This window comes from Candidatus Nitrososphaera sp. 86-2 (assembly GCF_056726185.1).
Genome location: NZ_JBWZON010000001.1, coordinates 713,254 through 768,511 on the forward strand (window position 1 = coordinate 713,254; position 55,258 = coordinate 768,511).

Sequence of the window (55,258 nt, forward strand, 5' to 3'; positions counted from 1 at the left end):
ACTGCCACTGGTTGGCGCGTGCGTCCTGGTAGGTTTCAAAAACTCTGTTGCCCACCTGGTACATCTTTGTCCGGTGGTCGTATGTTATTGGATTGTGATTGACCTTGTACTTGATGCTACTCATACGACTTGCGTTTTCTTTTTTCTTCGTGACATAAAAACTAGGACGGTGGCATCGTACAGAAAATCCTTCTATCTCTCACATAATTGCGCCTGCGTTGGGAGCTACACCCTTCATCGACCTGCGCACCATGACGATAAACGCGGCCAGCGCGGACACCACCATCCATCCAGAAGCCATCAGCAGGTACGAAAGCGGCTGCTGCAGGTGCAGGCCGTACGTGAGTGCGGCGTCGCCCGCCGCCCGCACCGCAAGGGCCGCAACGAGCAGGAGCAGTGGCGCGTGACTGAAACGTACAAAGTGTACCTGCCTGCCTGTTATAGCCGGCAGCATCAGCGGCAGGTAGAGCGCAATGGTAGTACCGATAAAGCCTATTGCAGTGAGGTGGACCGCAAGGTCGTACGCAAGATATGAAAGGCTTGGCTGCGCGCTGAAAAACGCCGCAAACACGATTCCTGCATACAGGAACAGAAACGATAACTTGGAGTATACCATGGTGTAGAGGTAGCGCGCCTTTTTCTCACCAGCTATCAGCCGCAGGATCTCGCTGTTGTCAAACCCGCCAAAGACGTAAAGCGAGTGGGCCAAAGCCGCCGAGCAGGCGAGCAGTGCCGCGTTAAAAGCCATGGACAGCGGGGCTGAATCATAAAGCGCGGAAGAAATGCCAAGCGCCACAGCTGCCACAGCAAGCACAAACGACAGCCTCGCTGTCTTTTTCCGGGGCCTGATAAAACCGAGAAAAGAAGGCAAAGTCTTGTACTCGACTCCAAAGATCATCAAGAGTGGAAAGAGCAAAAGCACTTGGACTTCCGATAGCGTACCTGCCGGCTCGACCCCTGACAGCCTCACCGCGCCAAGTACAAAGAGCGTCGCTACCGAAAGGCCGATGAAATAGTCTGCAAGGCCAAGCAGCCTGGGCCGGATGCGCAACATCCAGAATACCATGCCGGCAAAGACTGCAATTCCTGCAAGCCTCGTCGCGCTCGAAAGCCTTTGCATGTCGATTCCCCACGCCATGGATGCAACCGACATAAAGATCGACGCAAGCGCGAGGGCAAGCGAAACGTACGCAAGCTTTGTGGAAGGCAGGGTAGAGTTTCTAAAGCGAGGAACTATCATGTAGCCTATGCCCATGATGAGAACTGTAAGAAAGCCGTCTATCTGCAGTACCCTGTGAAGCGGAAACGCCCTGTACGCGCCTTGCGCCTGCATCCCAAAAAGCGACATCATCCAGACAGAGCCTACCAGCGAGCCGGCAAGAGCAAGCCCCAGAGCCGAGACTATGAACGGTCTGCTGACCGTGCTGTTGTTGTTATTATTGTTGTTCGCCCCAAGTTCAAGGCCGGCCAAGGCGCAGAAAAAGTCAGCGAGAGGGGTATATGTTGCTTGCAGACATTTCTACTATAACGATTAATGGAGAAATATATGTTGAATTTCCATATCACGAAACTTTTTATAATAAGTGCTGTGGATATAAGCCACAGCCAACCCCTACTGTACGTCACGTGCATTCGGGCCCGAAAGTCGATGGATGAGTAGGGCCTGGTTCTTCTCACATATATGCCACAAAACGCAAATGCTGCCAGCGCGAATTTTTCTGTGTGGCAGACTATGCGACGTGTAACCGGTCGTGCAACTGCCCGATAATGATGAAATAGAAGAGGAGCAGGCTCGTGCATTTATGCTCAGGAGATGAAGGTCATGTACTTGCAGCCGACAGGCAAAAGCGATCTATGTAGATGAGCCCTGAATCATTTATCTCATACTCAGCTAGCTTCCGACGCAGATCTATGTCGAGCTATCTTTTATCGCAAGCACTCCATGCCTGATACATGAGAGCGAACCAGTCGCCCCGCCGATGCAAGTGCGACGAATGTGTGGACGCGTACAGCCTCCTGCAGGAGTTGGACCTCTTTGCCCCGACAGGCAAGGCCACCGAGATGAAAAAGGGCGCAATAACCGTGGCACGCTAGCACCGACAAGCAATGCTTTGCCGGCTGTAAAGATTTCTTGACACGCCTTGCTAAATGACAACTCTGGCGCAAGTTGCCATGACCGCAACACTGGAACACATGCCAAGTGGCATGACGTCTGACGAATCGGCTTTTCGCGACTACCTCAACGCGAGCCTGCAGAGCAGAGGCCTTGACGCCCGCTTTAACTATGTAAAGCACAAAAAGAACGGCGGCTTTGACTTTGACCTTCAAGAAAACATACAGGACGAGCGCTACCTCGATGTGTTTGACGGGCTCACCATGAGCGGCTGGCTTCGGTTCCTCAGCGAGAGAAGCGTCGCGTTCACAGAGTGAGTCGGCCTTTTCCGACCATAGGCGCGGCGGCAGAAAGTTACTGACAAGTCGCATATGCGAATGACACTTGCATCGTCACGCCTACAAACTTTACAGAATCATTTTTCATCCAAGATATATATCATCATCAGACCTCTGTAACCATGCAGACAAAATTCCTGCGACGGGAATATTGGCTGCCGCCGCTTGCCGTGCTCTTGTTCTTTTCAGCTGCCGGCAGTTCTTTGGCGTTTGCCCAAGAGACTTTGCGGGCGGAAACGTGCAATGCCGCTATTTGCTACATCAAGGTTTCTCCCGGCGGGTTTTCGCCGGAAAAACTTCTAGTCCGCGACGGGAGCACCGTTGTATGGAAAAACGTCGATAGCGACGCGCACATGATAGCCGGGGGCTCTACCAAAAACCCCGCGCTCTTTAATTCCTCACTCCTTTCTAGCGGAAAAGATTATGCGTTTGCGTTTGACGCAGGTAAGACCGGGGAGTTTACGTACGTTGACCAGGGCAGAAACAATGCTTCAGGCAAGATAATAGTCGCGCCACGCGTCTCGGAAAGTCCCGTGAAGCAGGTCAACATTGACCTTGCCGACCAGAGTTCCGGGATAAAGGTCGCGCTGACGCAAGGCGAGGCGACTGCCGCCGCTGCCATACCACAGTTTTACAAGATGACTGTCTGGATGGACGTGCCTGCTCCCGGCGTGTTAAAGATGACCCTTGACAGGCGGCTCATAGACTCGCAGGCCGCGGACAAGGACGCGCCATTCAAAGTTCTCGTGGACGGCAAGGCCGCAGCCTATCGGGAGATGCCCGCGGCGCCTGAACAAAGGACGCTTGTCATGCCTGTCGCAGAAGGGGCAAAAACCGTGACCGTCGTGGGCCGGCAGATGTCTGTGGACATGCTTGGCTACGGGGAGGCCCAGGCCGCACTTGACCGCACCGAAAAGGCCATCGCGGGATTCCGGGACAACGGGATAGTGGTGAAAGACGCGGAGGGGCTGCTCCTGAGCGCGCACGACGCCTTTTCTGCCGGCAAGTACCGGTTTGCCGAATCGCTTGCAGACAAGGCTACAGACCTAGCCTCAAGCGCAAACAGGACGGCGCAGGCCGCCGTCCAGGCAATAAAGGGTGCAGGGGCGTCGATAAACGCGACAAAGACCTTGGGCATCCCCGTCCCCGAGGCAGAAGAGATGTTACAGCGCACAAAAGAAATGTACGCCTACGGCGGCTATGACGACGCTCTTTCAATGGCCGTACAGGCAAAGATGGCGGCCACCGACTCGACCAGCCCGTTCTACACTGCAGCCGGAATCGCTGTCGTTTCTGTCGGATGGGCAGTCGCGTACATGCGCCTGCGGCGCAAGGGCATTGCAGGAGTACAAGTCAAGATCCCGCCTGCCATCGGAGTGGTAAAGGATGGCTCTGCATCCGCCGCGATGATGCAAGAGCTCGCTTCTGTGGACCTTGATGTCGTGTTTGCAGAAAGGCCACACATCCGTAGCGGAGACAGAGACGTGCTGCGGTACGTGGTGGCGCAGCAGAACGGCGAGGCGCTCCTTGCCGACATACGGAACAGGTTCTTGCTTCCAAAGAGCACCGCGTGGCGACTTGTCAAGCGGCTGGAGCGGGAAGAGCTGGTGGAAATAATAAAGTTCGGCAACCAGAATCTTATCCGATGCCGGTTAAGCAGGTAACTTTGGAAAAAAAGAAAACACCGCCGCCCCGCTAGGGGCGGGGCTGCTGCTCCTTATGGAATTGTTGGCGCAGTCTCGTTGCCGGATGATGTTGTCTCGTTGCCTGGGGGCACCGGAGTCGTCGATGTTTCATTTCCTGAAAGGACACCTGATGTCTCGTTGCCCGGAGGCAATGGAGTAGACGATGTTGCTGTTTCATTTTCAGGAGGAACTGTCGCTGTCGCGTTACTCTGAGTCATGGATGTTTCGTTTCCCGTCTGGTTTCCTGTCTGTCCGGTGGATGATGCAGACTCTGCTACAGTGAACGTTGCCGTCGTGCTTGCGCCTGTGCCATCAGTTACCTTCACTTGGTGGTCGCCGCTTGCCGCATCAGCTGGTATCGTTGCTGTTGCAGAGAACGTGCCTATGCTGTCTGTAGTCGCACTGCCTGCGTCAAGGCTGGAGCTGTCAAAGCTAAAAGTCAGCGCTTGGTTTGGCGTAAAGCCACTTCCACTGATGTTGACCTGACTGCCTGCGGCGCCACTGCTTGGAAACACTCCTGCCAAGGGTGCTAGTTTGGGCGGCAATGATGTCTCGTTTGCCGGCGGGATTATAGTCGACGTCTCGTTGCTTGATGGGGCCGGCGATGTTGTTATTGTTTCGTTATTGCCTAACTGTCCCTGCATTCCTACTCCTCCCGAGGGCGCTGCCGGCGTGGCTTCGCTCCCGACTGCAAACACTCCTTCTACAGTTATCTTGACAGTGCCGTCTGCCTGCCTTTCTTGGTTGACGTTCATCTGTTTGGCGGTCAGCCCGTTGCCTTCGATGGTAACTTTGGCGTTAGAGTCTGCCGTCGGTGATATGTTCACGGACGATGAAAAACTGCTGCTTCCGCCCATTGTTGATGGTGTTGATGTCTGGTTTCCTGCTGCACCCTGCTCTGGCGGGGTGATCTGCGCTGCTGCACTGCTTGCTATCAATGCTGGCACCGCGACCGCGCTTAAAATTGCGAGGCCGACTATGGTGGCCAGTGCTGCGTATTTTTTTTCGCCGAACATGTATGTTCAAGCAGATTTTACGCACGCAGTCAAGTTAAGGGACTCTGCGGATAGATGTTTCCAGCACCTCTGGCGCACGGTATCCGGACTGGATACCGTGTTTCGCAGAGGAAATCGCCGTCACGAGCCGATTGTCGACTGGAGAGTGTGGAAAAGCGGCTTCATGCGTTCCGGGGATCCGCGTATCTCCATCTTGGAGTTTGTTATTATGGAGATGGTCGCCTTGCGAAAGACCGTGCCCTTTTCGCTGTACTTGAACCCGTGTATGGCTTGCAGCCTTTCGCTTACCACGTCGTCGGACTTGAAAACGGCACCCCTTCTCGCATAGAGTATGAACCTCTTGTCGGTGATGATTATCCGGTATTTCTTCTCGCCGTACTCTACCTCGTCATCGCTGGCGAGCCGGACGTTTTCAGTCGGCAACAAATAATCGTTCAAAACCATGCGGCGTACCGGGCGTCTTGCATCCATATTAGGCAATGTCATTGAAGTTTGTCAAAATTGATAACAAGCGTCGATTTCAGCCGTCGAGGCGCCGCCTTATCTGGCTCATGATTATCTCGGCGCTTGGGCCAAACAGGTCAAAAAGCGCAGATTCTAAATCCTCAAGCCGCGGATTGTGTTCAAGATCGATTCCGTACCTCTCCTTCATATGGAACCTGAGCGCATCGTATGTGTTTTCGCCAAGTATGCTCATGGACTCCTTCAGGATGGCTGTCATTGCTTCGGGGTCTGGGGTCGTCATACGCTATCAAAGCTCTAGCCTTGCCTTCTGCAGAAAGGGCAAGATTTTGTCATCAATCACCGCGTCGTGGTCCGCTTTTGCGTCAAGCGAAATCATTAGAATCGCGTTTGGTCTGCCCACGGTCGGCGGCCGGAGAGGGACGGTTATCCGCTTTACCTTCTTGTACAGGGACAGGTTATAGGCGCACTCGCCAAGCTTGTCCTCAAGCGTGGTGCGCGTGCCGTTTCTGAGAACGGCTTGGAGCATGGACTTGGCAGTTTCTTCCGGGGAAAGCAGCGGCACAAGACCTTTCCTGTACACAAAATGCATGGACGCGCCCGTAGAGTCGGCCACTCCTGCAAACCTTATGGAATCATCGAGGGAAAGCACATCTGCACAAAATTGCTTTGCTTCTGCCAATGGCAGAAGGTATTTGCACTTGTTGATAAGATTATCCCTAAAAGTTGCAATTCTGACGGTCATGTTATGTAAAAATAGTCCTTGCCAAAAATGAGACAGCAACCGACATCTGGCGCAGGTACAGAAATTATATATCCTGACGATATAGAATTGTCAAATAACATCTGTACTCTAGCTTGAATTTTCAAGATAAACTCGTTCTCTATTATTTTTGCTCAAGACTTTAAAACCCCGGCCCCGAGACACTACTGATGTCAAGTCTAACAAACAAAACCGCATTCCTTCTTGGTCTGCTGGCTGTAGGATTCGCAGTTGCATCATCGGCAATAGCATTGCCTGCTGCATTTGCGTCCGGCTACGACGACGATGACGACCACAAATACTACAAGTACGACCACGACGACAACAGCTGCGACGATGAAGACGACAGCGATGACGACGACAACGGTGACCACTACTGGTCAAGCAGCTATGACAGCAACTGGTCAGACTACAAGAACACATCCTACAACGACGACGATGATGAAGATGACGACTGCGATGACGACAGCGATGACGACGACAACGGCCACGACGACTACTACTGGAGCAAGGACTACTAAAACAACCGCAACTATCGCAGATAGTCATACAACAATATGAGAAAGCATGGCCATGACGGCCTCTTTCTCCTTTTTTTCTCCTGCGTTTGGTTTCCGTCTTGAGGAGAAGCTGCTGCAGACACGGGCATGAAATTTCATAGATTGCCCCGCTATAGAATTGTCAAGGAATGCGTAGGTTAATACCTTAACCTGCCAAGATGATATTGTTATGAACAGATTTTGCTCAAGCCTTTAAAATCGTGTGGGTGCGACTGGTTTAATGTCAAATGCAACAGGAAACAGTAAGAAGGCGTTCATCTTTGGCCTGTTGGCTTGAGGTTTGCATAGCATCGTCGGCAATAGCACTGCCGGCTGCATCTGCGAGCTCTAGCTACGATGATGATGACGACTCCCATGAAAAAGATTCCGACAAACACCACGAATACACTGACGGGGACGTGCGCCAGTGGCTCGAAGATCACAAAGACGAATGTTCGGACAACCACATCTACCACTGGATAGCCAAGCACTATTACAAGTGGGAAGACACCGAGAAGGGTGACTGGATAGTCGAGCATTTCCAATGGGTGGTGGATCACGTGGACTGTTCCGGCGATGATGGCCACGACTACAAGTACTATGGCGACGACGACAAAAAGTACCACGAAGATTCGGACTACAAGTACTACGCCGGCGACAATGGTGATGACGACAACAGCAACGGCGACGAAAACAACAACCTGACGATTTCTCTTAGCCTCCCAGTAGTTCGACTTGCCTTGAACTGACAATGCAAAAGAGATACCCATTCAGACAACAACAGCAGAGTACGGCAAAGGATATGCGACAGCGCACACCTTTTTCTATCTTTTTTGGTATTTCAGACAATCCCAGTCTCTATAATACAGGCCGCGCCTCTATTTCCGTTCATTTTCTTTTAATTTTCAGAACGACCATGTCATTGCCGATGTTGATTTCAGGTTTTATCAGTGCAACTTCCTCGGCCACACGGCTGAACAGGCTGCTCAGGTAGTACGACCACTTGTATCCCATGCTGTGCTGGATTATGTAGATGTGAAAGCTGTCTTCTACCAAGTGGCGATAGCCAAAATCCGACGTCCTGACCCATCTTTCCATGAGCTCCAAGACCGATCTTTGCGTATGGTTTCTCACCATCAGCAAGAACACGTCCTTCATTTCTTCTGCAGAGATCTTGGCCAGCTCGTCTATCTCTTTCTCTGTCAGGTTGTCAAATATCCTTTTCACTAGGACACGGCGGACGGTTATGAATCCTGCCTTGCTTGCGTGCGCGTGCCATTCGACATGCGAAGCCACTATCTGGTTTGCCAAGGCGTTGATGGTTATATTCTTGTGGTCGGCTTCTTCCTTTAGCTCCTCCAGTATCGCCTTTGGGAACCTGAAAGTGATGCTCGCGCTACCAGAGTCCGCCATAAGTACTAACCGTGGAGGATTGACTTAAAGACTTGGAGCGCGGCGCAAGATTTGAAAGGTTGTTTTATCCGGATTTGGCGACGCCGAGGCCTTGCGGGTCCTGAAACCTAGAAGATGTGACGGTTGTAGGCTACTAGCATCTTGTTAGTACATGTTTGGGTGCAATGTACACACAGCGCTTATAGCTGACTGAAAATCCCATTTACTCTCGATGCTGTCTGATTCTCAACAAGACTCAGAATTCGCCCCTGTAAAGGAAAAAGGCCATGATACGTACGATTGTAACGGCAAAAAGGGGAAAGAAAGGTACAGGATCTGCGTGGTATGCCGCAACGCCATCAGCCGGAGATCCTTGAGCTTTGAACCGCGCCTCATCAACGACAAGGACTTTTACAGAGAATGCTGGGGCAGAAGAATAACAGGTTTAATCTATCTGAAAGACGCTCTTCTTCTGCTACTAGTTCAGGCAGCAGCGAAGGTGGGTTAGTTATATATGCAAAAAATAGCCTCGCAAAAGAATAAAGAAAAAGAAAGGGATCTCTTTTTTGCCCTCCGCGAATCCTGCTACTGGACCGCTTCCGTGCTTGGAATGTCAAAACCATGCCTCAATGCTTGCCCTTTATGCTGCAAAGACAATGTGGCATTAATCCCGCTCTGCTGCGACGAATCGTACCGGTATGCCCTGTCAGAGGCGCAGGGCTTGGAGCTTTATTTTTCAACCCGCCAGAGGAGTGCCACAGCTTGAAAAGGCTGGTGGTGCCGTGCGGCTGCGTGCTGACTTGGAATGAAAGAGCGCAAGAAGTCATCCTCTGCGAAATGCATGGCTTGCAATATGAAAAATGGCGCGGAAGCACCGAGAATTTCATCAAGATTATCGCCACGCCCCGGTTCAGGCTGGTTTCGCATATCGACAGCGCGATGCAGTGCTAGCAAAGCGCGCGCGGCTGCTATACATCATGACACAAGCCCAACAAACATGACAGGCGATCTCGCAGACAAGCTGGAAGACAGTTCAATATCTCGGCAGGAGATAATCTTGGAACTTGAAAGGCAGGGCATCGACACATCCTCACTTTGTGAACTGTCTCTGGATCAGCTAGAAGAGCTGCTAAAGGCCGTCGAGCGCCTCTCCTCCAACGTATCTTGCAAAAAGAGGCAAAGCGCCGGCGGCCATAGCGGTAAAAACTCAGTCATTTCCTCTCTGGACAAAAAGATCCTGCTTGCACTGCTGTCTTGCGAGGGCAGGATCTCCTCCATCGCGCTGTCGAAAGAGACCGGCGCGCCCCTTAGCACGGTGCAGAGGAGGCGCAAAAGACTTGAAACCGACTTGATCAAAGTGTCCTACCTTCTCAAGATGGAAACGCTTGGATGGCACGCCGCGATGGTCTTTATCAGCACGCAAGGCGGGACCTCAAACAAGGTCGGACAAGAGCTCTTGTCCTGGAAGAAATCCGTCATTTGCGTCAGCAGGGCCGCGGGAGAAGAAGCAACAGACATCGTGGCACAAGTAGTCTTTCATGGAAATGAGGATCTTTTGGATATAATCGGGCGCGTCAGGGCAACGAAAGGCGTCAGGAGGCTGTTCTGGATAGAGCTGGTCTCCGCACTCGGCAAGAACAGCCGGTACTTTGAATTCGTCATCGAACGGCTATAGCAGACAAAAACGTTAAAGTAAGTCCACCCTATGCGTTCCTTTTGTACAAAAAGTATTTTTTTAGATCAAGATTAATAGTCATCCGTACATTTACTTTTTACATGCGTGAGGTAGACAAGACGTTCCGCTTTCCCAAAGGCACCAAGACAAGCGTCTCTGAAATAACAGACGGCATCTACAGGATATCCGGGTTTGTAGAAGATTATGGAATCACGTTCAACCAGTTCCTGATAGACGACGAGAGGCCCACCCTGATACACACGGGCCCCGTCGGCATGTATGAAGCGGTTGCAGAGAGGGTGAAGGAGGTCGTCCCGCTTGAAAAGCTGGCGCACGTCGCGTTTCTGCATTTTGAAAGCGACGAATGGGGCGGGATGGAATTTCTGAAATCACCTGACGTGAAATTGTTGTGCAGCGACTTGAGCTCGAAATTGAACCTTACCGGCTGGGATGGAGTGCCAATACATCACATCGCGTTCTGGGACAACGATGTCCTGAAGACGGGGAGAAGGAGCCTGCGGTTCATCATGACGCCGCATGTCCACCACTGGGACAGCATGATGATTTTTGAAGACACTACCAAGTCGCTCTTTCCCTCCGACCTCTTTATCCAGCCGGGCGACAACAAACCCATCATATCTGACGATCTCTCGGAGGGGATGATAGCGCTATACAGGGGAACGGGCATCTTTGCAAGCGAGGCTCCCGTCCGAAATACTGTCAAGCGTCTGTTAAAGATGGAACCTCGGATGACTTTTCCGATGCACGGCTCTTGCATCGACCGCGGTTTGTTTACGCGGTACGCAGACGCGCTGATGCAAAATGAATTTGCGTATTCTGGCACGCTGCTGGGGCAAAAGCTGCAAATCGGCTGATATAGCGCTATCCGCGCCTGCACAGGATGTTCGTGCCTGCTCTTTCGGTTGCTATTCTCTCCAGTTCGGAAAACGACACCTGCCTCCGCATTGGTGGTATCTCTACCGAATAGCCAAGCGACTGCATAAAGTCGTAGACGTCGCGGGGCGCGGCTCCGTACTCGATTATGCTTGGCGGGTGGAACTCCATCAGGACGGTAGTGCCTCTTTCCAGCAGTTTCTCCATGCCCTTCAATGCGCCCAGCTCGGCGCCTTCTATGTCCATCTTGACAAAGTCTGCCTGCTGGACGAGGTCGTCGATTCTGACCGTTTGGACTTCGACCGTGCCTTCGTTGCACCAGTGCGACTGGTAAAGCCTGTGCATCCCCCTGTTCATGCCGCACAGGTGCAGAGTCGCCTTGTCACTTGCCTCCGCCACCGCCGAGTTGTAGAGCATGACGTTTTGTATGTTATTCAGCGCCATGTTCTTTTGCAGGATGTCAAAGTTTCTGGGCTCTGGCTCAAACGCGTGCACCTGACCTGCCTGCTTGGCCATTATGAGGGTGAAATAGCCGATGTTTGCCCCAATATCCAAGCATGTTTGGCCGCGCTTTACGAGCCTTTTGATGAGGCGAGTTTGTTCTGGCTCGTAGATGCCGCGTTGCGTCAGCTGCATAGAATCCCTGTCGTCAACGTACATCCAGCTTCCTTGGATGTCGTACTTGTCGCCGTCTCTAGCCGGGGGCTTGAATTTAGGTCCCTTTATCGACCTCAACACCCTTCCTGCCAGCGGCCTAAATTTTACAATGCCCCTTTCTCGGCTGGATGTTATTTAAGGACCGCTCTGTCTCGTTCTAGTAGCTTTGTCCTGCTTTAACCGGTACATGACAGGGCCATTGGCCGTACCGCCTGAGAAACCTCCTACGCGAGGATATATTGCAGAAAAGCAACTAGGAGGTGGGCATATGTCGGCAGATAATAATAACGCTATTCTCGTAAAGGGGCTGAAAAAGTCCTTCAAAAAGCTCACGGTGCTTGACGGCATTGACCTCTGCGTCAAGCGGGGCACCGTCCTGGCGCTGCTTGGGCCAAACGGCGCCGGAAAAACCACTACCGTCAGGATACTCAGTACATTGCTCTTGCCCGACGGCGGCCAGGCGCTTATCAACGGCTTTGACGTGGTAAAGGATGCAGACAAGGTACACAGCCTCATCGGCCTGACGGGTCAGTACGCGGCCGTAGACGAGTATCTGACAGGCAAGGAAAACCTGCACATGATGGGCCGGCTCTACCGACTCAGCCACCAAGACATCAAGCAGCGCTCGCAGGAGTTGCTAGAGCTGTTCGACTTGGTAGACGCTTCCGACCGCGCGGTCAAGACCTATTCTGGCGGCATGCGCCGCCGACTGGACCTCGCAGTCAGCCTCATAGCGTCTCCGCCGGTCATCTTTCTCGACGAGCCGACCACAGGCCTTGATCCAAGGAGCAGACTGATAATGTGGGACATTATCGAGCAGCTGGTAGCCTCCGGCACGACAATACTCCTCACCACACAGGACATGGACGAGGCCGACCGGCTGGCCGACAGGATTATAGTCATCGATGGGGGCAAGATAATCGCGGAGGGCACCTCTGACGAGCTGAAGCAGCGCGTTGGCTCGGAGCAGCTGGAAATAACGATCGCCGGGACGAGCAGCTTTGACGCTGCCACAAAGGTTTTTGATGATGACGGCGACGGTGGCGACGGCCTTCACGTGGACAGCAAAAGACGGACCCTCCGTCTGGCAACCAAGGGCGGAGTGCACCATCTGAAGCAGGTCCTCAGCCGCCTGGACGAAGCAGGCGTCGACGTCGAAAACGTGTCGTTCCACCGACCGACGCTTGATGATGTCTTTCTAACGCTCACCGGGCACACTACTGGGCAGCAGCCAGATAATGGAGAGGCGGAAAGCAAGGAGAGGTAGTAGTCAGGAAATGACCAAACCTTTCACCACTGACATCCGGCCGGAGAAGCGCTCCAAGATCTTTTGGACTCTCAGCGACTCGTGGGTGATGGCCAAGCGCAGCGTCAAGCATATCACCCGAAACCTCGACCAGCTCTTGTCGGTCGCGCTCTTTCCAATCATGTTCTTCCTACTGTTCAGTTTTGTCTTTGGAGGCGCAATAGACACCGGCGGCATGAGCTACGTGAACTTTCTTGTGGCAGGCATCATGGTGCAAATGCTGGCCTTTGGATCAAACTATACTACCCTGAATCTGGCAATCGACCTGCAGCGGGGCATCGTCGATAGGTTCCGCTCCCTTCCAATGGCAAGCTCTGCCCTTCTGGCCGGCCACGTCGGGGCAGACCTGTTGCGCAATACGATCTCGGCCCTCATAGTGCTTGGCGTCAGCTTTATCCTCGGCTTTCAGCCGGCCGCTGGCCCGATAGAATGGCTCTTGGTGTTTGGCCTCGTGCTCGTCTTTTCGCTTGCTTTTTCATGGCTATCTGCCATCATGGGGCTCCTTGTCAAGAGCATGGAGGCGGCGCAGTGGACGGGCTTTATCATCATCTTTCCATTGACATTTGTCAGCAGCGCGTTCGTGCCGACTGATACCATGCCGGGAGCCCTGCGGTTTTTTGCCGAAAACCAGCCGCTCACACATGTCATTGGGGCAATGCGCGCCTGGCTTCTCGGCACGCCCGTCGGAGATTCAGGCTGGCTGGCGTTTGCCTGGTGCATCGGCATCATAGTAGTCGCCACGCCGGTAGCAGCCTGGCTCTTTCGGCGCAAAGCTTCGCGTTAACTTTTGACATACCTGCGAATCTTTCTTGCTGAATAGACACAAAATTCATATATTCCCATACAGGAATATGCCTATTGAGGAATATTCAGATCATGAAAGCGACGCTTACTGCGCTGGCCGAACCAAACCGCCTGCATATCGTTGAACTCTTGCGCGATGGGCCCCGCCCAGTGGGGGAAATTGTTGATGAGCTCCAACTTCGACAGCCCCAGGTCTCAAAGCACTTGCGCGTGCTCAGCAACGCCGGGCTAGTCGAGGTGCATCCTGCCGCCCAGCAGCGGATTTACAAGCTGCGGCCACAACCCCTCCAGGAAATAGACATCTGGTTGGAACCGTACCGCCGCTTTTGGAACGAGAGCTTTGACCGCCTAGCCGACTACCTAGAAGGGTTGCAAAAGGAGGAGGAGAAGAAAAATGAACAAAAGGACTAGCAACGACGCGACAGGCGCTCCATACCGCGAAATTGCCGCAACGCGCATTTTTGACGCGCCGCGCGAGCTCGTGTTCAAGATGTGGACTGACCCGAAACACATTGCGCAGTGGTGGGGCCCAAGAGGTTTTACGACCATTACTCACGAGATGAACTTTAAACCTGGGGGCGTCTGGCGCTTTGTCATGCACGGCCCGGACGGCACAGACTATCAGAACAAGATAATCTATGAAGAGATGACGGAACCAGAACGCCTGGTCTACTCACATGTTTCGGGCCCTCAATTCCACGTGACTGTGAACTTTGAAGAGCAGAACAGCGGCAAGACCAAACTCACGATGCGGATGCTCTTCGAGTCGGCCGCAGAACGCAGCAGGGTGGCAAAGGAGTACGGGGCAGTCGAAGGGCTGGGCCAGACACTGGACCGCCTCGGGGAACAGCTGGCGACTTTTGTCGGGCAAGAGTTCGTCTTTACACGCGTCTTTGACGCGCCACGCGAGCTTGTATGGAAGGCTTTTGTCGAGTCTGAGCGCCTGATGCACTGGTGGGGGCCAAAAGGCTTCAAGATGCACTTTGCCAAGTTAGACCTCCGTCCAGGCGGCGTCTTTCATTACGGTATGCAATCTCCTGATGGGAAGGACATGTGGGGCAAGTTCGTCTATCGCGATATTGTTGCGCCTGAGCGGCTCGTCTTTGTCCTTTCCTTTTCTGACCCGCAGGGCAGTACGGTCCAAGCCCCGTTTGAGTTGGATTGGCCGCTGGAAATCTTGAATGTACTGACGTTTTCCGAGCAGGGCGGCAGGACGACGGTCACGCTGCGCGGGAACCCAATCAACGCGACAGAAGCGCAACGCAAGACCTTTGAAGCAGAGTTCAAAGGGATGCAACAGGGCTTTACTGGAACATTTGACCAGCTTGACGAATACTTGGCGACGCTTTAGAAAAGTGGCACAGGCAAAAGGACAGAAGAAGGAGGGCCGACATGAGAAAAATAGTTTTACAGACGATGGTGTCGCTTGATGGCTTTTTTTGAGAGGCCTAACAAAGAGCGTGTACTATGAAAATGAGCAGGCAAAACAGCCAAATTTGCCAGATTATTAAGCACCCTCGCCGAGAAGCACCTCAACCCGGCGAGGGTGAACAATACATTCGACGCTCAAGCGCGTTAGGGCGCGCGCTTGAATAATATGCAGATTTTTGCCATAACAATTAACCGGTCAAAAATTGACAACGCAAAGAGACTTTTTGTCAGCGAAAACCCCTACCTGAAGCGTGCGCAATGTGGTAGGGGCAGAGTTTCGGCGTTTTGGTTGGCTTGTCAGGCGTGCGCCGGTCTAAACGCGCAGCCTGACAGATAAGCTACACTGGCATAGTAGAAATGAGTTTATCAAAGAGCAAACAAGCGAGCTTGTAATATATTGAAAATGGCCCTCGCCCGGGCGATCATTTCACAACCGCTACATGAGGGCAGGCGAGGGCGCTATGACAGCTTCGTATTGGGTACGAGCGAGACTTGGTAGCAGCAGCTCTGCCGTGGTGGGGGAAGTCACGGCAGGGCGCTTGATTAGACGCTCGCAGGTGTGTCTACAACGAGGCCTGAAGGCAAGGCGCAATTGTGTACCTGACAGTAATGCTATGTCAGAGTTATAGAAATGGCTTTTGCGCATATTTTCTATGGCCAAACTGCATCTTTCGCAGCGCGCACGGTTACTAAATGCATTTCATTGCGCATTATCGGTTTTTAGCCGCCATAGTTGACCTGCTCAAAATCAACGACCAAAATTGCACCTCAGCTCCGTTGCTCTACGAAAATCTTTTTGTCGGGTATGACATTTTGGCGCTTATGGCATAACTCTTTGACAATAACATGACACTTTGCAATGAAGAGACCTAATAACGATGATTCTAGGCATCAACTGTTCTTCACACGGCAATACACAACGAATCATCATGAGGTAGGCATTAATACTTGTGACACTGATTTACTCTAGCGCGAGTCGGCACTAACGTATCGTCGGTATTGGCTAGTGGGGGTATGTGTCAAGGCTTGCTCGGGTGTGACAACTGCTGGCTCGCGCAGTTATTAATTTCGATTAATAGCCAAGACAAAATTTTGGTCGGTCACTACCCATTGCGAGATTAGACGCCGGGCAGTGACCGACCTGGATTTGTTATTGGGGGTACTTGCTCAGGCACGGTTGCTTTCATGCCAGATGAAGTTATAGTAATGAAATTGAGTAATTATTATTTTCTACATCACATTATGCAAATATCTCGTACAATTTACCATAGCTAAGTACAAACTGATTAGTTCTTCGCTACATGTGGCTACTAAAAACATGCCGCCATGTAGTAAATTTGTGATTCGACAAATAACGTTTATGGTTTATTATCAAACCACTTTAACCATCCAACAATGGCCTAAATTTTCTTAAATGTGATTTTGTCGTTTTGACGTTGCATGTGCGTCATTTGTCTGGCAGTTTCAGCCTGCCGAATGACGTTATGACATCTTTTCAGAGAATCCGTAACCAAAAAAGCACTTGGCGAGGCACTGCAGGTAGTGCGGCCGACCGTATACAAATCGAGCAAGAACGTATACGAGATCGTGCATGAAAGTATGCAAATAAGAGCGGGCCCAAGGGACTGCATCATTAAAAAATTGGGGTTCGGCTCCCAATGAGCATATCGACAAGCAATAAAAATAGAATCTTCCCTTTTCACGCTCGGGCTTCTGCTGCTTTTTTGGGCGGGAAAAGACGGCATTCTCGCCATGCTGAGGTTAATGACAGATGACGGAAGTAATGATACAAATTGATCTTCATTTGCAGCGGGAAAAAGTTCCATACCTGCAGGAATACAATCTGGCTCAAGCCTCGCTGGTGCAGGTGTCATCGCAAAGAGTGATGATGACGTAGGATTCATGCCGAGAGTGTCACCAATAGTGGAATATATGCAACTAGCACTAACGGATATGCTGCACTCCTAGACGGAGATGTAAGAATAACTGGTTGTCTCAAAAAGGCAGAGGCTCATTTAAAATAGATCACCTGCCTGACCCCGCAAATAGGTACACTTGTGCCACTCGTTTGTAGAATCATCAGGTATGAAGAATGGGTATGATGGGGTAGTAGCATTAGATAACAAAGGTGAAGCAGAAATAAAGCTTCCCGATTGGTTTAGTGCGCTCAATAAAGATTTCGCTATCAGCTTACTGCTATTGGAGCTACTGGGTCAAATCTGTTTATTGCGGAGGAACGTGTTTTGTGATCTGAGTATTCATTACAGAGCCAAACGTGCCGTCACGATCATGTGATAATCCAGGCACTATGTCAAGTGAAGTTTTGAATCCGGCGCCGGTATAATGATCATATCCTGCTTTTACACTGTATTTTCCGTCTCCGGTATACGAACGATCCTTGCTTCCAACATTCCAGTTCATGTGCACTGATGATTTAAACGATGATGTATAAGCCCCTTCTGGCATTTTTGGCGAACCGCCATACGATATCGCAACGATTACGCCAGACGTCATTGTGCGCTGGGCAGCACCCGAAGGTACCCACCATTCGGTAGCAAGCTGTGCACCAGATGAATATCCACCGAAGGCAACACGACTTTTATCAATCCGGTACTCTGACTGGATCTTTCTTACCAGACTCTCGGCCCATCTTGCATAGCCAGGTGGATCGCCCATATACCAGCAAGAACCATCTCCGTCGGCACAGCTCTTGTTTGGTGATAGGGGTGTGAGCAATACCATATTGTGTCTCTTTGCTATGCTGATAAGCCCACCATCACCGCCCAATAAGTATGAGCTTGTAGGATGCTTTAGGCCATACTCGCCTGATCCGTCTGCATATATTAGAAGGCCAACTGACTTTGTGCGATCAAGTCCGTCTGCATAGAGAAGGTATGTTGAGGTGTATCCGTTTGCGCTAAAAGATAACTGTCGCTGGTTTACATTCATAAAAGCATAATATGCTACAAACAACGAGAATAAAAGTGCAATAACTGTGGGTGTGATTACTAGAAAGAGGATAGCAGACGTGATTATAACCACCATGAGCCTTTGTTCCTGCAAATGTCCAATTCCATCTTCTTGAACATTCCCTCTAACATCATAGCCACATCTGATGTTTAAAATTTTCCGCTCGATACAAGTCTCTGTTTTAGTTCTCATGAAATGTCAAAAATCTGATATACTGGGTTGTTTTGTTTTGTGTACGAGATTTTCTCATCTCGGTATCAGAAATCTCAACATTTTCAAACCCCGCATAAGAGTTGTATCAGCTTCAGTTAAGACCATCTACAAAATTTTCCATTTAGAATGTGGTGTCACACATACACAACAACAAGCCATCTCTATACGCTATCAAATATTGACTTCTTTCTCTTCATTCCTTCTGCCTAAATGAGAAGATTTCTGATAACATAAATAATCAGCAATCTGACAAAAACCAACAAGCAGCTTCTTCGAGATCCATACCAACATCTACAACGAAAGGAAGCCCAATTAAGATCAAGTCATAAATAAACAAAGTGCCTAAAATTTACTGCATACACGATATCTTAGAATGATTACTATGACCTGTAAAGCTTTAGCATCCTTAACCGGTATAGCTGGGATGATGCAATAATACCTCTCAGTGTCGTAAAATGATGTGATAACACATCACATAACTCTTATATTTTGTAAATCGCATCACATTCTCCAGAACTCTTAATATTTTGTGAATCATATCGTAACCGTGATTTAGTTGAAAACTGTCGTACGCGAAGATGTGAGCAATGCATTGCGTTGGGTTCCTGGCGAGCGGCTTAATCATCTCATCGAGGAAGCTTGCATCCGTTTTGCGACGAATGATGCAGTGATCGGAAGCAGCATCGTTTTTAGCTATAGCGATCTTAATCGCCGTGCAAATCAGCTCGCGCGCCATCTACTCGCACACGGAGTCAAGTCCGGCGACCGCGTTGCACTGATGTTTAACAGATCGCCAGAAACATACGTAGCGATGCTTGCGGTGATGAAAGTCAATGCGGCATATGTGCCGCTTGACGCTGCCTTTCCGAATGAACGTATCCGCTTCATCTTAGGAGACGCCAACGTTTCTGCCATCATATCAATGTCGAATTTCGCTGAGCGCCTCTCCAGCCTCCAGCAGGAGGTCGACAAGATATTTCTCGATTCTGAGCGGCCGGCAATCGATTCACAGGCAGCAGATCCATTGACTGATATTGCGCAGCCCACAGAGCCGCTATGCTACATCATCTACACATCAGGCACCACCGGTAATCCCAAGGGTGTCGGTATCGGACACGCAAGCATTTGCAATTTCGTGCGTATAACCAGTGAGCTTTACGGCTATGCGCCATGCGATCGCGTCTATCAGGGCATGACGATTGCGTTTGATTTCTCAGTCGAGGAGATTTGGGTGCCACTGATGGCCGGTGCAACGCTCGTTCCGGGCCCAGCCGGCACGACTTTGATGGGCGACGAGCTTGCAGACTTTCTGCGTGAACGCCGCGTGACTGTGATGGCTTGTAGTCCGACGCTGCTTGCCACCATCGAACAGGACGTGCCTGACCTGCGGATCTTGCTGGTCGGCGGCGAGGCTTGCCCGCAAAATCTCGTGGCCCGATGGTATCGCTCAGGCCGCCACATTCTCAACACTTACGGTCCCACCGAGGCGACTGTCACGGCGACAATGACCGAGCTGCGGCCAGACAAGCCGGTCACGATAGGCGTACCGCTACCGACCTATTCAGTTGTCATCCTAGATCCTCAAGAAGACAAGACCGTTCCGACTGGCGAGCTCGGTGAAATCGGTATCGCGGGCATCGGACTAGCTCTTGGTTACATCAATCGCGATGACCTGACGAAGCAGAAGTTCATTCGTGATTTCCTGCATATCGAGAACAATTCCTCAGGCCGAATCTATCGCACTGGCGATCTTGGTCGGATCCAAGAGAACGGTGAGATCGATTACCGCGGCAGGATCGACACTCAGGTCAAGATCCGCGGCTATCGCATCGAGCTCAAAGAAATCGAAGCGGTGCTGCTCGACCTACCACAGGTCGCGCAGGCCGCCGTGACAACATTCGAGGCCGAGGAGGGTATCGTCGAAATCGTCGCCTATTATGCTCTCAAGCAGGGGGTTGTCGAGCTGCCGCCTAGTGAGATTTCGCAGGCGCTGCGCAGCAAGCTTCCCGTTTACATGGTGCCTGCCTTCCTCGAACAGGTCGACGCCGTACCAATGACATTGAGCAACAAAGCTGATTACAAGAGGCTGCCTAGGCCGCAGCAGTTGCAGCGTGTTTCTGCCGCCACGCAGGGGTATGTCCCGCCGAAAACCGACCGCGAGCGCATGCTGCATGCCGCGCTTACCGGGGTTATTCGCGCCGAGCATGTCTCGACGGAGGCACACTTTTTTGATGATCTCGGTGCTAACTCGCTATTGATGGCGCGCGTCTGTGCGGCAATTCGCAAGAATCCGGGTATGTCGAACGTTTCGATGCGCGATATCTACATGAATCCAACGATCGCCAAGCTCGCATATCATCTCGATTCGTCGTCTATTGACAAATCTGTCGTTACAACCAAGCCGGAACCCTTCCACACTCCATCGACTCTGTCATACGTCACGTGTGGTGCTCTGCAGATTGGATTCTTGGCGGCCTATCTGCTGTTCAACCTTTGGATCCTCTGGGCCGGAGCTCTGTGGGCGTTTGACTCCCAGAGCATGGTCGAGCTTTACGCGCGCAGCGTCGCTTTTGGCTCAGGAGAGTTTGCCTTACTGTTCGCGCTTCCCATCGCGGCGAAATGGCTGATGATTGGCCGCTTCAAGGCACAATCTATTCCGATCTGGAGCTTTGCATATTTCCGTTTCTGGGTCGTCAAGTTCATGATGCGCACATCGCCTGCGGCTGCCTTTATCGGCACACCACTCTACAATGTATATCTGCGCCTGATGGGTGCGAGAATCGGTCGCAACGTGATCCTGAACTGGCGGTCCGCGCCAGTCTGTACTGACCTTGTGACGATCGGTGACAACACAATTGTCCGCAAGAACACGATCCTGCTCGGCTATCGCGCGCAGTCAAACTTCATCCATACCGGCCCGGTGGCGATCGGCAGCAACGCGTTCGTTGGTGAAGCGAGTGTGCTCGACATCGACACTGCGATGGGCGACAACACGCAGCTCGGTCATGCCTCATCGCTGCAGAGCGGCCAGCGTGTGCCGGATGGCAAGCGCTTCCATGGCTCGCCGGCTATCGAGACGTCCTCTAATTATTGCCCGATCGACGGAAGGAACGGCGTTGCGCTCCGAGGCGCCCTATATGTGTCACTCATCCTTGCGACACCGCTCCTGATCGCCGTGCCTCTGGTAATGTCCCTCATCTACTACGTCTGGGATTGGTATTGCCAGTCTCCTGTAATCTCTTTGAATTGTCCAGCGATCTCCTCCCTGTCGATTCCCTTGCTGCTTGCTCTTTCGGCGGTGTTCTTCTTCGGCGCGCTTAGCCTCGGGCTGGCGGCGATATATATCATCCCGCGTCTCTGCATGATGGCGCTGCGGCCCGGTGTGACCTACACGAATTTTGGCTTCCACTACCTGCTGCAGAGCATCATCCGGGGCGTCAGCAACTCGGAGTTCTTCTGCACTCTGTTCGGCGACTCGTCAGCCATAGTGACGTACATGCGCTACCTCGGTTGGAACCTAAACACGGTCTATCAGACCGGCTCGAACATGGGCAACGAACAGTTTCATGACAATCCATTTCTCTGCAATATCGGCAGCGGCACGATGGTTTCGGATGGAGTGTCGATGACCAACATGCAGATGTCAGCGACGTCGTTCCGGCTTGAGGAATCGAAGATCGGCGACCACAACTATCTGGGTAGCGCAATATCTTACCCGCCAAATGGTCGCACCGGAAACAACGTCCTGCTCGGCACGAAGATCATGGTTCCGATCGACGGCCCGGTGCGCGAGAACGTCGGGCTGCTAGGCTCACCGCCCTTTGAGATTCCGCGCATGGTCAATAGCGATCGCGATGTCATTAAGTCGTTCGACGAGCAGACACGCCGTGCCCGGCTGCGCCGGAAGAATGTGTACAATTTCGGCACGGCCTTGATCTTCCTCGCCAGCCGGTGGGTAGCGTTTTTTTCTTCCGTGTTCATGCTCTGGCAAGCATTCGGGAGCTACAATCATTTCGGCATCTTCGGATTATTCGCTGCCATCGTGGCGGTTACCGCCTTCAACATGGCCTTCTTTATCGTGCTCGAGCGCGCTATCCTTTCCTTCAAGCGACTCCAACCTCGGCTCGTCTCCATCTACGATCCCTATTTCTGGTTGCACGAAAGGTACTGGAAGCTAAATCCTCTCTTTATCTTGATCATGTTCGCCGGCACTCCGTTCCGCGGCATGCTGCTTCGCGCCATGGGCGTGAAGGTCGGTGCCAAGCTGTTCGATGACGGCTCAGTCATCCAGGAACGCTCGCTTACCGAGGTCGGCGACTACGCCAATCTGAATGAGGGCTGTATAATGCAGGGACACTCACTCGAGGAAGGCGTGTTTAAATCCGACTACATCCGGCTCGGCAACAGATGCTCGCTCGGCCCCGGTGTCTTCGTCCACTACGGTGTCAGGACCGGAGACGACGTCGTGATCGACCCGGATTCCTATCTGATGAAGGGCGAGATCCTAGACTCTCATACAGGCTGGCGTGGAAATCCTGCTAGGCTGGCGCGCTGTCATGAGGCTCAGACCGAGGTTTGCATCCAGAACGTTGTTGAGCCTAAAAATGACGCAGTTGCACGCGCCCTAGACAGGCGGTGCAGTGGCAACTCTGCCAAGAATTGAAATAACAGAGGCAATTCCAGAAACGAGAACAAATGCAGCTATTGCTCCTGCTATGTTTTTTGTCAGGATTTGGCTTTCCTTTTTTGTCTGCAAATACACCTTTGTACTTGTTTTTGCTTTAACTAGAGTTTAACGCGCACCGGTTCTATACTGTCAAACCATGAAATTCATGGGGTAACATAACTGCTATCTTGTAATCCTATACGGCATTCAATGAGAAAAGTTGATGGAGAGCATCAATTATTGGCTGATAAGTGACTGGCCGATGAGCGAAGCTTAACCATCACGTCATAATTCTACTTTCTGGTCGGATTTGGCGATAGTAGAATTTCAACAGACCAGATACAAGAGAAGATCGATTGGCAGCACCCCTATGGCAGGTGCCCGCGGTTCTAAAACTCTAATTTCCGACGGTACGGTCGATCCCTCGCTTCAGCACACAATCGACACCCTCGCTGTGCCTGGTCTGCTGATCGGCCATCGTGTGATCTCGCAAGGAGATGAGCTCGCGCTGCTCTACGAGGAGACGGAATCGTTTTCCTTCCCTGCGATCGAGAGGCGCCGCGCCAGTGGCGCGGCACGGCATGTGGCACGTGAGCTGATGAACTCGATGGGTGTTGCCGGTCTTCCGATCCTCAGGAGCAAATTTGGCGCCCCGATCTGGCCCGCAGGAGTAGTAGGATCGATGGCGCACGATAATCGAATTGCTGTAGCCGCTGTTGGGCTGCGGCGTGACCTGGATGCGGTCGGAATCGATATCGAACATGCGGTGCCGTTGCCGCCAGACATACTCGAACTGATCGCCACATCGCGAGAGCAGCATGCCATTGCTGACAACCAGTTAGGAGCAAAGCTTCTCTTCGCCATCAAGGAGGCGGTCTATAAGGCGGCCTATCCGCTAGATCATGAGTTTCTTGATTTTCACGACATCGAGGTCGACCTTGCCCGCCGGCTTGCCACGACCCGAACCGGACGTACGCTAGCGCTCCACTGGTGTGTTTTATCTCACATACTGGTCGTGGCGACGATTCAGAAGACTTCAATGGACCACTTGCCCTCTAGTTGAAAAAGCTCAAGTCAGATCGACTGCAGCCCTTTGAGGCTCACGTGCCCGGCCTTGCCGACTAAGTTATGGTGGTGTACAGCTATGCCGAGTTCGATCTTGATTACAAATAATGCGAATAATATTGACAGCCAATTAATCTACACCACTGTCTGGTGCAGTGCTCTACAAGACGGTGTCCGTCGATTTTAGCCACCAACAGGACTTTGATGTTCTTAAAAAATAAGGCTTTTTACCTTGCTAGACTCCCTATGAGCCAGTTAGTCCAGAGAAAGCAGCAGGATGTGGATTGCTTTTCAAGGATTACCTGTTCTCGCATTTCCAAGGAGAGGATGTTGAGGTTCCAAAACGATTCAGCAGTGCATTTAACGTATGTATTATGTTGGAGGAGCTTTGTTGGGATGGTGATTACCATGGCGTTGACGCTAATGTAAGAGACTGTAAATGTAAAGCGTCTACGCATCAAAACAAAGTATTTCCAGAGCTATTTGAAAGGCTGGGGAAATAGAGGAGATTGCCAGTAAGGTGAACCGTCGTGGTTCAGAGCGTATGGTGCAGAAGCTTCTAGTCAATCGTCAAATGAGAGCCGGCAATACTCGAACCTAAAAGGGAGCGGGCCCAGAGGGACTCGAACCCTCGACCAACTGCTTCGCAGGCAGCCATTCTGTCCAAGCTGAACTATGGGCCCAGTGGAGGAAAAGTCTCGGCCACCTTAATTAAAACGTACGTAGCATCAGCCGGCTTCCTTTATGGCGGCGTCGGCCTGTGCGCTGTAATTCAGCGAAAGCGAGAACAGGTCCAGCGTCTTTTGATACTCGGCCTTGTCGCCCGTCAGAAGGTACGCCTTGAAATGCTCGTTGCTGTCCTTCTCTGTCTGTATCGCCTTTACCAGCAGGCTGCGGGCCTCGGTGTACCGCTCGGGCGTCTCTAGCGCGTTTGACCTGTCTATAAGCGACTGGTACCTTGGCATGTATTTGTCTACGATTCCTGCCATCGTGGCGTTGTCGTACTGGCCTGCCTTCCACTTGCCCTCCTCTGCTTGGTACTCTCGCGTCAGGGCAATAGAGTCAAGCGCGATTCCGTTCCACTTTTGTTTGAACTCGTCGTTCTGGGCATTTGACACCTGCAGCATGACCATGATGCCTATGAGGACAGCGATTGCCGCAAAGCCTGCAATCGCCACGAACCTCGACACCCGATTCTTTCTGACCATTCCCTGCAGGGAACATTGACTGCAAAGTAGAAAATAAACTAAGCGACAGCGGCCGGATTTCTGCTTCATTCTCTGCTGCAGAGTGCAAGACCGTGAAAAGGTCTTGCTGCCTCACCTGCTGTGTGGGTGTGGGAAATCTGACTGGAAAAAACCAGGGTGGACCTAGGGTTACAAAAGCCTGATGACGCCGCATCAAGTTTTTCTTCACCCATAATCTATTATAGGCACTTTTCGCTCTCAACTTCCAGAGAGAATGTCGGAAGCGGGAGCGCCAGCATCAGCACCAGCGCCTTCGGAGGTCCCTGATACCAAAAAGACCATAGCGCAGCCCCCGCTCAACATACTGTTCAACCCCTCTGCCGTGATACGCAAGGACGTGTGGAACGTCGATATTGTCCGACTGCTTGAACTGTTTCTGCAGCTGATAAACGCGACGGGCAACAAGGACCTAAGGATATGCGGAATTGCGGCCGTCTCATCTTCCATGATATATCGGCTCAAGGTGGAAAGCATCTTTCTCCTAGAGAAAATCGCGATGCAGAAAAAGGGCATCGAAGATCCTCAGCAGCTCCCGGTACCGCAGCTGAACACCCTTGACCTTCCCTTCAGGGTAGAGTCCACGTACCCTGTCTCTGTCGAGGATCTGTTAAAGGTGCTAGAGAACATGATAATGGAGCTTGCAAGCCCGCGACCCCGCAAAAAGCAGGTGGAACTAGAGCCGGTCCAGACGTTCAATTTTGACCAGTACCTGGTAAAGTTTGAGCAGATAATCCAAGGCTATGAGGACATGATATTTGATATCGTAAGCGCCGACGGCCCAACCATGTTCAAGACGCTGGTGGCCAAGATGGAGCCGGTAGAGACGGCGCGCTGTTTCATCGCGCTTCTATACCTCGCCATGAAGGGCAAGGTGGACCTGGAGCAGCAGGACGACTCTGACGATGTCAGGATAACTCTGAAACTGCCCGAGCAACCGCAGCAACAGTAAAGTAATTCCCCGGCTTTTTCAAGACAGTGCGCGAGTCTCTCCCAGAAGACGAAGTTGCCGCAAGGATAGAGGCTGCGCTCTATTCTGCAGGCCGGCCGCTCACCGTGGACGAGCTGATACGCGCGTCCGGTACAAACTCGAAGGAAAAGACTATGCGCGTCGTAAATGACCTCGTGAAAAAGACAAAGACAGTGTTCAAAGCGATTGAAGTGGTCCAGCTTGAGGACGGCTCGTACGTCTTTCAGCTAAAGCCCGCCTATACTCCTCTGATTCGTCGGTTTGCGCAGCACCCGCTCGTGCCTGCCGCCGCGCTAAAGACGCTGACCTATATCGCGTACGAGCAGCCAGTCACCTCAAAGCGCTTGGTGCAGATACGGGGGAGCCAGGTGTACCAGCACGTCAAGGAGCTTGAGCAGATGCAGTTTGTCGAGCACGAGAATCTGGGCAGGCTCAAGGTGTACCGTACTACGAAAAAGTTCCAAGAGTATTTCGGCATAACCGACCTCAATTCTATGAAGAGCAAGCTGGTGGCCGAGACAAACAGGGAAAACCCGAAGCCGTCGCCTGCAGCCCCAGAAAAGTCTTAATTAGAGTATTTAATACATTAGAGAACGCAATATGCGCAAGTCGATAGAGAATCTTGCGGGCCGCAAGCTGACTGGCGGACGCAAGCTCGCCAACAGGATCAGGAGAAAGTCCGAGATTGACAGGTATCCAAATGAAGCTACCGTCGGCACGACCGACATTGTCACGAGAAGGGTAAGGGGCGCAAACGTCAAGGCAGCCTTCAAGACCGTGGAATTTGCAAACGTCATGGACCCGGAAGCAAAGAAAGCGACCAAGTCCAAGATACTGACCGTGACAAAGAACCCTGCAAACCGCGACTATGAGAGAAGAGGCGTTGTTAGCAAGGGCGCGATAATAGAGACAGAGGCAGGCTCTGCGCTTGTCACCTCCAGGCCGGGCCAGAACGGCGTGGTAAACGCTGTCCTGATAAAGGCCAAGCAGTAATTTTTTTCTTTCAGGAAATTTTTAAAATTTTATTTAAAATAAAAAAAGAGAGAGGAGGGGCAGGCTTGCCCTGCCATTCCGCTCGCTCAGTGGATCTGTATGTTTCCGCCGCTAAGGGTTCCTCCCCTCATGTAGACAGTAGTGTTGGACGGGTCCTTGATGACAATGAGGAACGAGTCATTTGTCCCCGGCTCGCCGTTGTCCTTGACTATTGCCTTGAAGGTGTAGCCCGAGACGCCGTTGACCTCTGCGGTGCCCTTGAACGTTGCTGTCGTGCCGCTTGGGTCTATTGCAAGCGCCGTCATGGACTCGCTGTGCAGCTTGATGTTCTCAAGTTTGTCGTTGAACTGGAGCTGGCCCTTGAACGTGGTGCCGTCTCCTGACTGCACGTTGAACCCTGCGTTGGTGTTGTTGTCAAGGTTTGCCTGCCCTCCCGTGACTTTGCCCGGAGAGCTTGGCAGGCCCTTGACGTCTACGGTGACAGTCGCATTGTCTGTCAGGCCGTGGCCGTCACTTATGGTGTAGGTAAAGGTGTCCGTTGCGTCAAAGATGGACGGGTCAGGCGTGTAGGTTATGGTGCCGTCGCCGTTGATGACTGCCGTGCCCTGCGCCGGCGAGGATACCGAAACGACCGTCAGCGTGTCACCATTGGGGTCGGTGTCGTTTGCAAGGACGCCTATCGTGACGGGCGTGTCCTCAAGCGTGCTTGCCGAGTCATCAACTGCCACCGGCGGACCCTGGACGTTTATGAACGCCTGCGGTATGCTTGCCGTGCCTGGCGTCCCATCTGGGTTTGTATAGTCTACTTGCGACTCTGAAAGGTAGTTTACCGGCAGGTTGTTGCCTGCAAGGGTAGAGCTCGCATCGAACGTGACTGCAAACGTCTCGTTGCCCAAGAGCTTGTTGTCGTTGTTGCCCACATGCTGCGCGACGTTGTCCCACGTCATCTGGGTCTGGCCGCCTGGCAGCGTGACTATGCTGTCTGGCGCGATGCTAAAGCTGCTCTCGCCGACAATATAGTCCTGCGTGGTCTCGACCAGTTTCACATCAGAGGGCGCGGTGTTGATGACTATTTGCTGGAGAATCGCGTTGAATATGGCATCGAGGTTTGCAGGAGATGGTGCGTTGAAAAACTGGCCGCCTGTGGCAGACGCCATGTCTGTCAATGGGCCCGGCGATGCGCCGCTGCCGAGGGCAATCGAGTAGATCTTGTAGCCCTTGCTTGCCGCGTTGGCCGCGGGTCCGCCAGAGCCTGCCGGCGTGTACGTCCCGACGCCGTCTGTCAGAAATACGATGACCTTTGTGGAGCTGCCTGTCCTCGTGTTGCCGTCAAGCATGGCTATCGCCCCGTTGAGACCCGCGTTGAGGTTCGTGCCTCCAGACGCGTCCACGTTATTGATGTTAGTCTTGAGCGCGCCAAAGTTCTGCGTGAGGCCGAATGCAAAGTCAACGTTGTCGTCCCAGCTGACAACTCCTCCCTGGTCCCTCGTGGAGTTGAGCTTGTCAACGAACGATTTTGCGGCTGCAATCCTGAGGTTGGACGGGTCATTGATGGTCATGCTGCCCGAACTGTCGATGGCAAACACCACGTCAATCGGTAGTGTCTCTGTCAGGGTGCCTCCAAATCCTTGCACCGTCAATGTTATCTGGGTGGTGTCCGGTGTACCTGCGCCTTGGACAAATATGTTGGTCGGAGACGCCGTCTTGGTAACCAGTACCTGGTTATTGGCTGTTGCCGCTGCTGGTCGTACTGCGCCAATGGCTGCAAAAACTAGTACGCCTATTACGGCTGTTGCCAAAAGTTGTTGTAATGCTCTCATGGCACCTGCTCGTGGAGGATGTATCTATAAAAAAATTCCGAAAAGGGATACTATAATGAGATTCTTCTATAATAGAAGATTTTCACATTTTTTTACCATAAAACGACAATTGACGAAATATGAGGCATGTTGCAATAGTTTTAAAATATAAACCACCTTTTGCTAACTGCGAGACAGAGCCTTGAAGGACTATGACCACGTCATACTCTGGCTGGACTACTTTAACAAGAACCTAAAGCGCCGCCAGGGAAGAAAGGTCAAGCGCGACCACGCCGTCTTTGATCCAACAGTGCAGGAGCTCTTGGAAGCAGTCAAGACTGCCGGCTACCAAGTTGAAGACGACGCAGTGAACGAGTCCGCGAGGTTTCCAAGAAGATCGTTTGTCAAGTCCGGCTATGTCATGCTTGCCAAGAAGGAAGGCGTGAAAAAATCAAAGGTGATCTCTAGCGTCGCAGAGAAGCTGTTGCAAAAACGCGCGAGGCAAAAATCCGGGAAAAAGTAACAGACTGAAATTTAACAGCGGCCGCAACAATATTGTTCATCAACAAACATAACAAATTTGACCGAAGCTTATGATAGCAAGCAGGAGCTGATTGTGGAAGTGGGGGAGATCGGGGAAGTCATGCATCTAGCAAAGAGCGGAAGGTTAATCGTAAAACTAAACGCGGCAGGAAAAGGCATCAGACCGGGTGAGGTGCTTATAGACTCTGCCGGCAGACGGGTAGGCAAGATTGCGGAACTGATAGGGCCGGTGAGCGCGCCGTACGCCTCTGTCATCCCGATGACAGACAGGACTGCAAGGCTCTCCGGTGCCAAGGTGTTTGCCGGCGGGCAGCAGGCAAGGCCGCCGCAGGGGCGCAGACAACAGCAACAACAGCAGCGCGGCAGGGAAAGAAGGGGGCGCAGGAATTGACTACAAGCGAATACTGCACGCAGTGCCCGGAATGCAGCGCAAACCTGATCCAGGACTATTCAAAAGGCGAGTTCATCTGCGAGCGCTGCGGATACGTCGCCATGGACAGCGTCTATGATTTTGGCCGCGAGTCAAACGCGACCGACTTTGAGGAAAAATCCAAGAACACTAGGGCGTCCGGCTCTACCAGCCTTGCGCTCCATGATTACGGCCTGAGGACGGAAATCGCCTCCGGCTCCAAGGACTATGCCGGCAAGTCGATCGACTACCAGATGGCCGAGCAGATGAACAGCATCCGCAAGTGGCACATACGCAGCAGGATAGTGTCGCCGCAGGAACGCCGGCTTTCAAACGTGCTTACAAAAATAAACGAGACGTGCGCGGCGATGTCTCTTCCAAAACTGCTCGTCGAAACGGCGGCGATGCTATACCGCAACTATGAGAATATGCAGGAGGCAAAAGGGAAATCAATAGCCTGCATGGCGGCTGCGACAATCTACCTTGCGTGCAAAAAGTGCCGGGTGGTACGCTCGCTTGACGAGATAGTGGAGGCGACCGGCGTTACTGAACAGGACAGGTCGAGCGTGAAACTTGCCTCAAAATACTACCGCATGATGGTGATGGAGATGAGCGCGTTTGCAGAAGAGGCGCCGGGGCAACAGCAGGAAACGCAGCAGCAGGCACCGGTAATGGCAATGGCCGTCGACCACTACATCTCTAAACTGTCGAACATGGCCAAGATTGACACCAAGGTGGAGCGCCTTGCAATAGACATCGCGCACAAGACCGACGACCACATGCTTGCCGACGGCAAGGCTCCGAATGGGCTTGCGGCGGCATACATCTATGTCTCGTCGATACTGCTTGGAATAAACATACTCCAGCGCGACGTGTCCAGTCTTTCCGGCGTGACAGAAGTGACGATACGCAACCGATGCAAGGACATGTTGACGGGGTTCAAGCTGACCGTCACCGTGAGGCCGCAGGCAAAGCCTGGGCTGGCCTGACCCTCTTTTTCTTGTAGGTTTGGAAAAGTGCGGATTTTACCGCCAATATTTACCATCTAAAGGATGTGCTCAGCAGCAGGCATACCATATAACCTCTCGTAAAATTGTTTATTAGAAAGGAGTTCCATAAATGGGCAAATGCTATGCCGAGCTTGCGGTAGCGAGATGAACGCAGCCGAGTTCTGCCCTGAATGCAACGAGGCGGTCCTCTGGAAGTGCTCGTCTTGCGACCGGGAAAATGACAAGTCGATACACACCTATCATCCTGCGGAAAGAGACAGCCCATCTGCGAGGGCAGCGTCCGTCATGGGTGCGATACTTACAATGGTGTCAGGCATGAGTGTCGCCCTTACTCTGTAGGGTAGTCGGGCTCGCTGTTTCTTTTGTGGCGCAAGTACAGCGCGACGCCAATAAGGGCCGCAAGTATGCCGATGAGCACGAAAAACGTGGTCTCATTCTTGACGCTTCCTTCCGGCAGTATTGCAAATACTGCCGCGATAACAGTGTCTAGCATCAACAAGTAATCAGCTGTCCTTGCCTTTTATTCATTTGTATATATACATGCATCTTTATCTTTCAGCCGCCAGCTTTAGCGCCGTCGAGACGACATCAGCGCCCATGAGCAGCCCGAGGCTTCCTTTTCTGCCATAGCCCTCCGTAAAGCGGGCGCTACTGTCCTGCCTGACGCCATTTCCAGACACGAGCAGCGGGACAGGATCGTCACTGTGCGCTTTTTTGATGCATGGAGTAGAGTGGTCGCCAGACACAACTATCACCGGGTTTTTCACACCTGCCAGCTCTTTGGCAAGGACTCCGAAAAAGCGCCTGTCGATTTCTTCGAGGTTGCGCTTTTTGCCCTTGGCGTCGCCGTCGTGGCCAAACTCATCGGGGCCCTTTAAATGCACATAGACAGCGTCGACGTTTTTCAGGCTCTTTGCGGCCACTTTGGCCTTCAGCTCATAGTCATCAAGCGAGCCAGCCTCGTACATCTTCATGCCGAGGACCTTGGAGATGCCGACTTCGACCGGCATCTCTACGATGCAGCCTATCGGGATGCCGTACTTTTCGTTGATGGGCTGGACCTCCGGGAACCTGTTGCCAGAATCCCTGGCAAGTATGCAGTTCATAGGGTTCCTGCCTGCCGCCTTTCTGGCGACATTAACAGGGTGGTCGCGCAGTATCTTTATCGTCTGCTCTGTAAACTCGTTTACTAGCTTTGCAGCCATTTCGGCTTCCTTGCTGTCGTCCTGCGGCTTGGCCTCTTGGACGTAAATGTCGTCGGACGTGGCCTTGGCCACTCCCATGCCTTCCACCTTGTCGTAAGCAGGGTCAGTATTCGTTATCTTGTCTGACATCTTTATCTTGCTGTGGTGTATCCTTATCACCACGCGGTGCGCCACGGTGGGGACGAGCGCTATTGAGGCATCCTTGTCGCTGAACTTTATCCTGTCGACGAGGGTCTTGCATACTGCGGCTGCTTCCTCTTTTGTGATGACCCTGCCGGCACGCCTGTCTGTAATCTTGTTCTTGTCGTCGACGGTCGCAAAGTTGCCCCGCAGCGCAAGGTCGCCGTCGCGAAAGTCGATGCCGCAGCCGATTGACTCTATTACCCCGCGGCCGACGTAGCCACCCTTGCGAAAGCTGTAGCCTAGCATGTTAAAGACGGCGATGTCAGACTGCGGCGCGATTCCCTTTCCGACGGTTATCACGCGGCCCATCGCGCCGTTCCTTGCAAGGGCGTCGAGGTTTGGCGTGTAAGCAGCTTCAAGCGGTGTAAGGTCGTTCAGAGCCGAGTGCGGCAGGTCACCGACGCCGTCAAGGAGCACGTAGACAATTTTAACAACGCCGTCTTTTCTCATGCTGGCATGGACACGACGCGTCAATTTATTTTTTCTTTTTCCCTCGTTTTGCGGGCTTTTTGTAATAAGCAAAATACCTGCGGAGGTTCTTTGTGTGCGGCTCGATTGTCGCAAACACCTCGTCCTGCTCTTCCTGCGTCAATTGGCGCCTGTGCCTTTCGAGCACGAGCCCTTCTGCAAGGCCGGTGTAATAGCCCGCCCTCTGGCCATACAAAAAGTCGTACGCGCTGGTGCACTTCCACACCTTTTTCAGCTTTGGCACCCTGCTCTTTGGGACCCTGGGCGCCTGCAGGTCGCTTTGGATGGCAGCCTCTATGATGCTCTTGATGTCGCCGTCAAGTGGCATATGCTATGTCCTTGGCAGGTGCGGAAAAAAGCGTTGCTGTTATTAGAAACCTTGGCGCATGATCTTTGTTGGAGCTGCTATGCAGGTTCTGCGGCAAGGCAGTCGTGGACGACGAAGGCAACAGGACGGAGGATTTTGGGATTGTACAGCGCGGGACGTACATCTGCGCACGCTGCGCAAAGGCGCTTGAATTCGCGCTGGGCGACTAGCGTGCAGAACCTTTAATTAAAAGTGTGGGGAGCATTTTTCCGGGCACATGAGGGAGCTGCGCAAAGACTATGTTCTGGACAGGTTTGTCCTCGTCCCAGACTCTTCTTCTCTTGCGGAACAACAGCAGGACGAAAAGCAACATGACAAGTGCCCGTACTGTCCCGGCAACGAGTCGATGACCTCGCCGGCGCTCCTTGCACTTGTAGTGAAGGACGGTATGCTCCAGCGCCTGTCGGACAGCGAGGACAGCATAATCGACGACTGGTCCGTCAGGGTGTTTGAAAGCAAGAACCCGGTCGTCACTACAACCGCCGCCGCAAGCTACAGCGACAAGCCGCTCTACAGCGAGCCAGCATACGGCTACCACCAGATAGTGGTCGCCACGCCGGACCACAAGCAGAGCCTGCCGCAGATGTCAGTTGAGCAGTGGGGCAACGTCCTTGTAGTAATCCAGGACCGCGTCAGGTGGCTGTACACGCAAAAGAGCGTGACCTATGTATCGATATACGTCAACAGCGGGGCCGGCGCTGGCGCGCAGGTGCCGCACCCGCATCTCAACATCGTCACCTTCTCCTCGATTCCCCCCGCAATAGAGCTTGAAGCGGAAGGCTCGCACAGGTTCATGAACGAAAACGGCAACTGCCCGGCATGCAACATGATTTCAGTAGAGTCCAGCGGACCGCGGCAGATACTTGCCACAGACAGCTTTCTAGCCTTCTGCCCGTGGGCGCCGACGTACCCGTACGAGTTCTGGATATACCCAAAGAGGCACATCACCTCGTTTTCAAAGATAACGCAGAAGGAGATAAACGACCTTGCGCTTATTATGCGTGCGACCCTCGGCGGCATGTCAAAGGCGCTAAAGGACGCGCCGTTCAACCTAGTCTTCCACCTGTCGCCGGAGAAAAAGAACAGCCGGCAGATCCACTGGCACATAGAGGTCTACCCACAACTGATGACGTGGTCGGGCCTAGAGCGGGGCTTTGGTGTCTATGTGAACAACGTCAAACCGGAAAAGGCGGCTGAAATCCTCGGCTCTGCATGTAGAAAAGAGCTTGCCGGCTTGGTCGGCATCACGTAGTAGTAGCAGAGGCCGCCAAAAAACCAATCATTTAATTACCAACTGCTGAAAATAAACCGCCATGAAACTCGAGACCTGGATAGCTCTGGGCTCAATCGGGCTGTCTGCAATGTTCGTGACGATACTTCTCTCATTTTACAACTTTTTGATTACCCAAGGCGCTGACCCAAGCAAGATAATCGACCCTGCCGGCCTGCTCGTGCAGGAAGTGTCTATATCAGCCGCGCCGGCGGTGGTCCTTGCCGGCGTCGTATTTGCCATGTCCAGGACGACCGGCAACAAGCCTGCGGGCCTCTTGTTGATAGCGTCAGGCACGATAATGCTTGCCGGCATGATTGGGGCGTCCGGCCTGCTTCCAAATATACACCGGCAGTACCTGGTGGGCGGGGGAGTAAGCGCGGTGCCGTACGTGTTTATGGCCGCCGGGGCCGGCGTGGTCGGGATAGGCGCTTACTTGGCACTAGTGTCAAAGAAGAGCAGGTCTGCCGGCAACCTGGATGATCTCCGTTGAAAGATAAAGAAGGTGCCGAGCTGGACGTATCGCGGGACCTGCTCCCGATAAAAATATCCGGCAACCTTTCCACCGTGTTTGAGCAGGCAAGAAAACAAAAGAGCCCAATACTTGCCGTCGTGACAGGGACAAAGCCAGACTTTTACAAGCAGGCCCCACTGATGGTTGAAGCCGCCAAGGAAAACGTGCCTTCCTTTGTGATAAACACGGGCCAGCATTTTGACGACGTGCTCGGCTTTGGGATGCACGAGTTTAACCTGAACGACTTTGTAGGCTGCAACTTGCAGATACGCGGCGACCTTATGGAAAAGGCAAGCGAGTTGATATTAAAGTTCGGCTACTTTGGCCGGTACTGCAGCAAGAACTTTAACAACGAGTCTATGCTCCCCATCGTGCACGGTGACACGCTTGTCGCCGGCATCGCCCCGCTTGCATGGGTATTTGGCATGGGCAAGAAGGTGGGCCAGAACGAGGCCGGCCTGCGCTCGATGGGCCCGGAGATGATGAAGCATCTATCGCCGGCAAAAGAGCCGACGAAAAAGGCGTTGCGCGACCTCGTGCACAGCCAGTTTGAGGGCAGGTGGTTCCTCGCAAGGGAGGAGCCGTTTCCCGAGCAGATAGACACATGGATATGCTCCGCCGGCACGCAGTTCTTTTTTGCGCCGACGCAGCTAAACAAGGACAACCTGGTAAGGGAAGGGTATCCGGAAGAGTTTGTGCACGTAGTTGGAAATTCAGTAGTTGACGCGATACACCAAAAACGCAAGGAGCGCCCGGGCCAGAGCATCTTTTCTGTATATCCGCAGCTGGAAAAGGACGAGTGGATAAGGATGGACATACACAGGCGGGAGAACCTGACTGAGCGACGTTTCACATCCATAATCGGCGGGCTTGTCGACATTGTCGAGCGCACCGACAACAAAGTAGTCCTCGTGATGCTCAACGCGACTGCTTCGGCGCTAAGGCAGTACGGCCTTGAAAAGAAACTGCAAGACCTCGCCGAGTCGCACAAGGATAAATTCTTGATGACGCCTCTGTGGAAAGAGTACGCTCACGTCGTGGAATTCCTAGACAGCGGCCGGTGCTGGGCAGAGATGACCGACTCGGGCTCGATGCAGGAAGAGCTGCTTTATTTCCCAAAGGTGGCATCACTCACTGTCCGGCTGAACACCGACAGGCCAGAGACGGTGTTTGACGCAAAGAGCAACATACTGGTGCCTCCGCTCAACCGTGCGTGGATTTCCTCGATGGCAAAAGAGGCGCACGAAAAGGGCGAGGGCCTTGGGCTGCAGCTGCGAAAGAAAAAACAGATCTACGGCAGGCCGGGGCAGGTGTCGAAAAAGATAATCAGGATAATCAAAAAAGAGTTTGAAAACGGTGATGCCAACTTTTACCCGTGGCTGCACCAGCGCCTCGGATTGTGGAAGGAGAAACAGAGCATCAGCTACATGTGATTTGCTACCGCGCACAAAGAGGGAGGGGGCGTGTTTCCCGTGGAACATCTAGCTTGTTTAAAAGAATTAATTAAACTGCAAACTTGGCTCTTCTGACGCCGGCCTTCTTTCTCTCTTGCGCGGTAGAAAGGAACACGTCTCTCATCATCTGCTCGTACGCCTTGCTCATTTGCTGGCCGCGCCTTGGCATCACCTTTCTCTGCGTCTCTATCGCAGACGCAAGCTCGAGCTCGGCGTTTCTTGCGCCGATGCCTTTTCCGTATATCGTAAACGACGGGACGTCGCCTGCGACAAGGCCATGGAGGTGCGACGAGACTCCTATCCTGCGGCCGCTGTAGACGAGCGTTCCAATGGATGTCTTGCTCGTGTCAGCAAAGAATGAGCCCAGCTTGTCAAGGCCGGTGTCGCGGCCTTCAATCCGTATCTTGCCGTACGTCATCTTTAGGTCGGAAGTTGTGGTCATGGCGCCAAGGTTGGCCCACTCGCCGACGTACGAATGTCCCACAAAGCCGTCGTGCGCCTTGTTCGTGTAATCGGAGATTATAGAGTGTTCTATCTCGCCGGCGACTCTGCAGTTCCTGCCGATGTAACTCTTTTCTATTATAGAAAACTGCTTGACCTGCGCCTGCGAGCTGATGTATGCCGGGCCTACTATCCTGCTCTGGGCGACGTACGCGCCGGGGCCGATGTAGATGCCGCCGCTTCTTGCGTCAAGCACCGATCCCTCTTCAATCTCTGCGCCTTCCGCCACCACCGCGTTCTGCCCAAGCACTCTTGCACCCTGTATCGTCTCGTTTGACTGCTCCGCTGCCACTGTCTGCATCGACAGCGCGTTTTCAAGCACCTTTATCAAGTCCCACGGCTCTGACAGCAATCCTTCTTCGCTCTGCGCGTCTGTGGATTTTTCTACTGCAAGCGCCTTTATGCTAACGGGCTTGCCGGCCTCGACGCATTTCTGCAAGTACTCTGCCGGTTTTTTTGAAAGGCGCGCCACCAGCAGCCGGTTTCCAGAGGTTATCGCAAAAGCGTGGTTTACCTTTGACAAGCGGGGCAGGTCGAGCGTGGCAGGGTGCAACAGCCCGTTTACAAAGATAGTGTCAGAGTCAAGAGAACTCGGGTTTACCTTGCAGCCGTCGTGCCTTTCTGCCGTGATTTTTTCAAGATACCTGCGCACTAGCAGTGCATCCGGCGCGTTGCCTGCGTACGAGGATTCTTCAAAAAACGTCCTTGCGCCTACCTTGAGGTCAAAGGTTGCCCTCGTCAACGTGAGCGGGGCAAAGTTGCGCCAGTGGTGGTCCTCAAAGAGCGCAAAGGGCATGTTCTATATCTTGCCCAGCCTGCTTGCAAACTGCTTGTAGGCGTTGAGATACGACTTTTTGTCGCCGATGTCTATGAACCCCGAGCCGTCCACCTCGAACGACCTGACCTTCTTTTTCTGCGAAAGGACGCTTCTCACGGCGTCGTCCATGCCAAACGAGCCTGCCCTTGGTATCGATTTCAGGAACTCTGGCTCCATGATGTAGCAGCCTATGTTGATGAGGCCGCTTATCTCGGGCTTTTCGCGCCAGCCGGTGATTTCGTTGCCTTCCACGTCGATAAAGCCGTATTTCAGTTTAGTAGAATAGTGCATGAGCGCCATCGACACGAACGCGTTGCTCTCCTTATGCATCTTTAGCATCTTGCGCAGGTTGAACTCGTACACCGAGTCGCCATAGACGCACACAAACGTGTCGCCGGCAAGCATCTTTTCCGCGGTCTTTAGCTGCCCTGCAGTCGCAAGCGGGCGCTCTGCGCGTGCATAGTCTATCTTGACGTTGAACCTGCTTCCGTCCTCGAAATAGTCCTCGATTGTCCTGTGGAGGTAGCTGACGCAAATTACTATCTCTTTGATGCCGCCGGCGTTTCTCAGCCACTCTATCGTGTATTCAAGTAGGGGTTTGTTGCCTAGCGGGAGCATCGGCTTTGGTATGAAAAAGGTGTACGGCTGGAGCCTCGTGCCGAGGCCGCCTGCGAGTATGACTGCTTTCATCGCCGGCGTCTTTGTCGCATCCCGTACTATATAAGGTAAGACCGCATTTCCTATAGAAGAACACTCAACAAACCTTCAGTATCTGCTCTATCTTGCGCACCACTTCTGCAGGGTTCCTGCCAAATACAGTCATCATGGGCTCCTTGCCAACGTCGCCTTCGTGGTATATCACCTCAGCCCCGGGGTTTTGGAAAAGCGCGGCCCTCGTGCCCCATGATATGGTAGAGCCCTCTTTTCTCTTTACATCTCTAGGCTCTTTGCTTCTGTCGTAGCTGGATACTTTGAACAGGGACTTGCACGCGGCGAGGATGTCCCGGTCCAGCCTGACGTTGATGACTGCCCTCGTTGACGGGCTGACGCTCATGTACGCAAGGACGGCAGACGCCATGTGCCTCGACGCTCCAAACTCTACCCTTGACACCTGCACGGCCGCATTTCCTGCCTTTACTATCCTGCCGCGCACCGCCGCGACTTCTGCGTGGCTTGCGGCGTCCGGGAGGGCATATGCAAAGTTGGTCTGCGTTTCTGGTATCAGCCGGTAAAATCCCTCCAGCGAAACGAGCCTGTCGACTGCCGCCTGCAGATCGTAAAGCACCCTGTGGCGCATGGCGTCTCTGTATATCGCAGAGAGCGGGTTTGTGACCGGAAGGCCCTTTCCGACCGTAACCGCGTTTTTGATGGCGTCGTGCACGTACTCGTTTGCCATCCTGCACGCCTCTTCGAGTGCAAATCCTCGCGCAAGGTAGGCGGTGACTGCCGCGGAAAAGTTGCAGCCCGAGCCGTGGCTCTCCTCGATGTCGATTCTCGGGTTTGTAATCTCTGTGACCTTGTTATTGTTGCTGCTCAAAAGTATGTCAGTCACAGTCTCTTTGCCGAAATGCCCGCCCTTTACGATTACATTCTTTGCTCCGAGCGTCTTTAGCCTCTTTGCAGCCTCGACGCCGTCGCCCTCGCTTCTTATCTTCACGCCGGACAGTTTCTCAGCCTCCATCCTGTTAGGCGTGACAAGCGTCGCAAGCGGGATCAACTCTGAAACAAACGGCTCCAGCGCGTCGTCCTTTAGCAGTTTTGCGCCCGTCCCTGCGGCAAGTATCGGGTCGAGCACTATGGGCACCTTTGCGGATCTCAGCGACCTTGCGACGGCGCCTATCACCTCCTCGCTGTAGACCATGCCTATCTTGATTGCAAAAGGTCGCAGGTCTGCCATCACGGATCTTACTTGCGCCTCGACTATTCTCGCTGGGACTTCGTGTATCTCGGCCACCTTTTTCGTGTTCTGCGCCGTCAGCGCCGTTATCGCGGTGCAGCCATAGACTCCGAGGGCCGAGAACGTTTTCAGGTCCGCTTGGATGCCGGCGCCCGCGCCAGAGTCGCTCCCTGCGATGGAAAGCGCTACCCTTGTCAATTCACGGCAGGATAACAGAGATGACTTATTCAGTCTATCGGAACGCTCAGATTCGCTACTAATGGCGAACAATTCGCTATTAGCAAGGAAAACTCTGGACTCGGAAGGCTTTGGGTCGTTTCTTGCACAGGGAAGGAATGCGCAGACTGCCGCGCAGCGATTGACCTATGCACTTGGCGAAATACCCCGGCGCCAAGGATGAACTGTTTGGCGCCGAGGCGGATTAGGGTTCAGGCACGTTATTGCCTGATGTCATAATTACGCATTTCAAATATTAAGGACATTTGAAAAGTCCGCCCCCGCCTCAAGGATACCGCCAAAAGACAGGGACGGACCTACCGGTTGGCTCTCATACCTACCGGTGATTAGTCTATTCGCAAATCATAATTAGGAATTTCGGCCGGACAACTGGAAACACGTTCCGGTTCCTACAAAAGCAAACCGCCGGACCGGAAAGCAACAACTCTGACCGGTCGCGGCGAGAATGTTTGTCCGCCGGATGAGCTACAAGATCCGACCGTCTTCCTTTAATGATGAAACTAAAATGACATTCGACCTTTCTCTTGAAAGACAATCATCCCCGCCACGATCATGTTATCACATGACGGGGGTCGATGAAGCACTGATTCTTGCCGGTTGAGTCGGCAGCTACCCTTCCATGTTATCGCTTAAACGAGTATAGATCCCGGTCGTGTAACTTGGCCCGCGGGTCGTCATGGCGGCGGCCCGCGGGGAAGCGTGTTTGATTATCGTTGTCAGGTCGTCGTCGAACAGGAAGTACCCTGACCTTGTTTCTTCTTGTCCCAAGTATATACGGTTTTCTGGCATTGTTATATTGTAATCTATAAATTCTATATTGATATATCATAATATTTGTAAGAATTGCAAGAATTAAATACTATATGAAAGACAGGTAAGGTATAAACAACAAGAAAAAACGTTGTAAAGGCTGACTAGAAAACAACAAGCAGATTCCGGACAGAATACAAGTGTGAGGACGGCGGAAAAATAGTAGTTACGAACAGGACGTTTGAAATCTACGGTTATGGGGGCGAACCCCTGGCCTTTAGGAATCCGCGCTTCAAGTATGGCGCCGCTAGGCGTGGGTGGGGTGGAACTGGAAGGATTTTCAAGTTCACATGCAAATGTTCGTGGCCTGCCACCTTCACCACTACGCTAATGGGCAGGCCGCGCACGACCGGATTGTTTGAATTACGGGACAGAGATTCTTCCCACGACCTCGCCTTCAAGACTCGTGGGTAATCGATTCAGTGGCTTCGCCTCTTTGCATATCTCGCGCTACCGCGCCTCTGGAACTAAATTTCATGCATGTAGCAATCATCTGTTAAATTGAGAGGTAATTTCTGTAATGCAAGGTTAAAAGCTGGCAAATCTAATCGAGAGGCCGATGCCGTGGGTAGCGAATGGTCTGATAGAAAAATTGGTCGTAAACAAGGTTGCAGAAAAACAAAGGAACGACATCGTATTTACAAAGCCCTTCAGCGTTTTCATGTTGGATCGTGTCAATCATCACACATCACTAAGGACTATTGAAGAATGCCGCAATGTGATGCGTCGTTACAGTTCCGCCTTGCGTTTTCTATCAGACGATGAAATTCGCGCCGTTGTAGTCCTGTTAGGATTCTACGTCGAGCATCTGGACAATCCTATATCGATTGGCAGCTAAGTGCAAGCACTAAGAATGTTCCAGATTCTAGCGGATAAGAGTTTACGGCCCGCCGCACACCATCACGCGGACGGCAGGCTTGGACTTCATTTCACTTGGGGTTAAAACGAATCCTTCGATGCTGGTCGTGCTCTTGAATATAATATCAGCTGATGACCGTGTGAACTGGAACGTATTTCCAGTTGTTTAGTTTATGTTATTCAGGTAAAAGCTGTTTTTGCCTACACATGATAGCCTTTCTACTTCCTGCGCCCGGTCGAGTAGCGCGCTTAACGTGTCCGCCTGTTGCCCGCTGACCGTTGAGACGCCGGCGCCGCTTCTCGTAAAGCATGGCCTAATGGAAAGCGCTACCATTGTCAATTCACGGCAGGATAACAGAGATGACTTATTCCGTCTATCCGCTCACAGGACATAGTTGCACAGACAGATGCGTTTTCCGCAGCAGGCACACTTTGCTGCCCCCGGCGAAACAAACCTGCATTTCTTGCCGTGGGTTTCGCAAAATACTGCCCGCTCTTGCTGCTGCTCCTCTGCTGTTGCCTGCATATGTATGCCGTATTTTTCAGGGATTTTCTGTTAATCCAAGTGGCAAGCTAGTTTAGAGCAGCAAGCTAAATTTTGTTTAGACCTGCAACAAGGTAGAACATTCTTTATATCCTGTCACTGCGTATTTTTTCCGATTCTAGTTATGGTGGCTACCCAGATGAACAGTGCCAGACGTGGCGTCGCAACTGATGAAATGAAGCAGGTGGCAAAGGACGAGGGCGTGGATCTTGATTTCATAGTCAGGGGCGTTGCAAGCGGCTCGATAATCATCCCGAAAAACAACGCTAGGCCGCAAAAGATCAAGGTGACAGGGATAGGCCGGGGCCTGAAAACAAAGGTGAACGTGAACATCGGCACCTCTACTCTGCACCAGGACCTTGCCGAGGAAGTGTCAAAGGCCAAGGTAGCAGTCAAGCATGGCGCCGATACGATAATGGACCTCTCGGACGGGGGCGACTTGAACCTGATAAGAAAGACGCTCCTTGAAGCCGCGCCGATAACCTTTGGCACAGTCCCGGTGTACCAGGCGTATTGGCACGGCGTGGAAAAGTACAAGAATCCGCTCAACATAACCGAGGACGACTTTCTCGACGCATTTGAAAAGAACGCCAAAGATGGCGTCGACTACACTACCATCCACTCGGGGATAACGAACGAGCTTGCCAAGCGCGTGCTTGAAGTGCAGAGGCACGGGGGCATCGTCTCAAAGGGAGGCACGATAACCGCCGCGTGGATGCTGAAATACGAGAAGGAGAACCCTTACTTTGAACACTTTGACTACCTCTGCGAAATAGCGAGGAAATACGACGTCACGTTCAGCCTCGGCGATGCGCTGAGGCCCGGCTCTATACTGGACGCGCACGACGAACTGCAGGTGGCAGAGATGATAAACGTGGCAAGGCTTGCCAAGAGGGCGCACGCTAAAGACGTGCAGGTGATGATTGAAGGCCCCGGACACGTGCCCCTGAACGAGGTGGCCGCAAACGTCAGGCTTGCCAAGTCGCTCATGGGGGACGTCCCTTACTATGTCCTTGGGCCCCTTGTAACCGATATAGCTGCCGGCTATGACCACATCGCAAGCGCGATAGGCGCCGCAGTTTCCGCGGCGGAAGGAGTCGACCTTTTGTGCTACCTTACGCCGGCAGAGCACCTTGGACTGCCGACTGAGGAGGAGGTAAAAGAAGGCTTGATAGCGTACAGGATAGCGGCACACGCCGGCGACCTTGTCAAGATAAGGGAGCGGGCGATAAAATGGGACGCCGAAATAACGGAGGCAAGGCGCACCCTCAACTGGGAGAAGCAAATCGCGCTTTCGATAAACCCTGAGGAGGCAGAGCGCATACACTATCGCGGAGGGCAGCACGAGGGCAACAGCGTGCCGTGCACGATGTGCGGAGCCGCGTGCGTGTACATAATACTACCGCAGCAGAGGAAGCCCCGGGCGGAAGAAGCAACAGCAGCTCCTGCCGAGACTTCACCGGCGCAGGTCTAGAAATGATGCAATAGCATTTAATTCAGGCCGCACGCACCTTTCTGCGTGGAGATAATCAAGGCGCCAGAGTGGGGCATAACTCCGATGCCAGATAAAGGCCGCAAGCTGGGCGGTCTTGACTTTTTCATCCTCTGGTCGAGCCTCGGTGTCGGCCTTCTCGTGCTTTCCGCCGGCTCTTTTCTGTCCGAGGCAAGTTTCATCGACGCGACTCTTGCCATAATCGCCGGCTCTGTCGGCGGGTCGATACTGCTTGCGCTTGCAGGCAAGATTGGAAGCGACCACGGCGTGACTTCGATTGTCAGTATGCGCCCCGCCTTTGGCATTCGGGGCTCGTACCTGCCTGCCGTCCTCAACGTCATGCAACTCGTGGGATGGACCACATTTGAGATAATGATAATGGCCCGCGCGGCAGCGCTTCTTTCCGGCAACGCAGTCCCGTATCCCGTACTGGCCGCCGTGTTTGGGGCCATAGTGGCGCTTCTTGGAATCGCCGGCCCGCTTGCGGTGGCGCGGCAGTGGCTTGGCAAGTTTGCCGTGTGGATAGCCTACGGCACGTCCATCATAATCATAGTGACCCTCTTGATGTCGCCGGGCGCGCACCACGTCGTTACGTCGCCCGGCAAGGGCATGTCCTTCTTTACCGCGCTTGACCTCGTGATTGCGATGCCGATATCGTGGATGCCTCTTGTCGCGGACTATAACCGGTTTGCGAAAAAGAGCCGGACTGCGTTCTGGGCCACCCTGGTAGGTTTTGCGCTCACAAACACGCTGTTCTACTTTGGCGGGGTGTTGCTGGGCACGTTTGACGTGCTTGCGATAATTGTGGCCATGCAGACGATATTCTTTGGCTTTTTGATGCTCTTGCTGCTTGTAGACGAGGCAGACAATGCGTTTGCAGACCTCTATTCTGCCGCCGTGTCGGTGCAGAACATCTTTCCGCATTTGTCGCAAAAGCACCTGATAATCGGCTTTACCGCGCTATCCACCCTGCTTGCGACGGTAGTCACAATACAGGACTATGAAAACTTTCTTTTGCTGATAGGCGCAATATTCGTGCCGCTCTTTGGCGTGGTGCTTGCCGACTATTATCTTGTCAAGCGCCAAAAGTACACGGAGGGCATGATGTTTGGCGACAACAAAAAGGGAATCGCATGGCCAGCGATAACGGCGTGGGCTCTTGGCACGCTGCTCAACTTTGTCATGTCGCCTCTTTCGCCCCTGTACGTGCCGTCAATGCCTGCGATAGGCGCCACGATCCCAAGCCTTGCAGCAGCCTCTCTTGCCTACCTTGCCATCACGAGGTTTATGCGAAAACCAGAGGCTGAGCTTGCCAAATAGATCTTCGCAACGATGCAGACAGTTGCCTTTTGATGTTTATTTTGCAACATCAAGTGCAAAGTAGAATTATAAATAACGGAAATCGCTGACCTCATTATCTATGCGGTTACTGGAATATCAGGGCAAGGAGCTTTTTGACCAATTCGGAATAAGGATACCCCGGTCGCATCTGGCAAACAACTTGAGCGAGGCCAGAGAAGGGGCAAAGAAACTTGGTTATCCGTTTGTGCTAAAGTCGCAGCTTACCGTGGGTGGAAGGGGCAAGGCCGGCGCCATCCTCAAATGCAAGACCGAGGCCGAGCTGGAGCCAAAATTCACAGAACTCTTGCACAAGGAGGTAAAAGGCGAGCTCCCAAGGGGCATCCTGCTTGAAGAGATGGCCGACATCAAGAAAGAACTGTACCTTTCGCTGTTTTTGAACAGGAGCAAGCGCTGCTACTCGCTCATAGCGTCAGCAGAGGGCGGTGTCGAGATTGAAAGCACCGGAAACAAGGTGGTAGTCGACGTCCCGATAGGAGGCATCAGCCCACAGGTAGCAGAAGACACTGCCGGGAAGCTGGGCCTGACAGGCAACGCCGCAGTGGCGTTTGTCGACCTTGCGACGAAACTGTCAAAGATGGCCGGAGAGAAAGAGGCCGAGCTGGCAGAGATAAACCCTGTGGCAATACTTGGCGACGGCTCGATGCTTGCCCTTGACGCCAAGGTGATAATCGACGACAACGCCATGTTCCGCCACCCTGAGCTAAAGAAGTACGAGCACGTCTCCGAGCTTGAAAAGCAGGCCGAAGAGAGCGGCTTTTCGCTCGTAGAGCTTGACGGCAACGTCGCGATAATCGGCAACGGCGCGGGACTGGTCATGTCGACTCTGGACCTTGTCTCTGACGCCGGCGGCAAGGCAGGCACATTCCTTGACTTTGGAGGCCGCGCCACGACGGAGACGATCTACGAGGCGCTCACGGTCATCAGCAAGATAAAGCGCGTGCAGGCAATCCTCGTCAACCTCTTTGGCGGAATTGTCAGAACTGACCTAGTAGCGCAGGCCATACTCGACGCGTACAAGAACAACATCATCGCGGTGCCCGTGTTTGCGAGAATATCCGGCGCCGAGTCGGAAAAGGCAAGACAGATGCTCAACGGTAGCAAGGCAAAGCTGTACCCGACGGTCGAAGAAGCGATACAGGCCGCAGTCGCGGCGGTGAACAAGTAGGTGACAGTCATGGAGAAATTCGACGTTTTCAAGATACTTGTCGGCGAAAAGGGCGACAAGGATTATGGCAAAAAGCCGGTCGTGATTCAGGGCATGACTGGAAGCTACGGCTCGACGCACACGCGCCTCATGAAGGCGTACGGCACCAACGTCGCCGGCGGGGTCACGCCGGGCAAGGGCGGCCAGACGTTTGAAGGGATACCTGTATACAACAACATGGCCGACGCGGTCAAGGCGACGGGCGCGCAGATCTCTGGCATCTTCGTTCCTGCTCCGTTCTTCCTTTCGGCCGCAATAGAGGCACTCGATTCAGGCGTAAAGCTGCTGGTTGCAATACCAGAGCACGTGCCCGTCCGGGACTCGATAAAGGTTCTCGAATACGCCAAGAGCAAGGGCGCAAGGATGGTAGGCCCAAACACTCCTGGAGTCATCGTTCCGGAGGTCATGAAGGTGGGAATCATGCCCGCGCAGCCGTTCAAGGCCGGCAACACGGTCGTGTTTTCAAGGAGTGGCACACTGATGTACGAGTGCTCCTTCAACCTGACGAACAGGGGCTTTGGGCAGAGGCTTGCGCTTGGCATCGGCGGTGATCCGATAAACGGCACCAACCTGATAGAGGCGTTTGACCTGATACGCGACAGGCAGGACGTCGACTCTGTCGTGGTAGTCGGCGAGATAGGCGGCGACGCGGAGGAGCAGCTTGCCGAGTACCTGATAAGGACGTCGTTTTCCAAGCCGGTCGTGGCGTACATCGCAGGGAGGGCCGCGCCGAAGGAAAAGAGGATGGGCCACGCAGGCGCAATAGTCTACGGCAACTATGGCTCTGCCGACTCGAAGGTGTCAAACTATGCCAAGGCAGAGGTGCCGGTGGCAAAGCGCCCCGGAGAAGTGCCCGAGCTGCTTGCGCAAAAGATGCGCAAGTAAATCTTTATCTTTTTTTCTTTTTCTAAATTAGAGAGGTAAATTACTACTACTATTGCTACTGGCCGATCTGGTCGCCGTAGCGCTCGCGGAGGTAGAGAAGCCCCTTTACCAGGTCTCTTGCCTGTTCGGGCGAGAGGTTGGCCTCTTGCAGAAACTTTTCGTCGACACCGAGAGACAACAGCTTGACAATATCCCAGTGCATGTGGACGAGTTTGGCATCGTGCACGGGATGCATTCGTCAATAGTTGTATAAAAAGCTAGTTATGGAAGGTTACGGACTTTTGTTGTTGTTGCCACTCCAAAGACGCAAGGCAAGAGCCATTGCAACAACAGGGATGGCGGCCCGGCAACGCCATATGTGTGTCAGAACAGGTCCTTGACGTGGTCCCTCTGCAACACTGCGACGACTCCTATCAGAATCAGGCCCACGATGAAACTTCCTATCGACGAGAAGTACATCTCGGACCAGTCCCATATGGACCGCCACAGAAAGACGACTGCAAACAGGCCAACTATGTATGCCCACGCGGCTCTCCTTTTGCGTACTCTCTCTTCTTTTGGATCGCTTGCTTTGGCCAAAGTAGTACGTTATCGTCTTTGTGTGACTTTAGAATTTATTCTGGTTTTACATAATTTGTTTCTGCTTGCTTTTTCCAAAGCAGCAACTGCAAAATCTGTCTATAGATGATTTCACGCCTTGCCTTTGTGCAGCTGGTTCTTTTACCGCTTTTCAAGCCACGACGAATAAGCCTGCGAGTCGATGCAAAAGACGAGCGCGCACTGGGCCAGAAAGCCCATGCTGTTCTGAAGCATCCTGACCCACATCGACGAGACAAGCGGCCTGCCGTCAGGGTTGCTTATCCGAAGCACCTTTTTGATATCGCGACTTGTCGTCGGTATCACCTCGTTGTAGACAAACTTGCTCTCCCTGTCTCCTATCTTGACTGGCAGGCCGAAGCGGAGCGCAAGGGCCTGCAAGAGCGGGAAGGGAAGCGTGGTTTTCGCTTCGTCGACCAGCTCTTTTTTCAGCCGGAAGGCAAGGTCGACCATGAGGTCCGTGCCCTGCACGTGCGAGCTGACTACGAGATGGTCGTCAGAGCCGGGGATCTTTGCGCTGTACAGGATGAGGGTCAGCCCCTGCGACGCGAGGCGCTGCTCTTTTTCCGGCTGCGAAATGGCGTCGCGTACAGCGTCGCGGGTCACTCCAAACCTGTTCTCGCATTCCTTCTGGAAAAGCTCCGTGTATACGGTCGCCATCTTTTTCTTCTTTTATTTTTCAGCTAGGTGCACATATTAAAATTTCAGCGCAGGCGATCATGCTCTTTTTTTCTACGCGTGCTGCACAGCCTTTGAAATGGCGCGAGTGCACACACACGCCTTGCAAATTCCCTGTATTATTTCTGCCAGTTTTCTGCTTTTGACGCCCATATGTATTAAAATTACAGAATAGCGCTACTGTGTGCGTGCAGCAGGAGGAGCGCCGCTTTTGCGACAGGTGCATGAGTCGGACTGTCCACGAGGTCGTCGAGGAGCCGGACGCAATATACACCTACAAGCGCCGCAGGCTCTACAAGTGCAGAGAGTGCGGCCGCAAGAGCTTCAAGCGCGGCCTGCGGCCCAGCGCGGAGTCTGTGTACTGATATGGACGACAGGCTTGCAGACGGCATAGTGAGGCTCAAGGCCGACTTTGCCAAGAACTTTACAGGCACGAGCCCCATGCACGAGGCAATACCGCTCGCACCTTCGGACCTTCTGCCAATAGAACAAAACGCGCTTGCAGCACTCCATAATTTTGCAAGGAACAACCCGATATACTTCAAGTGGCACGACTCGCAGTTCCTCGGCGTCCCGTGCAGGGTGTACGAAGGGGACATCAACGAGTACTGGCTTGGGAGCATCAAGCACGACTCTGGCTACCAGCCGTTCTACCCGACCTGGATACTATCGGCGTACGCCCTGGCCCTTGCCTCAAAGAGGCTGGGCTTTTCGCAGGTGGTGGATATTGGCTCAGGCGACGGGAGGATTGCCTACTGCGCCAAGGTGGCCGGGCTTGGGGCGCATGGGATAGAGATAGACGAAAACCTGGTGATGCTGCAGGAGCAGATTGCTTCTGCGACGGGCGTAGAGTTTGACGCAAGGGGCGCCGACGCGACGAAATTTGACTACCGTTCCCTTGGGCTGAGTGCGCCTGTATTCTTTATCTCCGGCCTGCCGGAGATGGGCGAGATGCTTGCCAACAGCGCAATAGCGCGGATACTTGCCGTGCCGGAGCTCAAACACGCGGCAGGCTTTGCTTTCATGGGCAGCCACTCGCTGAGAAAGTACGCAAGGGACCTTTCAAAATGGGGATGGGGAAAAGTGATAGGCGACTATGGCCTGCAGGTGGAAAAAGTGGTGACGCTTCCGACGCACTGGACTGCAGAGCAGGTCCACGACACGCCGTACGTCTTTACAAAGAAGAGAACCGCTCCGTGATTTATATTGCCTCCACTAGTATGAGAACTACTGTTCTTTGGCCGAGAATAACCTTCTCATGATGCTTCTGTGGCTTGGCGAACTCACGCTTGCCAGCTGGGTCCTGTCGTACGGCGCAGAGCACCTGTCTATGAGGTATGGGGCCAAGTTCGTCGGGCGCACCCTTTTGAGCGTCGCAACCACGCTCCCGGAGATCGCAATCGTCGTTTATGCGGCCGCCGCCGGCTCGTACGGCACGGCAATCGGCGCCGGCCTTGGAAGCAACCTGCTCATGATGACGCTCGGCCTTGCAATCATGCTTATCGTAGCCACCACGCGCCTGTCAAAGGCGCCGCTTAGGGGCATCGACGTTTCAACGTTCAAGCTGGACAAGATATTCCTGCTGGTAACGGCGGTGGTGAGCGCCGCGCTCTTTTTGGACGGCTATGACTATATCGACGGGTTCATCTTTGCCGGCATGTTTGCGGCGTACCTCGTGATGGCGCTGTGGGAGATGAAGAAGGAGAAGCAAAAGGCCCGGGTAGAGAGCCAGCTTGGGAACCACCACGTGGTTGCAGTCGAGACTCACCCGGTGAGCAACAAGCAGATGGCAAAAGCCGCCCTTGCGTTTGCGGCCGGAACAGCGGGGATATTCGTCGGCGCCGAGCCGTTTATCCACTCGCTCCAGGGGTTTTCGATAGACAGCGGCGTGTCAGTCATAGTCCTTGCAGTAATCATCAGCCCGATAGCAGGCGAGATGCCCGAGAAAATATCCATGATACTGCTTGCACGAAAGGGCGCGGCAGGAGCTTCCATAGCAGTCGCAAACGTGCTTGGCTCAAAGATACTGAACAACACGCTCTTGCTTGCAGTCGCGGTGTTTGGCGCAATGTACCACGGCGGGTTCTTTGCCCATATCAAAGCAAACCCGCTCCTTGAATACCAGATGATACTGGTCACGGTGATGACAATTGGCGCCGTCGCCATGATGTTCAAAAAAGAGATCGGCCTAAAGATAGGCATAATCCTTGCAATCCTGTACGCAGTCAGCCTCGCTATCCAGTTCATGCTCCCGCAGGACCTGACTCTCCACTAGGGTAAAATAGCGCGGCAAGTAATCCAAGGCGTGCACAAGATCCTGGCGCCGGTCGACGGCTCTACCTACTCGGCAAAAGCCTTTGAGCAGGCGGTTTTGATTGCCAAGGGGACAGGCGCAAGCGTGACTGCAGTGCAAGTCATAGAAACTCCTCCGACAGTGTACGTAGGGTCCCAGAAGGTGCTCAACGACGCTATGGCAAAATACCGGAGCGAGTCTGCAATGGTGCTCGACGAGTGCAGGGCCGTCGCGGAAAAGCTCGGGTTTGCAATAGAGACTGCTATCCTCGAAGGCGAGCCTGCCGCAAGCATCGTCGCGTTTTCTGAAAAAGGGGGTTTTGACCTGATAGCGATGGGGAGCAGGGGCCACGGCAAACTGAAGGAGATGGTTCTTGGGAGCACATCGAACACAGTCCTGCACAAGGCCAAGTGCTCAGTCCTAATCGTGAAATAATAGCTAGTCAGTCAGTGTATATGCTTGCAGCCCACTGGACAACTACTGAACTGTCCTGGCCGTATTTTCTGGCAGCAGTCTCTTTCAAGTCGCCTTCCAGCTTTTGCTTTCGCAGGGCGTGCTCCGCACTTGCCGAGTGCTCTTTAGCACTTGCCACGTCGACTGCCACGTCGCAGACGTTGCACCGCAGCTTTTCTGCCGCCTGAGCCACGTACGTTAGAGCCTGCCGGCGGTATAAAAATAGATGCGTATGCATGTGCGGCAAAAGCCATTTATGAGATGGCCACGTACACTTGCGGCATGGAAATCGAGCCTGCCGCAAGGGCAATACTGTCAAACCTGACGCGGGGCTCTGAAGGTGCGTCGCTTGGCCAGATGAGGATGTGGCTGACGCCGCAAAAGGCCGAGAACGAGTACAACTATAGCATCAACAAGGGGTATTTCGAGATGCTCCTTCGCGTGGCGCTCAAGGACCTGATTTCAAAGGGCTACGTCAGGTCGAGCCTGCCCGACGGCATGGAGGACGGCGACGCGCAGATATTTTCACTGACCGACAAGGGCACGAGGCACGTGGAGGAACTTGCGAGACAGGCCGAGCAGGCCGCCTCCGAATACTGATTTTGACGATAAAAACATTCAAAAGCAACCGCAAGGCTATTGAACGCTCGGCGACTGGTGGGAACACGGATGACATCTTCATCATCAACAAAGAAGGGGCAGAAGGAAAAAGAGAACCAAGAGCGCCTTGCGCGCGCCGTCGATACGCTTGACGCGATTACAAAGAATAACGACGTGCAAAAGAGTATCCGCAACATGATAAAGGAAGTCCTGATGGCGCTCAAGGACGAAAAATCGGGAAGCGTGTCAGTCCGCGCGGCAAATGCCATAAGCCTGCTTGACAGCGCGACCCAGAGCCCGCAGATGCAGTCGCACATACGCACCATGCTGTGGCAGGTAGTGTCGACGCTGGAAAGCATCCGGGAATAAAATAACTTTCTCTTCACCTTGTGGTATATGCGGCGAGTCTCTCCTTACGGCTCCTGCTGCAGACGGCCTCTATCTTCTTCTGTTCTTGCCCTTGCTTTTTGCCACGTTTGCCTTGGCCCTCATGCCCTTTGACGCCGACCTGGCGTGCTTCTTTGCCCCGCGGATTTTCTGGTCCGCCTTTGCGCCTTCTTTTCTGGTTATCCTTTTCATATAGCGCACTGTCGTTCTGCTCTGCTTTTTGATAACTCTGGCCCCTTTCTTTGCCGCCCTTGTCGTTTTCGGCGCCGCTTTTGCGACCCGCCTCGGCATACTGCCTGCCAGCTCTGCTGTCTCTCTTGCCGCAGACGCTGTCTGCTCTACGGCGCCGGCAGTGTCTTCGATGACTCGGCTCTTTTGTATGTCCTCTGCAGTGTTCCTGATGCTGCGCGTCGTGTCGCGCATCGCAAACGCCGCATCGCGTCCGGCTTCTGCCGCGTCAGATATGGCGCCGCTCTCGTTAAACGTGCTCACTGCCTCCTTGACTGTGCGAGAAGCGTCGCGTACCTTGCCTGCTGCTTCTTTTACCGCCTCGGCTGCCTTTTCCGGGTCAAATTCCTCGCCAAATGCAGCCTCTGGCTTGCCTGCACGCTTTGCTGCTGCTGTCATGTATAACGCGCCAAATCGTGTTATAAAAGCTCGGCTGCGAGTGGTTCTATAATATATATTTCCAACAGCCGGTGTGTGCAGTAATATGCTACCTAGTGGGGCTTTTCACCGGTTTTGGAGGCGGCGGCAGTTTTTCGAGCTTGTGCGTCGGGTTTGCAAGGTAGTGCCTGGAGGCCCCCTCGCCTGACAAAACAATGTTGCAATTGACGCACCTGTACCTAATGGCCATCGGACTTTACACCAGCACACACTATTGTATATACGGGGTAAAAAACGCTGTGGAGAGTTTTTTACCGCAGGCGGACAATTTCGCGGTTGTCCGGGACGCCGGAGCGTATCTTTAGCCTGGAGTATATCGCGCTTGCGACGTTTTCTGACTTTGTCCGCTCGCCGTGGTTCACGAGCACGCGCTTTGGCTTGACTTTGGCCACAAAGTTCATTATCTGGTTAAAGTCGCTGTGGCCGGAAAAGCCGTCGATTTTCTGCGTCTGGCACCTTACGGGCACCACCTTGACCTTCCCCGACTTGTCCATCATGCTCACTTCCGACACGTTGCCGTCAAGGACGCGCCTGCCAAGCGTGCCGTTAATCTGGTACGACACAAAGATTATCTTGTTCTTGGGGTTTGGCGCAAGTTCCTTGAAATACTCGACGGACGGGCCGCCTTCGAGCATACCCGAAGTCGCCATGATTATCGCCGGGTTCTGGTCGTTTATCGCCTCTTCGCGCTTGCCTCCGCTTATGACCGTGAAATACTCTGACGTGAACGGGTTTATGCCCTGCGAGACTGACCTGCGCACGTCTGCCCCCAAGTAGTGCGCGTACGACATGTGTATCGCGCTTGCCTCTGATATCATGCCCTCGATGTATATTGGTGATTCGACGAGCCTGCCCTCGCTCATCTCCTTTGCCATCACCAGCATTATCTCCTGCGCCCTGCCGACAGCTGGCACGGGTATCAGCACCTTGCCTCCCTCCGACAGCACCTTGTTTATCGACTCGGAAAACGTCCTGTACACGAACGCCTGGTCCGGCATCACGTCCGAGGAGTTGCCGTACGTGCTTTCTGTTATGAGCGTCTCGACTCTTGGGTACGTCGCCACGGCGCTGTCGAGCAGCTGCGTCCGTGCATACTTGTAGTCGCCAGAGTAGAGTATGTTGTGCGCGCCAGAGATGTTCAGGTGCACCGTGGCACTTCCCATGATGTGGCCGGCGTTGTTCAGCGTGACTGTGATATCCGGCGAAATGTCGGTCGGCTTGCCGTACGGAAGCGTTATCGTGCGCTTTATCACTTCGTGGACATCTCTTGCCTCGTACGGCAGGTACGTGCCGTTAGAGTTTGCAATCTTGACCGAGTCCATCTGGAGAAGCGTCATCAGCGGAAGCGTCGGCTCGGTGCAGTACACCGGCCCCTTGTAGCCGTACTTGAAGAGCGCCGGCAGGAACCCCTGGTGGTCGATGTGGGCGTGGCTAATTACAACTGCATCAAGGTCGTCCAGATTAAAGTTGAGCCAGTCTATCCTCGGGTACGCATCAAGGCCAGACATCTCGCCCGGGTTTATGCCGCAGTCAAGCATGACCTTGCTCTCTGGCGTGACTACGATAAAGCACGAGCGTCCCACCTGCTTTACTCCCCCAAGGCAGAACAGCATCACCTCTTCGCGGTTCTGGGAAAGCTGGGGCCTTGGCGTAAAGTCTGACGGCTCGCTCCTGCCGTTTCCGTTCTCTGACACGTTGCCGACTACGAGCGAGCCACGGAACAGCCTCCTGCCGAGCTTTTGCAGGAAATCAGAGCGCTCCCTTGCAGAGTTCTTTAACGTTGAATGTATCGTGTTGATGCTGGTAGATGGTATGTGCGGCGAGCGCCTCGTGTGGGCTATCCAGCCCGTGGACTTGGCAATTTCTACTATCATCGCCGGGTCTATTGCCTCCGGCCTGCTCACCTCAAGGACCACTTCGCCGGTCGCGTCATCGCAAAACACGGCCGACACCTGCACGTCCTTTGGCAGCAGTTTCACCACCGCCTGCCGCGTGGCGTCTTCTTGCAGGCGCACGGACGGGTCGGTGCGTATTATGAACCTCTTTTTCAGGCTCTTTGAAAGGGAAGAAAGGTAGTACGTCAGTTCGGTGAGCGCAAACTTGGGGTTTTTCGTGTAGAGCGCGATGTTGGGGCCCTCGAACCTGACGTTTGTTATCTGCGAGTCCGCCGGTATCGATTGCAGTATTATCTTGGCTACCTCGTCCTCGCTCTCTGTCGTGACCTTGGCCACGTGAGCGGTGGCCTCTGCCTGCGCCGGCCTTCTCTGTTCCTGCCATGGCCTTCGCTGGGTATGCGCCTGCTTTTCCTCAAATTTCTCTACTTCGTTTTTTTCCAAGTTCTTGCCTCATTATTTCATCCGGCTATGCCAAGTATTGTGCTGTAGAAAATGCCTCGGCACAAGCCAGCTATAAGTCATGCGTAACTCCACCTTGCAGATATAAAAGCATACTGCTCTTTAGTTCTGTCGAGATCAAGGGCGATTCCTTCGTTTTTGCCTGCTGTCGAAGGGCGGGCGATATTGTCGAAAGGAGGGCGTTTCTTACTTCTTTACCTTGGCG

The 55,258-nt window shown here is 53.2% G+C and carries 64 protein-coding genes and 1 tRNA gene (2 of these 65 running past the window's edge); 36 read left to right on the top strand and 29 right to left on the bottom strand.

Going from position 1 to position 55,258, the window contains the following annotated elements; translation table 11 throughout:
* Positions 1-124, bottom strand: the 5' portion of a protein-coding gene (locus ACYOR7_RS04290; protein ID WP_479913206.1) for a C2H2-type zinc finger protein. The gene continues 74 nt to the left of window position 1, outside the view; only the first 124 of its 198 coding nucleotides appear in the window; the start codon lies at positions 122-124; the stop codon falls past the left edge of the window.
* Positions 125-199: 75 nt separating this feature from the next.
* Positions 200-1,471, bottom strand: a complete 1,272-nt coding sequence (locus tag ACYOR7_RS04295; RefSeq protein ID WP_479913207.1) for a hypothetical protein — start codon at positions 1,469-1,471, stop codon at positions 200-202.
* Between the two features lie 482 nt (positions 1,472-1,953).
* Here ACYOR7_RS04295 and ACYOR7_RS04300 point away from each other — a divergent pair, with 482 nt between their 5' ends.
* The 3 genes from ACYOR7_RS04300 (at position 1,954) to ACYOR7_RS04310 (ending at position 4,115) form a co-directional block, all read left to right on the top strand.
* Positions 1,954-2,094, top strand: a complete 141-nt coding sequence (locus ACYOR7_RS04300) for a hypothetical protein (RefSeq protein WP_479913208.1) — start codon at positions 1,954-1,956, stop codon at positions 2,092-2,094.
* 78 nt (positions 2,095-2,172) lie between these two features.
* Positions 2,173-2,430 (top strand): hypothetical protein, encoded by a 258-nt coding sequence (locus ACYOR7_RS04305; protein WP_479913209.1) that lies wholly within the window; start codon positions 2,173-2,175, stop codon positions 2,428-2,430.
* Positions 2,431-2,573: 143 nt separating this feature from the next.
* Positions 2,574-4,115 carry a hypothetical protein gene (locus tag ACYOR7_RS04310; protein WP_479913210.1) on the top strand — a complete coding sequence of 514 codons (1,542 nt, stop codon included), beginning with the start codon at positions 2,574-2,576 and terminating at the stop codon, positions 4,113-4,115.
* A 53-nt stretch (positions 4,116-4,168) separates the two neighbouring features.
* Here ACYOR7_RS04310 and ACYOR7_RS04315 read toward each other — a convergent pair whose 3' ends face one another.
* The 4 genes from ACYOR7_RS04315 to ACYOR7_RS04330 form a co-directional block, all read right to left on the bottom strand.
* Positions 4,169-5,152, bottom strand: coding sequence for a hypothetical protein (locus ACYOR7_RS04315; RefSeq protein ID WP_479913211.1), 984 nt, complete (start codon positions 5,150-5,152; stop codon positions 4,169-4,171).
* Positions 5,153-5,272: 120 nt separating this feature from the next.
* Positions 5,273-5,575: a hypothetical protein gene (locus ACYOR7_RS04320; protein WP_479913212.1), complete on the bottom strand. Its 303-nt coding sequence runs from the start codon at positions 5,573-5,575 to the stop codon at positions 5,273-5,275.
* A 97-nt stretch (positions 5,576-5,672) separates the two neighbouring features.
* The gene (locus ACYOR7_RS04325) at positions 5,673-5,897 is read right to left on the bottom strand and encodes an alpha-amylase family protein (protein WP_294807840.1); all 225 of its coding nucleotides are present in this window, start codon (positions 5,895-5,897) and stop codon (positions 5,673-5,675) included.
* Positions 5,898-5,903: 6 nt separating this feature from the next.
* Positions 5,904-6,296: a hypothetical protein gene (locus ACYOR7_RS04330; protein WP_479913213.1), complete on the bottom strand. Its 393-nt coding sequence runs from the start codon at positions 6,294-6,296 to the stop codon at positions 5,904-5,906.
* 251 nt (positions 6,297-6,547) lie between these two features.
* Between ACYOR7_RS04330 and ACYOR7_RS04335 the strand changes: the two genes are divergently transcribed.
* Together ACYOR7_RS04335 and ACYOR7_RS04340 are read left to right on the top strand one after the other, a co-directional pair.
* Positions 6,548-6,898: a hypothetical protein gene (locus ACYOR7_RS04335; RefSeq protein ID WP_479913214.1), complete on the top strand. Its 351-nt coding sequence runs from the start codon at positions 6,548-6,550 to the stop codon at positions 6,896-6,898.
* Positions 6,899-7,197: 299 nt separating this feature from the next.
* On the top strand, positions 7,198-7,665 hold the full coding sequence (locus tag ACYOR7_RS04340) for a hypothetical protein (protein ID WP_479913215.1): 468 nt from the start codon (positions 7,198-7,200) through the stop codon (positions 7,663-7,665).
* 139 nt (positions 7,666-7,804) lie between these two features.
* Here ACYOR7_RS04340 and ACYOR7_RS04345 read toward each other — a convergent pair whose 3' ends face one another.
* A complete protein-coding gene (locus ACYOR7_RS04345) occupies positions 7,805-8,329 on the bottom strand; it encodes a hypothetical protein (RefSeq protein WP_479913216.1) in 525 nt (174 codons plus the stop codon).
* A gap of 211 nt (positions 8,330-8,540) precedes the next feature.
* On the opposite strand from ACYOR7_RS04345, the gene ACYOR7_RS04350 reads away from it, so the two are divergent.
* The 4 genes from ACYOR7_RS04350 (at position 8,541) to ACYOR7_RS04365 (ending at position 10,858) form a co-directional block, all read left to right on the top strand.
* Positions 8,541-8,816 (top strand): hypothetical protein, encoded by a 276-nt coding sequence (locus ACYOR7_RS04350; RefSeq protein ID WP_479913217.1) that lies wholly within the window; start codon positions 8,541-8,543, stop codon positions 8,814-8,816.
* A 254-nt stretch (positions 8,817-9,070) separates the two neighbouring features.
* A complete protein-coding gene (locus tag ACYOR7_RS04355; RefSeq protein ID WP_479913218.1) occupies positions 9,071-9,259 on the top strand; it encodes a hypothetical protein in 189 nt (62 codons plus the stop codon).
* Between the two features lie 46 nt (positions 9,260-9,305).
* Positions 9,306-9,983: an Lrp/AsnC family transcriptional regulator gene (locus tag ACYOR7_RS04360; RefSeq protein ID WP_479913219.1), complete on the top strand. Its 678-nt coding sequence runs from the start codon at positions 9,306-9,308 to the stop codon at positions 9,981-9,983.
* A gap of 101 nt (positions 9,984-10,084) precedes the next feature.
* Positions 10,085-10,858 (top strand): oxygen-binding di-iron domain-containing protein, encoded by a 774-nt coding sequence (locus tag ACYOR7_RS04365; protein ID WP_479913220.1) that lies wholly within the window; start codon positions 10,085-10,087, stop codon positions 10,856-10,858.
* A gap of 7 nt (positions 10,859-10,865) precedes the next feature.
* Here ACYOR7_RS04365 and ACYOR7_RS04370 read toward each other — a convergent pair whose 3' ends face one another.
* Positions 10,866-11,612 (bottom strand): FkbM family methyltransferase, encoded by a 747-nt coding sequence (locus ACYOR7_RS04370; RefSeq protein WP_479913221.1) that lies wholly within the window; start codon positions 11,610-11,612, stop codon positions 10,866-10,868.
* 190 nt (positions 11,613-11,802) lie between these two features.
* On the opposite strand from ACYOR7_RS04370, the gene ACYOR7_RS04375 reads away from it, so the two are divergent.
* From ACYOR7_RS04375 to ACYOR7_RS04390, 4 genes are all read left to right on the top strand, one after another.
* On the top strand, positions 11,803-12,801 hold the full coding sequence (locus tag ACYOR7_RS04375) for an ATP-binding cassette domain-containing protein (protein WP_479913222.1): 999 nt from the start codon (positions 11,803-11,805) through the stop codon (positions 12,799-12,801).
* Complete coding sequence (locus ACYOR7_RS04380; RefSeq protein WP_479913223.1) at positions 12,773-13,624, top strand: ABC transporter permease; 852 nt, start codon at positions 12,773-12,775, stop codon at positions 13,622-13,624. The genes ACYOR7_RS04375 and ACYOR7_RS04380 overlap by 29 nt, the downstream gene beginning before the upstream one ends.
* Positions 13,625-13,716: 92 nt before the next feature.
* On the top strand, positions 13,717-14,055 hold the full coding sequence (locus tag ACYOR7_RS04385; protein ID WP_479913224.1) for an ArsR/SmtB family transcription factor: 339 nt from the start codon (positions 13,717-13,719) through the stop codon (positions 14,053-14,055).
* On the top strand, positions 14,039-14,995 hold the full coding sequence (locus ACYOR7_RS04390) for an SRPBCC family protein (RefSeq protein WP_479913225.1): 957 nt from the start codon (positions 14,039-14,041) through the stop codon (positions 14,993-14,995). Before ACYOR7_RS04385 ends, ACYOR7_RS04390 begins: the two co-directional genes overlap by 17 nt.
* Before the next feature lie 1,480 nt (positions 14,996-16,475).
* Here ACYOR7_RS04390 and ACYOR7_RS04395 read toward each other — a convergent pair.
* Together ACYOR7_RS04395 and ACYOR7_RS04400 are read right to left on the bottom strand one after the other, a co-directional pair.
* Positions 16,476-16,979 (bottom strand): hypothetical protein, encoded by a 504-nt coding sequence (locus ACYOR7_RS04395; RefSeq protein WP_479913226.1) that lies wholly within the window; start codon positions 16,977-16,979, stop codon positions 16,476-16,478.
* Positions 16,980-17,298: 319 nt separating this feature from the next.
* Positions 17,299-18,237, bottom strand: coding sequence for a hypothetical protein (locus tag ACYOR7_RS04400; protein WP_479913227.1), 939 nt, complete (start codon positions 18,235-18,237; stop codon positions 17,299-17,301).
* Between the two features lie 577 nt (positions 18,238-18,814).
* Here ACYOR7_RS04400 and ACYOR7_RS04405 point away from each other — a divergent pair.
* Positions 18,815-22,921 (top strand): Pls/PosA family non-ribosomal peptide synthetase, encoded by a 4,107-nt coding sequence (locus tag ACYOR7_RS04405; RefSeq protein WP_479913228.1) that lies wholly within the window; start codon positions 18,815-18,817, stop codon positions 22,919-22,921.
* 373 nt (positions 22,922-23,294) lie between these two features.
* Entirely contained in the window at positions 23,295-23,987 is a 693-nt protein-coding gene (locus tag ACYOR7_RS04410) for a 4'-phosphopantetheinyl transferase family protein (protein WP_479913229.1), read from the top strand.
* A 610-nt stretch (positions 23,988-24,597) separates the two neighbouring features.
* Here ACYOR7_RS04410 and ACYOR7_RS04415 read toward each other — a convergent pair.
* Positions 24,598-24,672: transfer RNA gene (locus tag ACYOR7_RS04415), tRNA-Arg, on the bottom strand.
* 45 nt (positions 24,673-24,717) lie between these two features.
* Positions 24,718-25,197: a hypothetical protein gene (locus ACYOR7_RS04420; protein WP_294807418.1), complete on the bottom strand. Its 480-nt coding sequence runs from the start codon at positions 25,195-25,197 to the stop codon at positions 24,718-24,720.
* Between the two features lie 253 nt (positions 25,198-25,450).
* Here ACYOR7_RS04420 and ACYOR7_RS04425 point away from each other — a divergent pair, with 253 nt between their 5' ends.
* From ACYOR7_RS04425 to ACYOR7_RS04435, 3 genes are read left to right on the top strand one after another with little or no spacing between them, the layout of a single operon-like run.
* Positions 25,451-26,185, top strand: coding sequence for a segregation/condensation protein A (locus ACYOR7_RS04425; RefSeq protein WP_294807415.1), 735 nt, complete (start codon positions 25,451-25,453; stop codon positions 26,183-26,185).
* A gap of 26 nt (positions 26,186-26,211) precedes the next feature.
* The gene (gene scpB, locus ACYOR7_RS04430) at positions 26,212-26,772 is read left to right on the top strand and encodes an SMC-Scp complex subunit ScpB (protein WP_479913230.1); all 561 of its coding nucleotides are present in this window, start codon (positions 26,212-26,214) and stop codon (positions 26,770-26,772) included.
* 31 nt (positions 26,773-26,803) lie between these two features.
* Positions 26,804-27,196, top strand: coding sequence for a 30S ribosomal protein S8e (locus tag ACYOR7_RS04435; RefSeq protein WP_294807409.1), 393 nt, complete (start codon positions 26,804-26,806; stop codon positions 27,194-27,196).
* Between the two features lie 86 nt (positions 27,197-27,282).
* Here ACYOR7_RS04435 and ACYOR7_RS04440 read toward each other — a convergent pair whose 3' ends face one another.
* A complete protein-coding gene (locus ACYOR7_RS04440) occupies positions 27,283-28,995 on the bottom strand; it encodes an Ig-like domain-containing protein (protein WP_479913231.1) in 1,713 nt (570 codons plus the stop codon).
* Between the two features lie 202 nt (positions 28,996-29,197).
* Here ACYOR7_RS04440 and ACYOR7_RS04445 point away from each other — a divergent pair, with 202 nt between their 5' ends.
* The 4 genes from ACYOR7_RS04445 to ACYOR7_RS04460 all read left to right on the top strand — a co-directional run bounded on the left by ACYOR7_RS04445 (position 29,198) and on the right by ACYOR7_RS04460 (position 31,296).
* Positions 29,198-29,518, top strand: a complete 321-nt coding sequence (locus ACYOR7_RS04445; protein WP_294807404.1) for a signal recognition particle subunit SRP19/SEC65 family protein — start codon at positions 29,198-29,200, stop codon at positions 29,516-29,518.
* A 120-nt stretch (positions 29,519-29,638) separates the two neighbouring features.
* Entirely contained in the window at positions 29,639-29,929 is a 291-nt protein-coding gene (locus ACYOR7_RS04450; RefSeq protein ID WP_479913232.1) for an H/ACA ribonucleoprotein complex subunit GAR1, read from the top strand.
* Positions 29,926-30,936, top strand: a complete 1,011-nt coding sequence (locus ACYOR7_RS04455; protein ID WP_294807398.1) for a transcription initiation factor IIB — start codon at positions 29,926-29,928, stop codon at positions 30,934-30,936. Before ACYOR7_RS04450 ends, ACYOR7_RS04455 begins: the two co-directional genes overlap by 4 nt.
* A gap of 165 nt (positions 30,937-31,101) precedes the next feature.
* Entirely contained in the window at positions 31,102-31,296 is a 195-nt protein-coding gene (locus ACYOR7_RS04460; RefSeq protein ID WP_294807396.1) for a hypothetical protein, read from the top strand.
* On the opposite strand, the gene ACYOR7_RS04465 is transcribed toward ACYOR7_RS04460, so the two are convergent.
* The 3 genes from ACYOR7_RS04465 to ACYOR7_RS04475 are packed head-to-tail and all read right to left on the bottom strand — an operon-like array spanning position 31,286 to position 33,141.
* Positions 31,286-31,450 carry an LPXTG cell wall anchor domain-containing protein gene (locus tag ACYOR7_RS04465; RefSeq protein WP_294807393.1) on the bottom strand — a complete coding sequence of 55 codons (165 nt, stop codon included), beginning with the start codon at positions 31,448-31,450 and terminating at the stop codon, positions 31,286-31,288. The two genes, ACYOR7_RS04460 and ACYOR7_RS04465, sit on opposite strands and share 11 nt — an antisense overlap.
* A gap of 55 nt (positions 31,451-31,505) precedes the next feature.
* On the bottom strand, positions 31,506-32,795 hold the full coding sequence (locus ACYOR7_RS04470) for a BPG-independent phosphoglycerate mutase family protein (RefSeq protein WP_479913233.1): 1,290 nt from the start codon (positions 32,793-32,795) through the stop codon (positions 31,506-31,508).
* 25 nt (positions 32,796-32,820) lie between these two features.
* Positions 32,821-33,141, bottom strand: a complete 321-nt coding sequence (locus ACYOR7_RS04475) for a hypothetical protein (RefSeq protein ID WP_294808438.1) — start codon at positions 33,139-33,141, stop codon at positions 32,821-32,823.
* Positions 33,142-33,209: 68 nt separating this feature from the next.
* On the opposite strand from ACYOR7_RS04475, the gene ACYOR7_RS04480 reads away from it, so the two are divergent.
* The 4 genes from ACYOR7_RS04480 to ACYOR7_RS04495 all read left to right on the top strand — a co-directional run bounded on the left by ACYOR7_RS04480 (position 33,210) and on the right by ACYOR7_RS04495 (position 36,397).
* On the top strand, positions 33,210-33,350 hold the full coding sequence (locus ACYOR7_RS04480; protein WP_294808435.1) for a zinc finger domain-containing protein: 141 nt from the start codon (positions 33,210-33,212) through the stop codon (positions 33,348-33,350).
* A 47-nt stretch (positions 33,351-33,397) separates the two neighbouring features.
* Complete coding sequence (locus ACYOR7_RS04485; RefSeq protein ID WP_479913234.1) at positions 33,398-34,432, top strand: galactose-1-phosphate uridylyltransferase; 1,035 nt, start codon at positions 33,398-33,400, stop codon at positions 34,430-34,432.
* Positions 34,433-34,493: 61 nt separating this feature from the next.
* Complete coding sequence (locus tag ACYOR7_RS04490) at positions 34,494-34,943, top strand: hypothetical protein (RefSeq protein ID WP_479913235.1); 450 nt, start codon at positions 34,494-34,496, stop codon at positions 34,941-34,943.
* Positions 34,940-36,397: a UDP-N-acetyl glucosamine 2-epimerase gene (locus ACYOR7_RS04495; RefSeq protein ID WP_479913236.1), complete on the top strand. Its 1,458-nt coding sequence runs from the start codon at positions 34,940-34,942 to the stop codon at positions 36,395-36,397. The genes ACYOR7_RS04490 and ACYOR7_RS04495 overlap by 4 nt, the downstream gene beginning before the upstream one ends.
* A gap of 70 nt (positions 36,398-36,467) precedes the next feature.
* Here the strand turns inward: ACYOR7_RS04495 and ACYOR7_RS04500 are convergent, their stop codons facing one another.
* The 3 genes from ACYOR7_RS04500 to thiD all read right to left on the bottom strand — a co-directional run bounded on the left by ACYOR7_RS04500 (position 36,468) and on the right by thiD (position 39,831).
* Complete coding sequence (locus ACYOR7_RS04500) at positions 36,468-37,715, bottom strand: putative sugar nucleotidyl transferase (protein WP_479913237.1); 1,248 nt, start codon at positions 37,713-37,715, stop codon at positions 36,468-36,470.
* A gap of 3 nt (positions 37,716-37,718) precedes the next feature.
* Complete coding sequence (locus tag ACYOR7_RS04505; protein WP_479913238.1) at positions 37,719-38,426, bottom strand: nucleotidyltransferase family protein; 708 nt, start codon at positions 38,424-38,426, stop codon at positions 37,719-37,721.
* 64 nt (positions 38,427-38,490) lie between these two features.
* Positions 38,491-39,831: a bifunctional hydroxymethylpyrimidine kinase/phosphomethylpyrimidine kinase gene (gene thiD, locus ACYOR7_RS04510; protein WP_294805868.1), complete on the bottom strand. Its 1,341-nt coding sequence runs from the start codon at positions 39,829-39,831 to the stop codon at positions 38,491-38,493.
* 1,408 nt (positions 39,832-41,239) lie between these two features.
* Here thiD and ACYOR7_RS04515 point away from each other — a divergent pair.
* On the top strand, positions 41,240-41,518 hold the full coding sequence (locus ACYOR7_RS04515) for a hypothetical protein (RefSeq protein WP_479913239.1): 279 nt from the start codon (positions 41,240-41,242) through the stop codon (positions 41,516-41,518).
* A gap of 186 nt (positions 41,519-41,704) precedes the next feature.
* Here ACYOR7_RS04515 and ACYOR7_RS04520 read toward each other — a convergent pair whose 3' ends face one another.
* A complete protein-coding gene (locus ACYOR7_RS04520) occupies positions 41,705-41,872 on the bottom strand; it encodes a hypothetical protein (RefSeq protein ID WP_479913240.1) in 168 nt (55 codons plus the stop codon).
* Positions 41,873-42,209: 337 nt separating this feature from the next.
* On the opposite strand from ACYOR7_RS04520, the gene thiC reads away from it, so the two are divergent.
* From thiC to sucD, 4 genes are all read left to right on the top strand, one after another.
* Entirely contained in the window at positions 42,210-43,556 is a 1,347-nt protein-coding gene (gene thiC / locus ACYOR7_RS04525; RefSeq protein ID WP_479914447.1) for a phosphomethylpyrimidine synthase ThiC, read from the top strand.
* 45 nt (positions 43,557-43,601) lie between these two features.
* Positions 43,602-44,894, top strand: a complete 1,293-nt coding sequence (locus tag ACYOR7_RS04530; protein ID WP_479913241.1) for a purine-cytosine permease family protein — start codon at positions 43,602-43,604, stop codon at positions 44,892-44,894.
* A 100-nt stretch (positions 44,895-44,994) separates the two neighbouring features.
* Complete coding sequence (locus ACYOR7_RS04535; RefSeq protein ID WP_294805861.1) at positions 44,995-46,101, top strand: succinate--CoA ligase subunit beta; 1,107 nt, start codon at positions 44,995-44,997, stop codon at positions 46,099-46,101.
* Between the two features lie 9 nt (positions 46,102-46,110).
* Positions 46,111-47,025 (top strand): succinate--CoA ligase subunit alpha, encoded by a 915-nt coding sequence (gene sucD, locus ACYOR7_RS04540; protein ID WP_479914448.1) that lies wholly within the window; start codon positions 46,111-46,113, stop codon positions 47,023-47,025.
* Between the two features lie 55 nt (positions 47,026-47,080).
* Here the strand turns inward: sucD and ACYOR7_RS04545 are convergent, their stop codons facing one another.
* The 4 genes from ACYOR7_RS04545 to ACYOR7_RS04560 all read right to left on the bottom strand — a co-directional run bounded on the left by ACYOR7_RS04545 (position 47,081) and on the right by ACYOR7_RS04560 (position 48,692).
* On the bottom strand, positions 47,081-47,251 hold the full coding sequence (locus ACYOR7_RS04545) for a hypothetical protein (RefSeq protein WP_294805859.1): 171 nt from the start codon (positions 47,249-47,251) through the stop codon (positions 47,081-47,083).
* 137 nt (positions 47,252-47,388) lie between these two features.
* The gene (locus ACYOR7_RS04550) at positions 47,389-47,604 is read right to left on the bottom strand and encodes a hypothetical protein (protein WP_294805857.1); all 216 of its coding nucleotides are present in this window, start codon (positions 47,602-47,604) and stop codon (positions 47,389-47,391) included.
* 141 nt (positions 47,605-47,745) lie between these two features.
* On the bottom strand, positions 47,746-48,282 hold the full coding sequence (locus ACYOR7_RS04555; RefSeq protein ID WP_294805855.1) for a hypothetical protein: 537 nt from the start codon (positions 48,280-48,282) through the stop codon (positions 47,746-47,748).
* A gap of 182 nt (positions 48,283-48,464) precedes the next feature.
* Complete coding sequence (locus tag ACYOR7_RS04560) at positions 48,465-48,692, bottom strand: hypothetical protein (protein ID WP_479913242.1); 228 nt, start codon at positions 48,690-48,692, stop codon at positions 48,465-48,467.
* On the opposite strand from ACYOR7_RS04560, the gene ACYOR7_RS04565 reads away from it, so the two are divergent.
* Genes ACYOR7_RS04565 through ACYOR7_RS04575 form a run of 3 tightly spaced genes read left to right on the top strand, consistent with a single transcriptional unit; the run spans position 48,667 to position 51,028 of the window.
* Entirely contained in the window at positions 48,667-49,500 is an 834-nt protein-coding gene (locus ACYOR7_RS04565; protein ID WP_294805851.1) for a class I SAM-dependent methyltransferase, read from the top strand. The two genes, ACYOR7_RS04560 and ACYOR7_RS04565, sit on opposite strands and share 26 nt — an antisense overlap.
* A gap of 37 nt (positions 49,501-49,537) precedes the next feature.
* Positions 49,538-50,575, top strand: a complete 1,038-nt coding sequence (locus ACYOR7_RS04570; RefSeq protein ID WP_479913243.1) for a sodium:calcium antiporter — start codon at positions 49,538-49,540, stop codon at positions 50,573-50,575.
* Between the two features lie 30 nt (positions 50,576-50,605).
* Positions 50,606-51,028 (top strand): universal stress protein, encoded by a 423-nt coding sequence (locus tag ACYOR7_RS04575; RefSeq protein ID WP_479913244.1) that lies wholly within the window; start codon positions 50,606-50,608, stop codon positions 51,026-51,028.
* 7 nt (positions 51,029-51,035) lie between these two features.
* On the opposite strand, the gene ACYOR7_RS04580 is transcribed toward ACYOR7_RS04575, so the two are convergent.
* Positions 51,036-51,239, bottom strand: coding sequence for a hypothetical protein (locus ACYOR7_RS04580; RefSeq protein WP_479913245.1), 204 nt, complete (start codon positions 51,237-51,239; stop codon positions 51,036-51,038).
* Positions 51,240-51,307: 68 nt separating this feature from the next.
* Here ACYOR7_RS04580 and ACYOR7_RS04585 point away from each other — a divergent pair, with 68 nt between their 5' ends.
* Positions 51,308-51,646, top strand: a complete 339-nt coding sequence (locus ACYOR7_RS04585) for a hypothetical protein (RefSeq protein WP_294805844.1) — start codon at positions 51,308-51,310, stop codon at positions 51,644-51,646.
* Between the two features lie 69 nt (positions 51,647-51,715).
* Positions 51,716-52,015, top strand: a complete 300-nt coding sequence (locus ACYOR7_RS04590) for a stationary phase-response protein (RefSeq protein WP_294805842.1) — start codon at positions 51,716-51,718, stop codon at positions 52,013-52,015.
* A 69-nt stretch (positions 52,016-52,084) separates the two neighbouring features.
* On the opposite strand, the gene ACYOR7_RS04595 is transcribed toward ACYOR7_RS04590, so the two are convergent.
* The 4 genes from ACYOR7_RS04595 to ACYOR7_RS04610 all read right to left on the bottom strand — a co-directional run.
* Entirely contained in the window at positions 52,085-52,660 is a 576-nt protein-coding gene (locus ACYOR7_RS04595; protein ID WP_479913246.1) for a hypothetical protein, read from the bottom strand.
* An 88-nt stretch (positions 52,661-52,748) separates the two neighbouring features.
* Positions 52,749-52,889: a hypothetical protein gene (locus ACYOR7_RS04600; protein WP_158385317.1), complete on the bottom strand. Its 141-nt coding sequence runs from the start codon at positions 52,887-52,889 to the stop codon at positions 52,749-52,751.
* 61 nt (positions 52,890-52,950) lie between these two features.
* Positions 52,951-55,035 carry a beta-CASP ribonuclease aCPSF1 gene (locus tag ACYOR7_RS04605; protein ID WP_479913247.1) on the bottom strand — a complete coding sequence of 695 codons (2,085 nt, stop codon included), beginning with the start codon at positions 55,033-55,035 and terminating at the stop codon, positions 52,951-52,953.
* Between the two features lie 204 nt (positions 55,036-55,239).
* On the bottom strand, positions 55,240-55,258 hold the 3' end of the coding sequence (locus ACYOR7_RS04610) for a hypothetical protein (protein WP_479913248.1). The gene runs 245 nt beyond the window's last position; only the last 19 of its 264 coding nucleotides appear in the window; its start codon lies off the right edge, out of view; the stop codon is at positions 55,240-55,242.

What these genes read in the sequence shown, in the direction of transcription:
- ACYOR7_RS04465 (WP_294807393.1), bottom strand. Translation starts at nt 31,450, where the DNA reads ATGCTAGACACTGTTATCGCGGCAGTATTTGCAATACTGCCGGAAGGA.
- ACYOR7_RS04520 (WP_479913240.1), bottom strand. Translation starts at nt 41,872, where the DNA reads ATGGTAGCGCTTTCCATTAGGCCATGCTTTACGAGAAGCGGCGCCGGC.
- ACYOR7_RS04400 (WP_479913227.1), bottom strand. Translation starts at nt 18,237, where the DNA reads ATGAGAACTAAAACAGAGACTTGTATCGAGCGGAAAATTTTAAACATC.
- ACYOR7_RS04345 (WP_479913216.1), bottom strand. Translation starts at nt 8,329, where the DNA reads ATGGCGGACTCTGGTAGCGCGAGCATCACTTTCAGGTTCCCAAAGGCG.
- ACYOR7_RS04390 (WP_479913225.1), top strand. Translation starts at nt 14,039, where the DNA reads ATGAACAAAAGGACTAGCAACGACGCGACAGGCGCTCCATACCGCGAA.
- ACYOR7_RS04585 (WP_294805844.1), top strand. Translation starts at nt 51,308, where the DNA reads ATGGCCACGTACACTTGCGGCATGGAAATCGAGCCTGCCGCAAGGGCA.
- ACYOR7_RS04380 (WP_479913223.1), top strand. Translation starts at nt 12,773, where the DNA reads ATGGAGAGGCGGAAAGCAAGGAGAGGTAGTAGTCAGGAAATGACCAAA.
- ACYOR7_RS04435 (WP_294807409.1), top strand. Translation starts at nt 26,804, where the DNA reads ATGCGCAAGTCGATAGAGAATCTTGCGGGCCGCAAGCTGACTGGCGGA.
- ACYOR7_RS04310 (WP_479913210.1), top strand. Translation starts at nt 2,574, where the DNA reads ATGCAGACAAAATTCCTGCGACGGGAATATTGGCTGCCGCCGCTTGCC.
- ACYOR7_RS04450 (WP_479913232.1), top strand. Translation starts at nt 29,639, where the DNA reads ATGCATCTAGCAAAGAGCGGAAGGTTAATCGTAAAACTAAACGCGGCA.
- ACYOR7_RS04300 (WP_479913208.1), top strand. Translation starts at nt 1,954, where the DNA reads ATGAGAGCGAACCAGTCGCCCCGCCGATGCAAGTGCGACGAATGTGTG.
- ACYOR7_RS04315 (WP_479913211.1), bottom strand. Translation starts at nt 5,152, where the DNA reads ATGTTCGGCGAAAAAAAATACGCAGCACTGGCCACCATAGTCGGCCTC.
- ACYOR7_RS04595 (WP_479913246.1), bottom strand. Translation starts at nt 52,660, where the DNA reads ATGACAGCAGCAGCAAAGCGTGCAGGCAAGCCAGAGGCTGCATTTGGC.
- ACYOR7_RS04335 (WP_479913214.1), top strand. Translation starts at nt 6,548, where the DNA reads ATGTCAAGTCTAACAAACAAAACCGCATTCCTTCTTGGTCTGCTGGCT.
- ACYOR7_RS04500 (WP_479913237.1), bottom strand. Translation starts at nt 37,715, where the DNA reads ATGCCCTTTGCGCTCTTTGAGGACCACCACTGGCGCAACTTTGCCCCG.
- ACYOR7_RS04560 (WP_479913242.1), bottom strand. Translation starts at nt 48,692, where the DNA reads ATGCCGTCTGCAAGCCTGTCGTCCATATCAGTACACAGACTCCGCGCT.
- ACYOR7_RS04555 (WP_294805855.1), bottom strand. Translation starts at nt 48,282, where the DNA reads ATGGCGACCGTATACACGGAGCTTTTCCAGAAGGAATGCGAGAACAGG.
- ACYOR7_RS04360 (WP_479913219.1), top strand. Translation starts at nt 9,306, where the DNA reads ATGACAGGCGATCTCGCAGACAAGCTGGAAGACAGTTCAATATCTCGG.
- ACYOR7_RS04350 (WP_479913217.1), top strand. Translation starts at nt 8,541, where the DNA reads ATGCTGTCTGATTCTCAACAAGACTCAGAATTCGCCCCTGTAAAGGAA.
- ACYOR7_RS04600 (WP_158385317.1), bottom strand. Translation starts at nt 52,889, where the DNA reads ATGGCCATTAGGTACAGGTGCGTCAATTGCAACATTGTTTTGTCAGGC.
- ACYOR7_RS04515 (WP_479913239.1), top strand. Translation starts at nt 41,240, where the DNA reads ATGCCGTGGGTAGCGAATGGTCTGATAGAAAAATTGGTCGTAAACAAG.
- ACYOR7_RS04425 (WP_294807415.1), top strand. Translation starts at nt 25,451, where the DNA reads ATGTCGGAAGCGGGAGCGCCAGCATCAGCACCAGCGCCTTCGGAGGTC.
- ACYOR7_RS04325 (WP_294807840.1), bottom strand. Translation starts at nt 5,897, where the DNA reads ATGACGACCCCAGACCCCGAAGCAATGACAGCCATCCTGAAGGAGTCC.
- ACYOR7_RS04475 (WP_294808438.1), bottom strand. Translation starts at nt 33,141, where the DNA reads ATGCCACTTGACGGCGACATCAAGAGCATCATAGAGGCTGCCATCCAA.
- ACYOR7_RS04535 (WP_294805861.1), top strand. Translation starts at nt 44,995, where the DNA reads ATGCGGTTACTGGAATATCAGGGCAAGGAGCTTTTTGACCAATTCGGA.
- ACYOR7_RS04460 (WP_294807396.1), top strand. Translation starts at nt 31,102, where the DNA reads ATGAACGCAGCCGAGTTCTGCCCTGAATGCAACGAGGCGGTCCTCTGG.
- ACYOR7_RS04505 (WP_479913238.1), bottom strand. Translation starts at nt 38,426, where the DNA reads ATGAAAGCAGTCATACTCGCAGGCGGCCTCGGCACGAGGCTCCAGCCG.
- ACYOR7_RS04410 (WP_479913229.1), top strand. Translation starts at nt 23,295, where the DNA reads ATGGCAGGTGCCCGCGGTTCTAAAACTCTAATTTCCGACGGTACGGTC.
- ACYOR7_RS04470 (WP_479913233.1), bottom strand. Translation starts at nt 32,795, where the DNA reads ATGAGAAAAGACGGCGTTGTTAAAATTGTCTACGTGCTCCTTGACGGC.
- sucD (WP_479914448.1), top strand. Translation starts at nt 46,111, where the DNA reads ATGGAGAAATTCGACGTTTTCAAGATACTTGTCGGCGAAAAGGGCGAC.
- ACYOR7_RS04590 (WP_294805842.1), top strand. Translation starts at nt 51,716, where the DNA reads ATGACATCTTCATCATCAACAAAGAAGGGGCAGAAGGAAAAAGAGAAC.
- ACYOR7_RS04395 (WP_479913226.1), bottom strand. Translation starts at nt 16,979, where the DNA reads ATGAATCCTACGTCATCATCACTCTTTGCGATGACACCTGCACCAGCG.
- ACYOR7_RS04485 (WP_479913234.1), top strand. Translation starts at nt 33,398, where the DNA reads ATGAGGGAGCTGCGCAAAGACTATGTTCTGGACAGGTTTGTCCTCGTC.
- ACYOR7_RS04305 (WP_479913209.1), top strand. Translation starts at nt 2,173, where the DNA reads ATGACCGCAACACTGGAACACATGCCAAGTGGCATGACGTCTGACGAA.
- ACYOR7_RS04375 (WP_479913222.1), top strand. Translation starts at nt 11,803, where the DNA reads ATGTCGGCAGATAATAATAACGCTATTCTCGTAAAGGGGCTGAAAAAG.
- ACYOR7_RS04385 (WP_479913224.1), top strand. Translation starts at nt 13,717, where the DNA reads ATGAAAGCGACGCTTACTGCGCTGGCCGAACCAAACCGCCTGCATATC.
- ACYOR7_RS04490 (WP_479913235.1), top strand. Translation starts at nt 34,494, where the DNA reads ATGAAACTCGAGACCTGGATAGCTCTGGGCTCAATCGGGCTGTCTGCA.
- ACYOR7_RS04565 (WP_294805851.1), top strand. Translation starts at nt 48,667, where the DNA reads ATGGACGACAGGCTTGCAGACGGCATAGTGAGGCTCAAGGCCGACTTT.
- ACYOR7_RS04420 (WP_294807418.1), bottom strand. Translation starts at nt 25,197, where the DNA reads ATGGTCAGAAAGAATCGGGTGTCGAGGTTCGTGGCGATTGCAGGCTTT.
- ACYOR7_RS04365 (WP_479913220.1), top strand. Translation starts at nt 10,085, where the DNA reads ATGCGTGAGGTAGACAAGACGTTCCGCTTTCCCAAAGGCACCAAGACA.